The following is a 56,542-nucleotide window of genomic DNA, read 5'->3' on the forward strand; positions in this document are numbered from 1 at the left end:
GGCTCGGAGGGCGACGCGGACACCACCTACCGCCCCGAGGACCGGCGCAACTTCACCGAGCTGGTCAAGGAGTTCCGCACCCAGCTCGACGCCCACGCCAAGAGCGTGAAGAAGAAGTCGAAGTACGAGCTGACGGCCTTCGTGCCGACGGCCCCCGCCAAGATCGACGCGGGCTTCGACGTCCGCCGCATCATGCGCGACCTCGACTTCGTGAACCTCCAGGGCTACGACTTCCACGTCTCCGGCGAGAAGAAGACCGCCCAGCAGTCCGCGCTCCGCGCCCGCGACGACTTCAGCGTCGACGGCACGGTCGAGGCGTGGAAGCGCCGGGGCGCGCCCGCGCACAAGCTCGTGGTGGGCATGCCCTTCTACGGGCAGGGCTGGACGGGCGTCACCGGTGGCGGCGACGGGCTGGGGCAGCCGGCCGCGGGCCCGGCCCCTGCCACCTGGGCCGCGGGGTACGAGGACTACAAGGAGCTGAAGAAGCTCGCCGACTCGGGCACCTACCAGGTGCACCGCGACCGGCGCGGCGGTCACGCCTGGCTGTTCGACGGCACCACGCTCTGGACGTACGACGACCCCCAGGTGCTGCGCCAGAAGGGCGGCTACGTCCGTGACGAGGGGCTCGGCGGCGCCATGTTCTGGTCGCTGGACGGGGACACCGCCGACGGCGAGCTGCTCGGCGCCGTGGACCGCGGCCTGCGCGGCGGCCGCTGACCGGCCCACCGGCCCCCGGACCCGGGGGCCCTTGCAGACCGGCGCCGCCGGGCCGCGCAGACCGACCCGGCCCGGCGGCGCCCACCACGTGCGCCCCCGCCCGCCGGCCGACGGGCCCCGCGGCCCGTCGGCCGGCTACGCCGGGCCCGCCTCGCCGTGCGTCGTGCGGTGGGCGGCGGCCAGGGACGTCGTCGCGGTGAAGGCGGGGACGTGTCCGGTGCCGCCGCGGCCCGAGACCGAGAGGGAGGCGGCGGCCATGCCGTACGCCACCGCGTCCTCCAGGCGGTCGCCGAGGGCGAGGCGGGCCGTGGTGGTGCCCGTGAAGCAGTCCCCGGCGCCCGTCGCGTCGACGGGGGCCGGGTTGACCGGTACGGGCAGGTACCTGGTGCGGTCGCCGTCGTCCAGGAGCAGCCGGTCGGCGCCCGCGGTGACCGCCACCGTACGGGCGCCCAGCGCGCGGTAGCGGGTGGCGGCGGTGGGCGGGTCGGCGGTGTCGACCAGGGCGAGCGCGTCGGCGGGGCAGGAGGTCTTGAGCAGCCCGGTCAACGGGGCGATCCGGGCCAGGAGCTCCCTGGCCTCGGCCCGACTGGTCAGCCGGGAGCGGAAGTTGGGGTCGTAGGAGACGTGGCCGCCGGCCCCGTGCACGGTACGGGCGGCGGCCAGCACGGCGTCGCGGCTGCCGGGCGAGAGCGCACCGGTGATGCCGCTGGTGATGAGGGCCTTGGCGCCGGTCAGCAGGGACCGCCACGACTCGACGTGGGCGGGCGACAGGGTGGAGCCGGCGCTGTGGGTGCGCCAGTAGACGAACTCGCGGTCGCCCTCGGTGTCGGAGCCGAGCAGGTAGGCGCCGTTGGGGCGCGGGGAGCGGCGGACGTGGGTGACGTCGACGCCGAGTTCGGCGGCCCGGCGCAGCAGCGGGACGCTGAGTTCGTCCTCGCCGACGACGGCGAGCAGCGCGGTGCGGGCCCCGGCGGCGGCCGCGGCGGCGGCCGCGTTGAGGGCGTCGCCGGAGTAGGAGAGGCGGGCGCCGGTGCCGTCGGCGGCCGCGCGCAGGGTGGTGTCGGCGTGGACCTCGACGAGGACCTCGCCGAGCACGAGCACGTCGTACCGCGTCGGACCCGCCGCGCCCGCCGTCCCGTTCGCCGCCGGCACCGTCGCGCTTCCGTTCGCCGGCACCGTCGCCGTCCCGTTCGGCAGCGGCACCGGCTTCCGCACCGACATTCGCCCCGCTGCCGTCGCGTCCGTCACGGCCGCTTCCCCGGCGCCGCGTCCGGCCGGCCGGGAGCGGCCGCGGTCGCGGCCGCCGCGTCGCCCTCGCAGGCGGCGCAGCAGGGGCCGGCCAGTTCCGCGAAGACGGCGGCCAGTTCGCCGGGGTCGTCCGGCAGCCCGCTCCCGATGCCGACCGCGGCCGCCCCCGCGGCCAGCCACACCGGGACCTCGGCGGGGCGGATGCCGCCGGTCGGGACGATCAGGGCCTCGGGCAGGACCGCCTTGAGGGAGCGTATGAACTGCGGGCCGCCCACGTGGGCCGGGAAGACCTTGGCGGCGCCCGCGGACCGGGCGGCGGCGGCGACCTCACCAGGCGTGAACCCGCCCTCGATGAACACCGCCGAGCGCCGCTCCGCGACCTCGCGCACCTCGGGCGCCGGGTACGGCGAGACCAGGAAGGCCGCGCCCGCGGCCAGGGCGGTCTCGGCCTGTCGTGCGGTGGCGACGGTGCCGACCCCGACGACGGCGGACCGGCCCCGCGCGTCCGCGAGCGGGACGGTGCGGCGCACGGCTTCGGCCCAGCCGGGCGTCGTGGTCGTCAGCTCGACGGCCCGGCACCCCGCGGCGAGCAGGGCGGCGGCCCGGTGGACGGCCGCGTCGGCGTCGGGGCTGCGCAGTACCGGCAACAACCGCTGGGCGGTGATGACCGCGTACGGGTGGCAGGACAAGGGACCCTCCCGTTTGTTCCACGTAGTGGAACGGAGTATCGTGTACTGGAACCAGTTGGTCTAGACCCTACACAGGCCGGGAGTTCTCGTGTCAACGAACGACGCTTCGGGTGCCGCCCGCGGCGGCCGTACCTCCGCCGCCGGCTCGGCCCTGGAGAAGTCGCTGCGCATCCTGGAGGCGGTCGCGGCGCCCGGCGGGCCGCACCGGCTGGCGGAGCTGACGGCGGCGGCGGCCGTGCCCAAGTCCAGCACCTACCGCATCCTGGCCTCCCTCGTCGAGCAGGGGTTCGTACGCCAGGACGCGGAGAGCCGCTACGGGGCGGGCCCGCGGCTGCGGGGGCTCGCCGCGCAGGTCAGCGGCGGCGAGCCGGCCAGCATCGGCGGCATCCTCGACGAGCTCCAGCAGGCCACCGGCCAGACGGTCCACCTCGCCCTGCGCAGCGGGGAGACCATCACCTACATCCGGAAGCTGGAGAGCGACCAGCCCTTCCGCACGGCCTCCCGGGTGGGCATGCGGATGCCCCTGCACACGACCGCGATCGGCAAGAGCATCCTGGCCCACCTGCCCGACGAGGAGGTGCGCGCACTGGTCGCCGCCACCGGGCTCCCGGCGCGGACCCCGCGCACCCTGACCACGGGCCGGGCCCTGCGCGCCCAGTTGGCGCAGGTGCGCGCCCGCGGCTTCGCCGTGGACGACGAGGAGAACGAGCCGACGATCCGGTGCCTGGGTGCGGCGCTGCTGGACCCGGACGGCCGTCCGATCGGCGGGGTCAGCATCACCACCGTCACCTTCCTGGTGTCCCGCGAGGAGATCGAGGCGTACGCACCCGCCCTGCGCACGGCCACGGAGTCGCTGGCCCCGCTGCTGTGACGCCGGCCCGGACCCGGAGCACCGCCCACGCCACCCCCACGCCCGCGGCCAGCGCGCCCGCGGCCCCCAGCCGTCCGGCACCCCGACGCTGTGCGCGCCGGCCGTGTCGGTGATCCGTCCGGCGAGCCGGTCGTCGGTCGGCGAGGTCAGCAGGAAGCCGAGTCCCCTGCCGGCGAGCCCGATCACCACGCCGAGCCGCAGCGCCCAGGTCAGCGCCCGGTCCGCGAGGGGCCGGCGCCACAGGACGAGCGCCATGACCAGCGTGGCGAGCCAGAGCACGACCACGGTCGCCCCCATCACGCCGAACAGCGCCCCGTCCGGCGGGGTTTCGTGGTTGAAGTGGCTGCGCCTGCCCCGCACCGCCTGGCCCGTGATCACGGCCATCTCGGCCACGGCGCCGACGACCACCACGATGCCGGCCCACCAGCCGGTCCTGCGCCACCGTGTCGGCAGCGAGTACGTCCAGGCCAGGGTGAGCGCGTAGGCCGTGAAGGAGACCGAGAACTTGAACGGCTTGTGCCGGATCGGTGAGCCGCCGAGCACCCGGTCGTCCACGATCGGCCCCGCCACCGAGACCAGGGCCGGCACGCCCCTCAGCGCCGCGCATCCTCTTTGCGCGCGTAGGCGAGTTGAGTCGCACGACGGGCGTCCCGGTGCCCACGATCAAGTTCCACCTGCGCGAAGGACTGCTTCCCGCACGCGAGTCGACCAGCCCGAATCAGGCCCGCCACGGCGAACGACACGTCCGCGGGCGGCACTTGATCCGGGCGTTCGCCGCTGTCGGCGGACTCCCGCTCGCCGCCGTCGGCAAGGTGGTCGAAGCGGTGGAGGACCTCGACCGCCCGGTGCGCGAGCTGCTGGGCGCGGCCCCCCGGACCGTGGATCTCGTCCCGGCGGCCACGGTCGGTCCGCGGTCCGGCCCGGAGACGGCCGATCGGGCGGCGTCCGCCCCGGAAGCACCGGCACCGCAGGCGCCGGGATCCGTTCCGGGTGAGACTGCCCAGAGAAAATCCGACGAGAGTCCCGGATAAGTGTTATCGGGGCCGGTGTCGACGGTCTCCCAGGTATCGGGCATCATCGACCGCCGGTACGGACAGGGAACATCACATGAGTACTCAGCACACGGCAGCGCTGGTGGCAGCGGCCCGCGCGGGCGATCCCCGCGCGCAGGACGAGCTCGTCGGCACCCACCTGCCGCTCGTCTACAACATCGTCGGGCGGGCCCTGAACGGGTCCCACGACGTGGACGACGTGGTGCAGGACACGATGCTGCGGGCCCTGGACGGGCTGGGCGGCCTGCGCGCGGACGAGAGTTTCCGCTCCTGGCTGGTCGCGATAGCGATGAACCGCGTACGGGCGCACTGGCAGGCCCGGCGCGACGGCCTCGGCGAGAGCGGCCTGGAAGCGGCCGAGGACGTCGCCGACCCCGGCGCCGACTTCGTCGACCTGACCGTCGTACGGCTCAACCTGGCGGGACAGCGGCGCGAGACGGCCCGCGCCACCCGGTGGCTGGAGCCCGACGACCGGGCGCTGCTGTCGCTGTGGTGGCTGGAGTGCGCCGGGGAGCTGACCCGCGCCGAGGTGGCCGCGGCGCTGGAGCTGCCCGCGCAGCACACGGCCGTACGGGTGCAGCGGATGAAGGCGCAGCTGGAGGCGGCCCGGGTGGTGGAGCGGGCCCTGGAGGCCCAGCCGGCGTGCGGGGAGCTGCGGTCGGTGACGGCGGGGTGGGACGGCCGGCCCTCCGCCCTGTGGCGCAAGCGCATAGCCCGGCACGCCCGTGAGTGCGTACGGTGCTCCGGCCTGTGGGGCGGCCTGGTGCCGGCGGAGGGACTGCTGGCGGGTCTGGCCCTCGTGCCGGTCTCGGCGGCCCTGCTGGCAGGGGTGCGCGCGGCCGGGGCGGCCGGCTTCGACACCGCGGCCCGTGCCGTCGCCGCGGGTTCGGGAACGGACGGCGCGAATGCCGCCACCTGGATCTCGCCGGCCGTGTCCGGTCCCGGCCGGGCGGCCCGGCGCCGGGCGGGCGACCGGGGCGCCGCGGGCGAGGCGGGGCCGGCCTCGCGCGGGGCGCTGCGCAAGCGGCGCCGCAGCCGCCGGCGGGTGATCGGCGCGGCCGTGGTGGCCGCGTGCGTGGCCGGTGGCGGGCTGGCCTACCTCGGCAGCCTCCCCGGGTCCGGCGACGCGGAGGCGGGCGGGGCCACGCCCGCCGCCCCGCTGTCCGCGCTGTCGGCGACCGGACCCGCCGCGCCGCTCCCGTCGGGCTCGGCCTCGGCGTCCCCGTCGCCCTCGGCGTCCGCCTCGCCCTCCCCGTCGGCGTCGGCGTCCCCCTCCACCGCGCCGAGCCCGAGCGAGAGCCCGACCCCGGCCCGGACCCGCTCCGCCGCTCCGGCCCCGAAGCCCTCGGCGCCCGCTCCGGCTCCCGCGCCGCCCGGTGTGGCCGGGCAGGTCGTGGCCCTGGTGAACAAGGAGCGGGCCGCGGCCGGCTGCGGCCCGCTGAAGGAGGACGGCCAGCTCCGTGCGGCCGCCCAGGGGCACTCCGACGACATGGCGGCGCGGGACTTCTTCGCGCACACCACCCCGGACGGCAAGGACCCCGGCCAGCGGACCACCGCCGCCGGGTACCGCTGGTCGACGTACGGCGAGAACATCGCCAAGGGCCAGCAGACGGCCCAGTCCGTGATGGAGTCCTGGATGAACAGCCCGGGCCACCGCGCCAACATCCTCAACTGCTCGTTCAAGGACATCGGCGTCGGCGTCCACCAGGGTGCGGGCGGCCCCTGGTGGACGCAGAACTTCGGGGCCCGGTAGGCGGTCCGCCGCCGGCTCAGTGGTGGAAGCCCGACCTCGGCTCGGTGGCCGGGGCGGGCGGCGGCGAGGCCTTCAGGTGCTCGACGGACCGGCGCAGGTCGGCCACGAGCAGGGCGATCTGGTCGCGGGTCACTCCGTGGCGCACCAGGACCCGCTGGATGACCGTGTCCTGCCGGTCGGCGGGCAGCGGGTAGGAGGGCACCTGCCAGCCGCGCATCCGCAGCCGGTCGGAGAGGTCGTAGAGGCTGAACCCGGCCGCCTTCGGGTCGGTGAGCGTGTAGGAGACCGCGGGGAGGGCGCCCCGGCCGTCGTACAGCAGGGTGAACGGCCCCATGGCGGCCACCTCGCGGGCCAGGTACTGGGCGGTCTCCGCGCAGGCCTGCTGGACGCGCCGGTAGCCGGCCCGGCCGAGGCGCAGGAAGAGGTAGTACTGCGCGATGATCTCGCCGCCGGGCCGGGAGAAGTTGAGCGCGAAGGTCGGCATGTCGCCGCCCAGGTAGTCCACGTTGAAGACGAGGTCGGCCGGGAGGAGTTCCGCCGTGCGCCAGACGATCCAGCCGACGCCCAGCGGGGCGAGTCCGTACTTGTGGCCGGAGGTGTTGACGGAGGCGACGCGCGGCAGCCGGAAGTCCCACACCACGTCGGGGTGGAGGAAGGGGGCGACGAAGCCGCCGCTGGCGGCGTCGACGTGGATCGGCACGTCCCAGCCGTGTTCGGCCTGGATCCGGTCGAGGGCGGCGGCGAGCTCGGCGACGGGCTCGTAGTCGCAGGTGTAGGTGACGCCGAGGATGGCGACGACGCCGATGGTGTTCTCGTCGACGTGCATGGCGAGCTGGTGGGGCAGCAGGCCGGTGGCGCCCGGCTCCAGGGGGACCTGGCGCAGCTCGACGTCGAAGTAGCGGGCGAACTTCTCCCAGCAGATCTGGACCGGGCCGCAGACCAGGTTGGGCCGGTCGGTGGGCAGGCCCTGGGCGCGGCGGCGTTCGCGCCAGCGCCACTTGAGGGCGAGGCCGCCGAGCATGGCGGCCTCGCTGGAGCCGGTGGTCGAGCAGCCGGTGGCGCCGGCGCCCGGGGGTGCGTTCCACAGGTCGGCCAGCATGTGGACGCAGCGGGACTCGATCTCGGCGGTCTGCGGGTACTCGTCCTTGTCGATCATGTTCTTGTCGAGGCACTCGTTCATCAGGCGGTGCACGCCGTCGTCCGACCAGGTGGTGCAGAAGGTGGCCAGGTTCTGGGCGGCGTTGCCGTCGAGGAGCAGCTCGTTGTGCAGGAGTTCGTAGACGACCTCGGTGGACGAGTGGTCCTCGGGCATCCGGTACTTGGGGAGGACCTGGCCGCTGAGGGCGGACGCGAACACGTCCGAGTCGGCGTCGGGGCCACGTACGTCCTTCGTCTCATGGAGAGCCATATCCGGACTATAGGGGAATTACGCCCATATCACCCTGAACCCGACTTCAGGAACCTTCAGGGTGGGTTCAGCCGGGCCCCGGAGAGTGGAGCCGTCGCCGCGGGTGACGGAACCCGCGGCCCACCTCCTCGGGAGCACCCATGCACGCCGGCCGCACACCGACCACCGCCCGGCCTCGCCGGGCGCGGCCCCGGCGCCTCCTTCGCACCGACCTCCGGGCACCCCTCGGCGGCGCGCGACCTCAGCCTCGTGCTGCGCCCCGGCAGGGCCGCGCACCCCTTCCGGCTCGTCGCGGTCCAAGCCACCGGCATCGACGCCCGCGGGGTCACCGTGTACGCGGGCACCAGCCTGGAGACCGCCGAGCCCGGCCGTCACTGACGATGAACGCCACCCTGGACCGGCCGGAGGAGTCCGTGGACCGCCGGCGGCGGTTCGTGGCCGACGCCTCGCACGAGCTGCGCAACCCGATCGCCGCGCTGAGCGCCGGAGCGGGTCCGGGCGGACGGTTCACCCTGCGTCTTCCGGCCGACTCCGCGGTGTGACCCCTCTCATGAAAGCCCGCGTCGACCGGAGAACTTACTGTTCGATAGTGTCGGATACGCAGATCTTCCCGTCCGAGCCACTGGAGCCGGTACGGACGGGAAGATCATCCAACTTGTTCTACCGGCAACTTGTCCACTCATGTCCGGATAGCAGCCACCCCTGCGCGGCGCCCTGATACCTCTTCGGCCATGAACAAGATCACCCGCCGGCAGGCTCTGGGCACGACTGCCGGTGCACTCGCCGTCCTCGGCATCACCGCCGCCGCCACGGGCGCCGACGCCAGCGCCGCCCCTCCCGCGTCCACACCCCCCGACGCGGGCACCGTCGACGAGGTCTACCAGGGCCGCCGCATCCGGATAACCCCCGGCACGGGCGGGCACCACGGAGGCCACCACTCCCCCGGTCTGCCCACCGTCCTGATAGACGGCCGCGAACTGCACGTGATGCGGAACGCGGACGGCACCTGGATCAGCGTGGTCAACCACTACGAGACCTTCGCCGACCCGACCTCGCTGGCCCGCGCCGCCGTGCGCGAGCTCCAGGGCGCGGTCCTCGCGCCGTTCGCCCCGACGGGGGGCGCGGCATGACCGTGCGCAAGAACCAGGCCGCGCTCACCGCGGACGAGAAGCGGGCCTTCACCGCAGCCCTGCACGAGCTCAAGCGCACGGGCGGCTACGACCACTTCGTGACCACACACAACGGCTTCATCATGGCCGACACCGACTCGGGGGACCGGGTGGGCCACCGCTCCCCCTCCTTCCTGCCCTGGCACCGGCGCTTCCTGCTGGAGTTCGAGGCCGCCCTGCAGAAAGTGGACGCGAGCGTCGCGCTCCCGTACTGGGACTGGACCGCGGACCGCACCTCCCGCTCCTCCCTCTGGGCCGCCGACTTCCTCGGCGGCACCGGCCGGGCCCGTGACGGACAGGTCCTCGACGGACCGTTCGCGTACGCCGCGGGGAAGTGGGACGTGAACGTGCGCGTGGACGCGCGCCCCTACCTGCGCCGCGCCCTCGGCGAGGGCGTCGCCCAGCTGCCGACCAAGGCCGAGGTGGACGCCGTGCTCGCCATGCCGGTCTACGACACGGCCCCCTGGAACAGCTCCTCCGGCGGCTTCCGCAACAACCTGGAGGGCTGGCGCGGCGCCAACCTCCACAACCGGGTGCACGTGTGGGTGGGCGGCCAGATGGCCACCGGGGTCTCCCCCAACGACCCGGTGTTCTGGATGCACCACGCCTACGTGGACAAGCTGTGGGCCGACTGGCAGGCGCGCCACCCGCAGTCCGCCTACCTGCCCGCCGCGGGCACGCCGAACGTGGTGGACCTGCACGACACGATGCGGCCGTGGAACGACGTGACCCCGGCCGAGCTGCTGGACCACCGGACGTTCTACACGTTCGACACCGAACCCGCGGCGGCCAGCCAGCGGTAGTGCAGTTCGGGGCGGCCGACCTGGCCGTACCGGGGGCTGCGGTCCGCGCGGCCGGTGTCCACCAGGTGCTCCAGGTAGCGGCGGGCCGTGATCCGCGAGGTGCCCGCCGCTGCGGCCGCCCCCGCGGCGGTCAGCCCTTCGGGGGCCGCGCGCAGGAGTGCGGCGACCCGGTCCAGGGTCGGCGCGCTCAGCCCCTTGGGGAGCTCGGCCGGGCGCGGGGCACGCAGGGCGGCCATCGCGCGGTCCACGTCGTCCTGGCCGGCCGCCTCGCCCGCCGTCGCACGGAACTCCGCGTAGCGCAGCAGCCGTTCGCGCAGGGTGGGGAAGGCGAACGGCTTGAGCACGTACTGCACCACGCCCAGCGAGACGCTCTCGCGGACCACGGTCAGGTCGCGGGCGGAGGTCACCACGATCACGTCGACGGGGTGCCCGGCGGCGCGCAGGCCGCGCGCGAACCGCAGCCCGTGCCCGTCGGGCAGCGTCAGGTCGAGCAGGAGGAGGTCCACCCGGGTCCGCTCCAGGACCCGGGTGGCCTCGGCGAGCGAGTGCACGGCGGCGACCGCGGTGAAGCCGGGCACCCGGCCGACGTAGAGGGCGTGCGCGTCGGCGGCGACCGGGTCGTCCTCGATCACCAGCACCCGTACGGGCCCGCCGCCCGTGACGCCGCCCGTCGTGGCGCTCACGCCGGTCCGCCCGCGGTCCGGCCGGCCGCCGCACCCGGGGTCCGGGGCGCTCCGGCGTCCCGCCCCGCCCCAGGACCGGCGGCCCGGCGCTCCCCCGCCGGGTCGCCACCCGCCCCGGCCTCCGCCCCGGCCAGCGGGAGCCGGACGGTGAACTCGGCGCCGCCACCGGGGCCCGGTGCCGCGGTGACCGTGCCGCCGTAGCGGTGGGCCACCTGTCGCACCAGCGCGAGCCCGAGGCCGCGACCCTCCCCCTTGCCCGACCAGCCCCGACGGAAGACGTCCACCCCTTCCGGCAGCCCGGGGCCGTTGTCGGCGACGCGCAGCAGCAGTTCGCGGCCGGCCGGGCGCAGGGTCACCGCGATCCGCGCGGCGGGCACGGCGGTGAGGGCGTCGACGGCGTTGTCGATCAGGTTGCCGAGCACGGTGACCAGGTCGCGGGCCGGAGGCAGCCCGGCCCCGGCCGCGAGGCTGCGGCTGTCGGGGGTCACCACGAGCTCGACCCCGCGTTCGTGCGCCTGGGCGGCCTTGCCGAGCAGCAGGGCCACGAGCACCGGTTCGCCGACCGCCGTGATCACCTCGTCGGTGAGCGCCTGGGCCAGTTGCAGTTCGGCGGTGGCGAACTCCACCGCCTCGCGCTCGCGGCCGAGCTCGATGAGGGAGACCACGGTGTGCAGCCGGTTGGCCGCCTCGTGGGCCTGCGAGCGCAGCGCCTGGGTGAATCCGCGTTCGTGGTCCAACTCGCCGGTCAGCGACTGGAGTTCGGTGTGGTCGCGCAGGGTGACGACGGTACCGCGGCGGCCGCCGCCGGCGACCGGCGAGCTGTTGACGACGAGCACCCGGTCGACCGTCAGGTGCACCTCGTCCACCCGGGGGCGGTCGGCCAGCAGGGCGCCGGTGAGCGGCGCGGGCAGTCCGAGGTCGGCGACGGCGGTGCCCGTCATCTCTCCGCGCAGGGCGAGGAGTTCGCGTCCGGCGTCGTTGATGAGGGTGATCCTGCGTTGGCCGTCGAGCATGAGCAGCCCCTCGCGGACCCCGTGCAGGGCCGCCTGGTGGTAGTCGTACATCCGGCTCAGTTCGGCCGCGTTCATGCCGTGGGTGTGACGGCGCAGCCGGGCGTTGACCACGTACGTGCCGGCGCCGCCCAGGGCGAGCGCGGCGGCGGCGACCCAGGCGAGGGCGGAGAGCTGTGCGGCGAGCCGGTCGCTGATGGCGCGGACGGTGATGCCGGCGCTGACCATCCCGACGACCCGGCCGCCGTCGACGAGCGGGGTGACCACGCGGATGGAGGGCCCGAGGGTGCCGGTGTAGGTCTCGCTGAAGGTCTCGCCGCGCAGGGCGGGCCGCGTGGTGCCGAGGAAGCGCTCGCCGATCCGGCCCGGGTCGGGGTGGGTCCAGCGGCGCCCGGCCGGGTCCATGATCGTCACGAAGTCCACGCCGGAGTCGATCCGCACCTGCTCGGCGTAGGGCTGGAGCCGGAGCGAGGGATCGGAACCGCCCGCCGCCTCCCGTACGGCCTCGCGGACCGACGGGGAGTCGGCGACCGCGCGGGCGACGGCCCCGGCCTGGCGCCGGGCGGCATCCTCGGCCTGGCCGCGCGCGGTGGCGTGGGCGAAGACGGCGCAGCCGGCGACGACGACGGCGACCAGCAGCACCTGCATGGCGAAGAGCTGGCCGGCGAGGCTGCGCGGGCCGCGGGGCCGGAGCAATCGGAACATGGCGTTCAGTGTGCACCGGGCCGTGAACTCAATGAACGCAAGGGTGACCGGGGTCACAGGGTCGCGCGATGGTCCTCCCGGGACGTATTCACCACCAGGAGGCATCGTGGCCGCCAGGCGCGACAGAACGCACTATCTCTACATCGCGGTGATCGCCGCGGTGCTCCTCGGCATCGCCGTCGGCTTCGCCGCACCGGGGGTGGCCGTGGAGCTGAAGCCGCTGGGCACCGGCTTCGTCAACCTCATCAAGATGATGATCTCGCCCGTGATCTTCTGCACGATCGTGCTGGGCATCGGCTCGGTCCGCAAGGCCGCCAAGGTGGGGGCGGTGGGCGGGCTCGCCCTCGGCTACTTCATGGTGATGTCGACGGTGGCGCTGGCGATCGGGCTGCTCGTCGGCAACCTGCTGGAGCCGGGCAGCGGCCTGCACCTGACCGAGGCCGCGCGCAGTGCGGGCGAGGCACAGGCCGAGGCCGGCGGGGCCGAGAGCACCTCGGAGTTCCTGCTCGGGATCATCCCGACCACGCTGGTCTCCGCCTTCACCGGCGGCGAGGTGCTGCAGACGCTGCTGGTGGCGCTGCTCTGCGGGTTCGCGCTCCAGGCCATGGGGCCGGCGGGCGAACCGCTGCTGCGCGGGATCGGGCACGTGCAGAAGCTGGTGTTCCGGGTACTGGCGATGATCATGTGGGCGGCTCCGGTGGGCGCCTTCGGCGCCATCGCGGCGGTGGTCGGGGCCACCGGCATCGACGCGCTGAAGTCGCTGGCCGTCATCATGATCGGGTTCTACGCGACCTGCCTGCTCTTCGTGTTCGTCGTGCTGGGCACCCTGCTGCGCGTGTGCACCGGCGTCAGCGTCTTCGCCCTGCTGCGCTACCTCGGCCGGGAGTTCCTGCTGATCCTGTCCACCTCCTCCTCCGAATCCGCGCTGCCGCGGCTGATCGCGAAGATGGAGCACCTCGGGGTCTCGCGCCCGGTTACCGGGATCACGGTGCCGACCGGGTACTCGTTCAACCTGGACGGGACCGCGATCTACCTGACCATGTCCTCGCTGTTCATCGCGGAGGCGATGGGCAAGCCGCTCGCGATCGGCGAGCAGATCTCCCTGCTGCTGTTCATGATCATCGCCTCGAAGGGGGCCGCCGGGGTGACCGGCGCCGGCCTGGCCACCCTCGCCGGCGGCCTCCAGTCGCACCGGCCCGAGCTGGTGGACGGGGTCGGCCTGATCGTGGGCATCGACCGGTTCATGAGCGAGGCGCGCGCGCTGACGAACTTCGCGGGCAACGCCGTGGCGACGGTGCTCATCGGCACCTGGACCAAGGAGTTCGACCAGGCCCGGGCCACCGAAGTCCTCGCGGGTCGGCTGCCGTTCGACGAGACCTCGCTGCTCGACGACGGTCACGGGACGGCAGGCGACAAGCCTGGTTCCGGCCCTGCCACGACCCCCGTGCCGGTGCAGCCGGAGGGCGACAAGGGCGGGGTCACGGTCTGACGGGCCCGCCCCCCTTACGGTCCGACCGGGCCGGGCACGCCCCCACGGCGCCCGGCCCGGTCGGATCCGGGCCGTTTCCACAAGGTGTTTTTTCGGCCAGATCCAGGGCAACGGGCGTGCTGTAAAAGGTACTTCCATATCGGGGCACGCGTCTGACATCTTGCGTCCACCACTCGTTTCGTACGACCCGGCAGGCGCCATCAGGCGTCATCCACGCCCGCCGGGCCATCGGAGGACGCATTGATACCCCACATATCCAGCCGACCTCGACGCACCCTCGTGCTGGCCGCCGCCCTCGGCGCCGCGCTGGCCTTCGGGACCCCCGCCGCACTCGCCGGCACCGACCCGGTCGGCCCCACGGCGCCCGCCGCCCAGGCCGCCCCCCGCACGAGCACCGCCGCGACGCCCGCTTCCCAGAGTGCGACCTGGGTCGCCGGCACGCGCGCCTACCTCGTGATCACCGCCCCCGGTGACACCTCGGCGGTCCGCACCGCCGTCGCCACGAACGGCGGCACCGTCTTCCAGTACTACGACGCCATCGGCGTGATCGTCGCCCACTCCGCCTCCGGCGCCTTCGCCGCGACGATGCGCGGCGTCGCCGGTGTCCAGCAGGTCGGGGCCACCCGGACCTCGGACGTCCCGGCGGACGCCTACAACCCGGCGCTGCCCGCCAACCCGGCTCAGTCCTCCACCGGTGCGGGCGAGCCGGTCCGCGCCGACATGACCCAGATCAAGGCCGACCAGGCCTGGGCCGTCACCACCGGCTCGGCCAGCGTCAAGGTCGGCATCCTGGACACCGGTGTGGACGACCAGCACCAGGACCTGGCGCCCAACTTCAACGCCGCCGACTCCGCCTCCTGCGCCTACGGCAAGCCGGACACCCGCAGCGGCGCCTGGCGCGACGTCGGCAGCCACGGCACGCACGTGGCCGGCACGGTCGCGGCCGCCAAGAACGGCAAGGGCGTCATCGGCGTGGCCCCGGGCGTGAAGATCTCCTCGGTGCGCATCGCCGAGCCCGGCTCCTCGCTCTTCTTCGCCGAGAACACCGTCTGCGGCTTCATGTGGGCCGGCGACCACGGCTTCAAGGTCACCAACAACAGCTACTACACGGACCCGTGGCAGTTCAACTGCCCGGACAACGCCGACCAGGCCGCGATCATCGAGGGCGTCAGGCGCGCCCAGGAGTACGCGGAGGGCAAGGGCTCGCTCCAGGTCGCGGCCGCCGGCAACTCCAACCTCGACCTGGCCAACAAGACGACCGACACCGAGAGCCCGAACGACTCGACCCCGGTCACCCGCACCATCACCAACGCCTGCCTGGACATCCCGACCGAGCTCCCGGGCGTGGTCACGGTCTCGGCGATGGGCACCACCGCGAAGGCCTCGTACTCCAACTACGGCCTGAACGTCGTGGACGTCACGGCCCCCGGCGGCGACGCCACCGGCATCTACAGCACCCTGCCGGGCGGCAAGTACGGCACCATGAGCGGCACCTCGATGGCCTCGCCGCACGTCACGGGCGTGGCCGCGCTGCTCGCGAGCACCAATCCGGGCATCACCCCGGCGCAGCTCCGCGACAAGCTGGCCACCCAGGCCAATGACGTCGCCTGCCCGTCGGACACCCGGTGCAAGGGCACGACCGCCAAGAACGGCTTCTTCGGCGAAGGCCAGGTGGACGCCCTCAAGGCCGTCGGCGCGACCCCGCCCGCCGGCAAGTTCTTCGAGAACGGCGCGGACTACGCCATCGCCGACAACGCGACCGTGGAGAGCCCGATCACCGTCACCGGCGTCACCGGCAACGCCCCCGCCGCCCTCAAGGTCGGCGTGAGCATCGCCCACACCTACATCGGCGACCTCAAGGTCGACCTGGTCGCCCCCGACGGCACCCTCTACCCCCTCCACAACCGCACCGGCGGCGGCACCGACAACATCAACCAGACCTACACCGTCAACGCCTCCTCCGAGGCCGCCAACGGCACCTGGAAGCTCCGCGTCAACGACAACGCCGGCGGCGACACCGGCAGGATCGACACCTGGAACCTCACCTTCTGACGCATCGCCCCGAAGGGGCCGTCGGGACCCGGGCCACCCGGTCCCGACGGCCCCGTTCCGCGCGTGCGGCGGGGGCTCAGCGGGTCCGCAGGACGCAGTCGCCGCAGTACCCGCCCCCGGGGACCCGGTAGTAGAGGCAGCAGCTGCGGCGGACGAAGGCCACCCCGAGGCCCGGTTCGTGGACGAACGTGCCGGTACCGCCGAGCGCTCCGTCGTCGGCCAGCAGGGCGGTCGCCGCCCGGACGGCCGCGTCGCCCTCGACCCGGTCCGTCAGGACCCGCAGCGCCCCCACCAGCGCGGACGCGCTGTTGCCCCGCAGCACCTTCGGCGAGACCCCGAACCCGTCGCGCAGGCCCGCGTCGAGCACGGCGAGGTTGCCGAGGACACTCTCGCCCAGCGACCCGGCGGGCAGCGCACGCGGCTCGGGCAGCCACAGCTCCAGCGAGCCCCCGGCGGGCAGCCGCCACCCCACGCGTACGGGGTCCAGCTCCGGCGCCCGCCCGGCGAGCGCGACGCAGCCCAGACCGACCGACCAGAGCCGCGCGGCGATCCCGAACTGGGCGGTCGAGGCGGCCACCCGGTCCGGACCGGTGCCGATGCGCCGGCCGACCTCCGCGACCCACGGACCGAGCCCCTCCGCGTACAGCTCGGAGAGCGGCCGGAACCCGGGGCCGGGCGGCTCCTTCCCGTGGGGCACGGCGAAGAAGGGCCCCACCGCCGCCAGCCTGCCCAGTACCTCGTCCATCCCCGGATGATCTCAGCCGGCCCGGCCCGGGCCGCCCCGGGGTCCGGTGGCCCCGCGCAGGGACGCCTCAGCGGGGCCCTCGGGGCACGACTTCGGACACGGGTGGCGCAGTCCCCCCGCACCCGCTTCCGGCGCTCCCTCGGCCCCGCCGCCGACGGCCGCCCGCGCGTGGTCCGGGCGGCCGCCCGGTGCACCGGTCCCGTCCGCGGCGCCGCCGCCCGGCGCCGCCGCCCCGCACCTCGAAGCTTCCCCGCATCACCGCAGGTCAGAGCGGGTTGACCGGCGCGCCCGCAACTGTCTGCCGAGCGCACGTCAGACGCGGGGACGAGCCTGCGCGAAGCGTGCGGACGGGCCCTGCGGGGCGTGGACCGGGACCGCCGGAAAAGAGGCGCGCGCCATTGCCGAAGAGGGGGTTCTTCCGAGGTCTCCGAGGAGCTACATTGAGCCACTCGCGTTCACCTGACAGCCCGTTGCCTTTCACTCGTGTTTTGCACGGGGGGCGACGTCAGGGACGCAGACTGTGCAACCACCCCACCGCCCAGAAGGACCGAAGGCTCCGTGCCCGTACCCGTACTCCTCGCCGGCCGCACCGTGCGGCTCGAGCCCCTCGCCCCCCGCCACACCGAGGCCTTGGCCATGGCCGGGGCCGAGGATCGTACGACTTACGCCTTCACTCCCGTACCCCACGGTGTGCAGGCGTCCCACGAGTACATCGAACGTGCCCTTGCCGATCAGGCAGCAGGTCGTTCGGTACCATTCGCGGTGGTCAGAGCCACCGACGGACGGGTCGTCGGCTCGACCCGGTTCCTGGAACTCGACTACTGGCAGGGGCCCCTGGTGTGGCCCGCCGTGCCGGGCGTCCCGTTCGGCGATCCGGCGACGGCGATCCCCGACGCCGCCGAGATCGGCAATACCTGGCTGTCCCCGAGCGCCCAGGGCACCGGCATCAACACCGAGGCCAAGCTGCTCCTGCTCCGCCACGCCTTCGAGACCTGGGGGGTCCGGCGCATCTCACTGCGCGCGGACGCCCGCAACGGCCGCTCCCGGGCGGCCATGGAGCGTCTCGGCTTCACCTGCGAGGGCGTCCGCCGGGCGCACTCCCGGGGGCTCGACGGGGCCGTCCGCAGCACCGCCTTCTACTCGATCCTCGACGAGGAGTGGCCGGCCGTCCGCTCGGTCATCGAGCTGCGGATCTCGGGCGCCGCTCCGCGCAGACGGCGCCGCAAGACGCTGGTCCCCGCCTAGCGCGGCCCGCCCTCCCGCACACCCCGTTCCCCCGCTCGCCCCTGCCCCGGACGTGCGGGGGAACGGCGCGCGCGGCCCGGGCAACGTCCTTCTCTAGGCCACCCCAAGAGAAGGGAAAATGGGGAACCCTGTCATGCTTTGGCACATCCTTCGGGACGGAAGGACCGAACCGCAGACCGCCCGCCCCGCCCCCGGGGCACCACCAGCCGGAGAGCCACCGCACATGTCGTACGCACCCGACGGGCAGCAGTCCTCGCCCTACCGGCCGGACGGGCAGTACCCCCCGCAGCAGCCCTACGGCGACCAGTACGGCCGGCCGTACGAGCAGCAGCCCCACGAGCAGCAGCCGTACGGAGAGCAGCCCCACGGACAGCAGCACCCGTACGGGCAGCAGTACGGGCAGCAGCCCTACGGACAGCAGCATGCGCCCTACCCGCAGCAGCCCCCGTACGGCTCCGAGCCGACCGGGTACCCCGGGCAGCAGCCGGAGCCGGAGCCGCCGCGACGGGGGTCCCGGGTCCGGCGCCGGATCATCGCGGGGGTCGCCGTCCTGGCCCTCGCGGGCACGGCCGCGCTCGTGATGAACCACTTCGAGATACCCCCGTTCACCGACAAGGGCGCCGACGTCTCCTTCGGCGGGCCCCCGGCGGGCGGCGCGCAGCCCGGCGGCGAGGCGCCCGCGCAGCCCGCGAGCTCCAAGATGCTGATGCCGACCGGGCCGGCGGCGGAGTTCAAGAACACGATGACCCTGCCCGACGGGACGCACGTCGCGGTCACCACGCTGGACGGCAAGAAGTCCGGCTTCAAGGGCAAGGTGTGGGTCTGGGCGCCCAAGGAGTACAACGACCCGAAGTTCGCCAAGAGCGGCTTCCCCGTCATGATCGCCCTGCCGGGCGGCGCCGGTTACCCGAACAACTACTGGATGGGTACCGACCTCGGGCTGCAGAAGAGCATCGGCAAGTGGTACGCCGAGGGCAAGAGCAAACCGTTCATCCTGGCGATGCCGGTGCTCAACCCGGGCCCCGACGACAAGGGCGTCTACTGGGACGGCTCCGACATCCCCGGCCAGCCCAAGATGGGCACCTGGCTGACCGAGGACGTCCCGGACCTGATGAAGGCCAATTTCCGTACGGTCAAGTCGCGTGACGGCTGGGCCTTCATGGGTTCGTCGACCGGCGGGTTCGCGGGCCTCAAGGCCGTGCTCAAGCACCCGGACCAGTTCAAGGCCGTGATCGCCTCCGGCCCGGACATCGTCCCGGACTCCTCGCTGTGGAAGGGCCACGACAAGGAGAAGGCGGAGAACAACCCCGAGCTGCTGGCGAAGCAGCTCATCGACGCGAAGGGGCCGGACGTCTACCTGGCCTTCCAGGTCGGCGACAACGAGAACAACAAGAAGACCCTGCCCTCGGTGCAGAAGTTCATCGCGGACTACACCAAGGGCCCCGTGCACACCAGCATGCGGGTGATCCCGGGCGGCCAGCACAACGCGAAGACCTACGTCCCCAACATGGGCGAGGGGCCGATCCAGTACATCAGCAAGGTCATGGAAGGGCCGGTGGAGTAGCCACCCGCTCCGCCCCTTCCCGCGGCCGCTCGTCCGCGCGCTCCGGCCCGCCGAACACCTTCGGCGGGCCGTCGCCGTCCCAGGGCGCCCAGCCGGGATCGCCCGTGACGGCGAAGCGCACCCAGGCCCCGTGCATCGCGTCGGCCAGCTCCTGCGGGGCATCCGGCCCGGCCAGCCAGGAGGACTCGGGCACGGCCAGGGTGTCGAACACGAAGCCCAGCTCAAGGGCGTGGCAGGAGCCGAGCCCGGGGATGCCGGACGGCCAGCCGAACTCGTACAGGTGGCTCGGCGCGGTCCGGCGGGCCCCCGCGAGCCGGCGCAGCGGGTCGCGCAGCAGCCGGTCGGTGAGCAGCTGGCCCGCGAGCTCGGCGGGGCCGGCCCCGGGCAGGGCGGCCCGCAGCGCCCGTACGGCGGCGCGGTCCTTGCCGGAGCGCAGCCGGGCCGCGGTGACGGCGGCCGGGCCCAGCCGGTCGAGCAGCCGCAGTGCGCCGGTGGGGGCCAGCCAGAGCCGGTACTCCTCCCGGGTCCAGCCCACCAGCAGCGGCAGGTCGGCGCCGGCGCCGCCGGTGAGCGCGTCGAGGGGGTCTTCGGGGAGCGTGTCCGGGTCGGTGACCAGGCCGAAGGCGGGCCCGCCGAGCAGCGGGCCCGACCGGCGCAGCACGGCCCGCTGGGCGGCGAGCAGCGCGGGCAGGGAGACGGTGGTGAACGCGGCGGCGGTGGCCGGCGTCCGCAGCAGCGCGGCCATCCGCCGGACCATGGTGCGGACCCGTTCGCGGGGCAGGGCCTCGGGGGCGCCGCTCTGCAGGACGGCCCGGGCGAAGAGGCCCGCGGCGCGGGGGGCGGCGAGCAGGGCGCCGATGCTGATGGCGCCCGCGGACTCGCCGAAGACGGTGACGCGGGCGGGATCGCCGCCGAAGGCCGCGATGTTGTCCCGGACCCATTCCAGGGCGGCGATCTGGTCGAGGAGGCCGCGGTTGGCGGGGGCGTCGGGGAAGAGTCCGTATCCGAGGACGCCGAGGCGGTAGTTGAAGGAGACCAGGACGACTCCGTCGCGGGCGAAGGCCGAGCCGTCGTAGACGGGGACGGCCGAGGAGCCCCGGGTCAGGGCGCCGCCGTGGATCCACACCATGACGGGGAGCCGGGCGCCGGGCGCGGGGTCGGGGGTCCACACGTTCACGCCGAGGCAGTCCTCGCCGGGGATCTCCGGGTCGGGCAGCAGGGTGGCGAAGGGTGCGGGGTAGGGCACCTTGGGCGCGGTGGGGCCGTAGTGGCCGGCGTCGCGCACGCCGTCCCAGGGGGCCGGGGGCGCGGGCGCGGCGAAGCGGAGGGGGCCGACGGGCGGGGCGGCGTAGGGCACGCCTCGGAAGACGGCGGCGCCGCCGGGGCCGGTGCGGCCCTCCACCAGGCCGTGTGCGGTCCTGGCCCGGGGCCGGCGGTCGGGGCCGCCGGCGGCTCCCGTGTCTCCGGCACCGCCGCCGTGCACTGCGTCCATCTCTTCCTCCCGCACCCCGTCGGGCCGCACCGGTGTGGTGCGCGCCTGTTCCCACAGCGGTCCAACGGCTGACAGGGCGCGGCCGTGCCCGGGTGGCGCGCGGGTCACCCGGATGCCGGTCGGGGCGGCGGGGTGCGGGGCGCCGCTTCTCCACCGGGTGGCCGCGGGGACCGTGACCCCTTGGCCATCCCTGCGTTGTATGCCATGTCAAATGCCGCAGATTCTGTGGCGCCCGTAATTCCATGAGGAGATCTTGATGTCGCGTATCGCGAAGGCATTCGCCATCACCGCTGTCGCCGGTACGGCCGTGGCCGCCGGTGCGGGTCTGGCCGTCGCCGATGCCGGAGCGCAGGGTGCGGCCGTCGGCTCCCCCGGTGTCCTGTCGGGCAACCTGCTCCAGGTCCCGGTGCACGTTCCGGTCAACGTCTGCGGCAACACCGTCAACGTGATCGCCCTGCTGAACCCGGCGTTCGGCAACACCTGCGTCAACGCGTCGGGCGGCGCCGCCGAGCACCACACCGAGGGCTACGGCAACTGATCCAGGCTCCGCCTGGTCGACGTGCGACGGAAGGGCCCCCGCCGGTCGGCGGGGGCCCTTTCCCGTGTCCGCACCGGGCGCGGGCCTGTCACGCGTAGCGGTAGAGGCCCTGGTGGTTCAGCATCTCGCGCGGGGTGACGTTCCACGGGGGCATGGGCTGGTCGAGGGCGATGACCCGGCCGCGCTGGGGGTCGCCGAGCACGGGCGGGCTGGCGGGCTGGTACCCGGAGCCGGGGTGGCGCGCCTGCCAGCGGTCCCAGACCAGGTCGACGAAGGCGTGGTGCAGCCAGAACGCCGGGTCGTTGGGTGCGGTCCCGCCGGTCATGTGGCCGCCGACCCACTGGTGGACCTTGTTGTGGTTGCGCCAGCGCTCGGCCTTCGGGGCGGACCAGCCCTCCAGCTTGTTGCGGAAGCCGCCGGCGGTGGCGGTGGAGTCCCAGGGTGCGACGTCGTAGGCGGGATCGTCGACGGCCCATTGGAGTTCGGCCGCGGTGGGCAGGGCGATCGGGTTCTGCGGCCGGCCGAGGTTGCGGGTGAGGAAGGCCGCCTCGGTGAGGCCCACGGTGACGGTCCAGCCGCCCCGGTCGTAGGCGAACGGGCCGGTCATCACCCGGCGGTCGTCGGCGCGGCCGGTACCGCCGAGGAAGTCGTCGGCCCAGAGCGAGGAGACGGGACTGTTGTCGGTGGTCCAGTCCCAGTACGGGATGGAGACGCCGGGGTCGACGCTCTGGAGCTGCTTCTCGAACTCCAGCAGGTAGCGCCGGTGCCAGGGGAAGAACGACGGGGACATGTGGCCGACGCGCAGTTTGCGGTCGCGGTCGGGCACGAAGTACTTGTCGTGGGTGCGCACGAAGGAGTCGTAGACGCCGTTGCGCTTGAGCTCCAGCACCGCCGACGTGAACCGCTTCTTCTGGGCGCTGGTCAGGTCCTTCTGGTTCTGCCGGGTGTACAACGCGGGCTCCTCCCGTCAGCCGTGGTGCGGGGCGGAGGCCGACGCCAGCTGGACGGTGCCCAGTTCGTCGACGGCCGCGCGGGCCAGCTCCAGTGGTGTCCCGAAGGACTGGAAGTGGTTGACCCCGCTGAGGTAGCTGCCGTCGGCCCGGCGCATGACGTGCAGCGGGCGCCCGTCGATGCGGATGCCGGCCCGGTCGACGGCGATGTGCCGGCCCCGGTACGTCTCTTCGCTGAGCGGCGCCGGGGTGAGCGTCTGGCGCGGCCGGCGGGCGCGCAGTACGGGGGCCAGGGCCGCTGCGGTGCCCGCGAGCACGGCCGCGGTGAAGGCCGTGCGCAGGACCGCGCGGCGGGTCGGTGGTGCGGCGGGTACTGCGGACATGCGGTCTCCCTCGTTCGGTGGCCGGTGCAGGGTCTAACGCGGCGCGGCGGGCGAGGTCACCCGTCGGCGGGGCGGGAGGGGGTGGTGGTGGCCGTGGTGCGGGGAGTCGGGGGTTCAGCCGGGGGTGCGCCGCAGCCGCGGCAGGTGGAGGTCGCGGAAGACCGCGGTCAGCCGCAGGACGAAGACGAGGCCGGCGGACAGGCCGGTGTTCAGGCTGTCCGGCACGCCGGCCGCGTGCAGGCCGAGGTAGGCGGCGGCGCCGGCCAGCGCGGCGGTCGCGTACACCTCCTCGCGCAGCAGCAGCGGCGGGAACTCCCCGCAGAGCACGTCGCGTACGACCTCTCCGGTGACGCCGGTCAGGACGGCGAGGACGAGCACGGCGAGGGGCGTGACGTGGGCGTCGAGGGCGGCTCCGGCGCCGATGACGGTGACCACGGCGAGGCCGGCCGCGTCGACGACCACCAGGGTGCGCCGCGGGAGCTCCCGACGGCGCAGGTGGAGCATGGTGGCGACGGCGACGGTCGTGATGACCACGAGCAGCAGCGGGTCGCGGGTCCAGTAGAGCGGGTGCCGGTCGAGGACGAGGTCGCGCAGGGTTCCGCCGGACACGACGGCGGCGAAGGCGAGCACGAGCCCGCCGAAGGGGTCCATGCCGGCGCGGTGGGCGGCCAGTACGCCGGACGCGGCGAAGGCGGCGATGCCGAGGAGGTAGAGGGCGTGCAGCACGGCGCCTCCTTCACGGGGAGCGGGTGGACGTCCGGGCGGCCGCCGCGGTCCGCCCGCCGGGGCCGCCCGGAGGTACGGACCCGTCGAGGCTGCCGCACCGGCCGCCGGCGGCGCATCGGCCGTTCGGCCCCTTCCGGACCGGCCCGGTGGCGGCGCGGTCGCGGTGCGGGCGCGGGCTCACGGGGTGGGGCGGAGGGCGGCGAGTTGGGCGCGCGAGGTGACTCCGAGCTTGCGGTAGATCCGCGTCAGCATGGTCTCGACCGTCTTCGCGCTGACGTACAGGCGGGCGGCCGCCTCCCGGTTGGAGGTGCCCGCCGCGACCAGCGCGGCGAGCCGGCTCTCCGCCGCCGTGAGGGCCGCCTCCCCGGGCCGGGCGTCCAACCGGGCCAGCGCGTCGGCGACCAGGCCCTGCCAGGGCGCGGCCCGGCAGGCGGCGAACAGTCCGGCCGCCTCCGTCAGGGCCGCCCGCGCGCCCGCCCGGCGGCGCTGCCGGAGCCGGGCCCGGGCCAGCAGCCACAGGGTGCGGCCCTCCTCCAGCCGCAGACCCGCCCCGGCGAAGGCGGCGGCCGACGCCTCCAGCAGCGGTACGGCCCGCTCGCCCCCGAGGGCCACCGCCCGGGCCCGCTGGAGCGCGGCCCCGACCCCGCCCCGTCCGGGCGTACGCGCCGCCGGCTCGGTCGCGTCGAGGAGGGCCAGCGCCTCCCGGGGCCGTCCGGCCGCGGCCAGCGCCTCCGCCAGGTCGTCGTGCCAGCGCAGCACGGAGGGGTCGGCGACGCGCTGGTCCCGTTCCAGGTCCCGTACGCGGGTCAGCGCGTCCACCGCCTCACCTGCCCGGCCCGTCACCAGCAGCACGGTTCCGAGGGCGTGCAGCGACCGGGCCAGGAACACCACGTCGTGCTCCTCTTCGGAGGCGCGGGCTCCGCGCCGGGCGCAGGCCTCCGCGCGCGCGAAGGTGCCGCCCGCGGCCTCGGCGAGGGCCGCCGTGTACCAGGCGGGTCCGGGTGAGGCGTCCGCGGCGGCCGTGAGGGCGCGGGCGCGCTCGGCGTAGCGCAGGGCGGCGGGGCAGCGGCCGGCGCGGGCTTCCGTTTCGGCGAGGGAGCGCAGGATCTCCACCTGGTCCTCGGCGTCGCCGGAGCGTTCGGCCCGGGGCAGCAGGGCGAGCAGGCCGGACCGGGCCTCGTCCAGCTCGTCGTCGAAGAACTGGTGCCGGGTCCGCAGGAATTCCGGGGTGTTGCGCAGGCCGGCCACCGGTGCGGGGTGCCGGGCGAGCGCGCGGGCCAGGGTCGCGCCGGCGGCCGGATCGCCCAGCAGCCGCTCCAGTCGGGCGCGCATCGTCAGGGCCGCCGCCGCGTCGTCCTCGGCTCCGGCGCGTTCGGCGAGGGCCGCGGCGCGGGTGGCCGCGCCGAGGGCCCGTACCGGGTCCCCGTCGCACAGGTTCGCCTTCCAGGCGAGCCGCAGTTCGACGGCGGCGAGCAGGCGGGGGGCCGCGGCGGCCTCGGCGGCGGCCCGGGCGAAGACCTCGTCCATCTCGTCCAGGGCCTGGCCGCTGGCGTCGATGACGGCGAGCAGGGCGGGTACCCGTTCGCCCGGGTCGCCGCTGTGCTCCAGGACCTCGGCGGCGGCCCGCCGGGCGAGGTCGAGGCGGCCCGCGCGGCCGGCGTCGGCGGCGGCCGCGCCGAAGCGGCGCACGGCGTCGGCGGGCGCGGTGGGCGGGGTGCGTCGGGCGGCGAGCAGGGCGAGTTCGGCGGCCTTGCCGCGTTCGCCGCGGGCGCGGGCGGCCGCGGCGGCGGCCTCCAGCCCGGCTGCCAGGGCGGCGTCGATGTCGTCGCAGGCCAGCGCGCGGTGCCGGGCGGCTTCGACGGGGTCGGTGACGGTGCGGCCGAGCGCGCGGTGGGCGGCGCACCGGTCGGCCCAGGTGGAGTCGCGGACCAGGGCGGTGCGCAGGACGTCGGCGGTGAAGCGGAGCTCCTCGTCCACCCGTTCGGCGGAGTGGGTGATGCCCGCGAGGGCGGCGGCCGCGAGTTCTTCCTCGACGTCGCGGGCTGCGGCGCGGCGCAGCAGGGCGGGGGTGGGGCGGTCGGCGAGTGCGGCGGTCAGGAGGACGGCGGTGACCTGCGGCGGGAGCGGGGCGAGGCGGCGCAGGGCCATGGCGGCGACCGGTTCGGGCAGCGGGAGTTCGTCGAGCGGGTGCGGGGGCCGGGGCAGGGCGGCCACGGCGCGGCCGATCTCCAGGGTCATCCGGGGGTTCCCGCCGCCCGCGCGGTGGATGCGGGAGGGCAGTCCCTGGGCGGCGAGGAGTGCGGCCGTCTCCTCGGGGGCGGCCGGGCCGAGAGTGAGGACGGGGGCGCCGTCGAGGAACGCGGGGGTGTGGGCCCCGGCCGCGAGCAGCCGTGCTCCGGGGAGTGCGGTGAGGACGGCGGCGCTGGCGGGGTCGGTGTGCGGGGCGTCGTCGAGGACGAGCAGCGGCCGGGGGCCGGCGGCGCGCAGCAGGGCCGTGGTGCCGAGGCGTACGGCCAGCGGGTCGGGGCCCCCGGGCGGCGCCGCGATCCGGCGGGCCACGGCGTCGAGGGCGGCGCGCTGGGGGCCGGGGAGCAGGTGCCCCGCGGACGGGCCGGGGGCCGGGTGGGGATCGAGGAGCTGGAGCAGGTCCGCGAGGGCCGCGTACGGGACGTGCCGGTCGGCGGGGTGAGGGGCGAGCCGCAGTACGGTCGCGCCCGCGGCCGCGGCCCGGTGCGCGATCCGGTCCAGCAGGGCGGATTTGCCGATTCCGGCGGGGCCGGCTACCAGGAGGCTTCCGTGCAGGTCGAGTTGGAGCTCGGCCTGCGCGAGCGCCGCGGCCGTTCCGGAGTCAGCCGTCACGCGTCCTCCCCGCACGATGGGACTGGTGAGGCACAGTAGCGGCCGGAACCGGCCTCCGTCCGGGCAACGGCGCGACGGGCGGCGATCTCGACGGCGCCCTGCCGCCGCTCACCCGGGCCACCGGGCCACCGGGTCCTGCCGGGCCGCTACGGAGCCGGCAGTTCGGCGAAGTCGGCGACCAGGCCCCGGTGGTGTCCGGCCGTGCCGAGGGCGAGGGAGTCGGCCTTGGCGCGCTTGAGGTAGAGGTGCGCCGGGTGCTCCCAGGTCATGCCGGTGCCGCCGTGCAGCTGGACGCACTCCTCGGCGGCCCGGACGGCGACGCCCGAGCAGTAGGCCTGGGCGACGGCCACCGTCAGCGGGGCGTCGGGCGATCCGGTGGCCAGGGCGTCGGCCGCGGCCCGGGCGGCGGCGCGGGCGGAGGCCACGTCGAGCCAGAGCCGCGCGAGACGGTGCTTGAGGGCCTGGAAGGAGCCGACGGGCCGGTTGAACTGGTGGCGTTCGCGGACGTGCGCCACGGTCCGGGTCAGGCACCACTCCGCGATGCCGAGCTGTTCGGAGGCGAGCAGGCCCGCTCCCGAGAGCAGGGCTCCGGCCACGGCCGCGCGGGCGGTGGCCGGGTCAGCGAGCCGGGTTCCGGCGGCCGCGTCGAGGGTGATCCGGGCGAGCGGGCGGGTCAGGTCGAGCGGTACCAGCGGGGTCGGTGCGGCGGAGGCCGCCGGGACGGCGTACAGCCCGGTGTCGGCGAGGACGAGCAGGACGTCGGCGGCGGCCGCGTCCGCGACGGAGGTCACGGTGCCGGTCAGCACGCCGCCGCCGGCGTCCTTCACCGGGGCCGGCAGGGGGGCGCCGGGGGCCAGGGTCAGCGGGACGGCGGGGACGCACACCCGGCGGCCGGCGGCCAGCTCGCGGAGCAGGGGTGCGACGTCCGGCGTGTCGCAGCCGAGCAGGATCTCCGTCGCGAGGACCGAGCTGGTCAGGTACGGCAGGGGCGCGACGGCCCGGCCCAGTTCCTCCAGGACGACGGCGGCCTCCCGGTGGCTCGCGCCCTGCCCGCCGAGCTTCTCGGGGACCAGCAGGCCGGCGGCGCCGATGTCGGCGGCGAGGGTGTGCCACAGGGCCGGGTCGTGGGGGGTGCCGCTCTCGGCGCGGGCGAGGACGGCCGCCGCGTCGCAGCGGTCGGCGAGCAGGGACCGTACGGCCGCGCGCAGCCCCTCCTCCGTCTCGGAGTAGAGCAGGTCGAGCGGGGCGGCGGGGCCGGGCGGTGCGGTGACGGGGAGCGAGGCGGGTGAGGCGGGTGAGGCGGTCATCGGGCGAGGTCCTTCCAGGCCAGGTCCTTGTCGTCGCGCGGTTCGGGGGGCAGTCCCAGCACGCGTTCGGCGACGATGTTGAGGAGGATTTCGCTGGTGCCGCCCTCGATGCTGTTGCCCTTGGCGCGCAGGTAGCGGTAGCCGGCGTCGCGGCCGGTGAAGTCGACCAGTTCGGGCCGGCGCATGGTCCAGTCCTCGTACAGCAGGCCCTCTTCGCCGAGGAGTTCCACCTCCAGGCCGCTGATCTCCTGGTTGAGCCGGGCGAAGGTGAGCTTCATGCCCGACCCCTCGGGGCCGGGCTGGCCGGCGACGAGCTGCTGGCGCAGACGTTCGCCGGTGAGCCGGGCCACCTCGGCCTCGACCCACAGCTCCAGCAGGCGCTGGTGGAGGGCGTGCGTGCGCAGCTCGGGGCGCCCGCGCCAGGCGGCGGCCACGGGGGCGATCATGCCGCCCTCGCGGGGAATGCGCATGCCGCCGATGGAGACGCGCTCGTTCATCAGGGTGGTGCGGGCGACGGCCCAGCCGTCGCCGACGGGGCCGAGGCGGTGGGCGTCGGGGATGCGGACGCCGGTGAGGAACACCTCGTTGAACTCGGCCTCCCCGGTGATCTGGCGCAGCGGCCGGACCTCGACCCCGGGGTCGTGCATGTCGCAGAGGAAGTAGGTGATGCCCCGGTGCTTGGGCAGCGTCGGGTCGGTGCGGGCGATGAGGATGGCCCAGCGGGCGGTGTGGGCGCTGGAGGTCCACACCTTCTGGCCGTCGACCACCCACTCGCCGGCCTGCTCGTCGAGGACGGCGCGGGTGCCCAGGGCGGCCAGGTCGGAGCCGGCGCCCGGTTCGCTGAAGAGCTGGCACCAGACCTCCTCGCCCACCCACAGGGGGCGCAGGAAGCGGCGCTTCTGCTCGTCGGTGCCGTACGCGAGGATCGTGGGCGCGGCCATGCCGAGGCCGATCCCGATCCGGCGCGGGTCGTTGTCGGGGGCGCCGGCGGCGGCGAGTTCGGCGTCGACGGCGGCCTGGAGGGAGCGGGGGGCGCCGAGGCCGCCGAGCCCTTCGGGGTAGTGCACCCAGGCGAGGCCGGCGTCGAAGCGGGCGCGCAGGAAGTCGGCGCTCGCGGTGCGGTCGACGGGGTGCGCCGCGAGCAGGTCCCGTACGCGGGTGCGCAGTTCCTCGGCGGTGACGGTCATCGGGCTCCCCCGTCCAGGGCCGGTACGACGACCAGGCGGCCGGTGGTGGCGCCGTCGGCGACGCGTTGCACGGCGTCAGCCGCGCCGGCGAGCGGGACCCGTTCACTGACGAGGGGCTTGATGGAGCCCTCGGCGGCGAGGCGGGTGAGTTCGGCGTGGCAGGCCGCGACGGAGGCGGGCTCCTTGGCGGCGTAGAGCCCCCAGTGGAGGCCGAGCACGGAGTAGTTCTTCACCAGCGCGTGGTTGAGGGCGGGGGCGGGGACGGTGCCGCTGGCGAAGCCGACGACGACGATCCGGCCCTCGAAGGCGACGCACTTGGCGGAGGCGGTGTACGCGTCCCCGCCGACCGGGTCGTAGACCACGTCGGCGCCGCGGCCGCCGGTGAACTCCTTGACGCGGGCCACGAGGTCCTCGGCCGTACGGTCGATCACCAGGTCGCAGCCGAGCTCCTCGGCGGTGCGCGCCTTGGCCTTGCCGCCGACGACACCGATGACCGCGGCTCCCGCGGCCCTGCCGAGCTGGACGGCGGCGCTGCCGACCCCGCCGGCCGCGGCGTGGACCAGCAGGGTCTCACCGCGCCGGAGCCGGGCCCGGCGGTGCAGGCCGAACCAGCCTGTCTGGTAGCCGATGTGCAGGGCGGCCGCCTCGGCGTCGTCGAGGGAGTCCGGAGCGGGGAGCAGGGCGGCCGCGGGGGCGGTGACGTACTCGGCGAAGCCGCCGTGGGGCAGGGCGGGGTTGGCGATGACGCGGCGGCCGTCCGCGGTCTCGCCGCAGATCTCCACGCCGGGGGTGAAGGGCAGCGGGGGGCGGATCTGGTACCGCCCGCGGCAGAGCAGCGCGTCGGGGAAGTTGACGTTGGCCGCGAGCACCCGCAGCCGCACCTCGCCCTCGCCGGGCACCGGTTCGGGAACCTCTTCGAGGCGCATGGCCTCACGCGGCTCACCGGGGGTATGTACGCGCCATGCCTGCATCCGGGGCCTCCAGCCGCCGTCGAGGAACCATGCTCCGCGGGCATACTAAGCGGTCGCTTGACGTCCTGGGAACAGTCGGCCGGAAGAAGACGGAACGCCCCCGCGCACCGGCCGTGCCGGTCTCGGCCTCGGCGCGCCACGGGCCCGATCGTCACCGCGGCCGCGCGAGCGACCGGCTCACCGGCTACCGCCGCCCGACGCACCTCCCCCGCCCCGCCCGGCGACCGGAGGACGGTCCGGTCCGGCCACCGGCGTGGCCGACCGCACCCTGTCCGCGGACGGACGCACCGTCACCCGCCGCGTACCCCCGATCGACGACGAAGGCGAGTCGAGCACCTTCACCGTCAGCTACCTGACGCACGCACCGCACAGAGGTGCTCGAAATCCGAGGGCACGGCCCGTCAGCGGCGCCTCTTGAAGTAGCCCCCTTGATGCAGCTTGTAGAGGATCCATGGAGCGAGTGCGACCCACACCGCCAGGAAGGCCCACTTGAACCACGGAGGCCCATCCGGTCTTCTGTCCTGGGCCAACCCCGAGGCCAACACGACAAGTGAGTTCATGCCCCACGCTTGCCCCGCCCACGGAGACACACACGTGGTATCTCGGCATCATTCGGTGCCTGCAGAACACACGAAAGGTGATCAGAGGTAGGGGCATCCGGTTCGGTGCGATGCACCTCCTGAGGAACCGGTGCCGGCACGTACGCTGCGATCATGGATGACCCCGTGCTCACCGCCCGCGAACTGGTGCGGGACCGATATCCCAACGCTCGGGCGGCCTTCCTCGCCGGCAGCGTGCTGACCGACCACCGGACGCCCACGTCTGATCTGGACATCGTGGTTCTCCTGGACGGGCCGCCCGCCCCCAGCCGGGAGAACCTGGTGTATCAGGGCTGGCCGGTGGAGCTGTTCGTCCAGACGGAGGCTGTCTGGCACGGCTTCGCCGACCGGGAGACCGCGCAGCGGAGTTCGCCGCTCCTCGCCATGTGTGCTCACGGCATGCTCCTCGTGGACACGGACGGGCTGGGTGCCTCGCTCCAGGACGAGGCGCGACAGCGTTGGGCCGCGGGCCCTCCACCGCTCTCGGACCGTGAGCGCGACCACCAGCGGTACGTCCTGACCGACCTGCTCGACGACCTGCGCGGCTGCGCGGACCCCGCAGAGCGGGTCTACCTGGTCGCGCACATGCTGCAGCGTGCCTCGGAGTCGGCCCTTCTGGCCGGTGGGCACTGGCTCGGCGGAGGCAAGTGGTTGTCGCGGCGGCTGGCCGCGGCCGACCCCGGGATGCACCGCGCGTTGTCCGAAGCTGCCCCGCAGGCGATCGCCGGGGATGCGACGCTCTTCGTCGCGGTCGTGGCCGAGGTGCTGGAACTGGCCGGCGGTCCGCTGTGGGACGGACATGCCGTCCGATGAATCGGCGTGTCGCCGGCACACCACCACCGGTCCGAGCAGGGCGGGGTGGACGGGGTGGAGGCGTCGGACACGGCCACATCGGCCGTGCAGGTGGGTTTCGGTTCTGGCACGACTTCTGTGACGTTGTGGGCCGTCTCGGGCCGTCTGCACCAGATCTCGAACTTGTTGGCGATAGACATCCCGCATCTGGCAGGGTGGCCGCATGGACTGCATTTTCTGCGGGCTCCTCCGTGAAGGCACCGCGAGCTGGGTGGCTCGTGGTCCGGTGGCCTGTGCCTTCACTCCGTTGAACCCGCTGGCACCGGGGCACACTCTGGTGGTTCCCACGCTCCATTACGCGGATGTCTTTGAGACCCCGCCCGACGTCCTCGCCGCGGTGACGGCATTGGTCCAGCGTGTTGCGGAGGCGGCGCGGACCGCCTTGAAGGCCTCGGGCGTGAACATCCTCAGCGCCAGCGGCCCGGGATCGGAGCAGTCAGTGCCCCACCTGCACGTCCACGTCGTTCCGAGGTGGGTGGACGACGGAATCTCGACCTGGCCGACCGGACGCTCCGCACATCACGTCACGGGCGATCCGGTGGCACGGCTCGCCGACGCTCTTGCTTCGGGCCGGCGCCACACGAGTTGAGCCGGAGCCGCTTCCGACCTGTGCAGCCACCACGCCGGACGCCTTCAGCAGCATCGGCCTCCCCGCCATGCACTCCCCCGCCCAGGCCGGCCCGTCCGTACGCGGTCCGGTGCGGCCCCGTCTCGCGCTCCGGACGCCGGGTGCACGGGCCTTGTCGAAGTCCGTCGGCCGCGTACTGATCCACGCGTGTGCCGCGGCCCATCCGGAAGGCGTCGGGCACCACGGGCCCTGGAGCACGGACGCCGATCGGACGCGCGGCCCGCGCGTGACCGGCGAACTCACCCGTTGCGGGGCAGTAGGGGTACGGAGCGGTGGGACCTTCGGGTTCAGGCGTTCGCCTGGCGAGGGGCGAGCGGTCGTCGGGGCGCGGCGTGGTGTGTGGGAGGCGTGGTGGGCGGCAGACGGCGAAGCTGGTGGGCGGCTGTGGCCAACAGGACGGTGAACAGGGCGAGCAGGAGGGTGCAGACCCACATCTGGCGACCTCCCGGATTCAGCCACCCCGTCCAGGCCGCAGCGGTTGCCCACAGCAGGGCTCCGGCCGTGTAGTGGGTGCGGACGCGGCGCAGCTGGCGTGCGGTCCGCAAGGAGGTGAGGAGTTCGCGCTTGGCTGTCATGCCCGCCCGCATACCCCGAAGTTGCGAAGATCCACGGGGCAAACGGGCTGCGGGGGCCGTCTAGGGGCGCCGCCGGAATTACGGGACGCCACCGTCGGCGGCCCTGGCCCTGGCACTGGCCCTGGCACTGGCCCCAAAAGAGGGCGCATATCGGTCCGGGAGGCGGGCATGTGCACGCTACCCAGTCGTGTGGTCGTGAAGACGAGGAGTGTCCGTGGTGCCCTTCAACGTGACCGAGAGCGGTGTGCTGGTCATCCCGCTGCGCTCCGATCTGGACATCGACGGCCGGGCCGCGGCCGCTTGGGCGATCGACGGGTACCTCGCCGCCCACCGGTCCGCACCGGTCGTGCTGGAACTCTCGGACGCGCCGCTGAGTACCGCGGCGGTGAGCACGGTCGTACGAACCCACCGCATGTGCCGTTCCACAGGCGCGCAGCTGGCCGTCGTGGCGGCGGCCGCGGAGGCACGCCGGGCTCTGGAGGTGCAGGCGGTGGCCGACGGGCTGATCGTCCGGCCCACCCGCGCCATGGCCGACGCCGCGCTCTCGGCGACTTCTGAGCTGTTCGCCGCGGCAGCGTAGAGCCGGCCACACCCCTGCCCCGATGCCGCCCGGCAGGGCGCGCGCCCCGCGCTCCTGGCCGGTGCGGCCCGCTGCCGGTGCGCGGGAGCGGTGGTGACAGGGGGAAACGGCTTCGCCCAGGCGAGCCTGCGGGCGGAGCGGGTCGTGCGCGTCGAAGCAGAGCGCGTGCGGGTCAGAAGTCATCCGCAGCTCTCCCGGTGGGGGCAGGTGGGGCGTGCTGGAGCCTGCCCAGCGAGTGCCACCCGGTCGACTGAGCAACCACCCCGTGCTCGGCTCCTTCGCGCACGACCGAAGCGGCAGCCCGTCCACGACCCGGCAGTCCCGCGAGGAGGCAGTGGGCGGGGGTCGCGTCCGGTCCGGTGCCGGGGCCTCGGCGAGGAGACGGCCGCAGCGGGTCTTGGGGCCTTCTGCGTGCCGAGGAAGCGTGGCACCCGCTGTCGGCGGGGCCGTCCGGACCCGCCGACGGATTCACTTCCCGGGTCCGCTACGACGCGCGGCCGTCAGGGCCGAGGGTGCTTGAGGGGGAAGCCGGGCAGCGCGTAGGGGCCGGCCTGGGGTACCGCCAGGTCTACCGGCGGTTCCGTCCGTGGACGACTCGGGCATCGTCGCCGTGAGCCCCTGTCGAGCCGCGGGCGCGGGCGGTCAGGGGGTGTCGCCGCGCCAGCGGAACGGCCCGCGGACATGTGTGTCGTCCGGGGCGTAGTAGGCGCGGCCGCCGACGCCGTAGAGGCCGCGGTCGGTGACCAGGAGGGAGCCCTCGGCCCGGTCCTCGTCCCGCCAGTCCGTGACGTCGAGGAGCCGGCCGTCGAGCGGGCCGTCCACCAGGTCCACGTACGCGTGTCCCGGTACCTGCTCGTCCAGCACGTCGTCCCGACCGCCGTACACCCGCCACCGTGCGTCCATGCCGTTCACCCCACCAGCCTTCCCCCCGTACCGACCCCGCCCACCCGGCAAACGGGTGGCAACCCGCGGGCCCGGAGGTTGTGGCGACCCGTAGGTACTGCCCGCAGGGCGCGCCGGGCACCGGGCCTCACCCGCGCACCCCGTACCGGCACGGGCTGCCCCGACCCTAACCCCGGCGGACACCGCGCGAACCCGAAGCGGGAAAGTCCGCGGCCCGACCCCCGGCGCCGGTCCGCCGCGGGCGGCCCGGACCGGATCGCGTTGCGGGACTGGTCATCTCGGCGTGCGCGCGCTATCGATGGCCCATGACGGACAACGCTCCGCGCGGGCTGCCCGCGCCACCGCCGCTCGGCGCCGCCGCCCTGCCCGCCGGTACGTACGCGGGCCGGGTGGTGCTCGTGACCGGCGGCGGCTCCGGGTTGGGCAAGGCCATCGCGGCGGAGTTCGCGCGGCTCGGCGCCGACCTGGTGATCGCCGGCCGGCGGCCGCAGCGGCTGAAGGCGGCCCGCGAGGAGCTGGCGGCCGTCCCCGGCGCGGGCCGGGTGACGGCCGCGGTCTGCGACATCCGGGACCCCGAGCGGGTCGCGGAGGTCTTCGACGCGGCGCGGGCCGCGCACGGCCTGCCGGACGTCCTGGTGAACAACGCGGCGGCCAACTTCCCCTCCCCCGCCGAGGACCTGTCGCCGAACGCCTGGCGGGCGGTGGTCGACATCACCCTGACCGGCACCTGGTTCATGACGCGGGAGTTCGCCCGGCGCCATCTGGCCGAGGGCACCCCGGGGTCGATCGTGAACATCGGCGCCTCGTACGCCTGGACGGGCGGGCCGGGCTTCGCCCACAGCGCCGCCGCCAAGGCCGGGGTGAAGAACCTGGTGGAGACGCTGGCCGTCGAGTGGGGGCCGTACGGGATCCAGGTGAACGGCCTGGTGCCGGGCCTGTTCCCGCACGCCGACATGACCGAGGACGTGCGGGACGGCCTGGAGCGGGCCGCGCCCGACGCCAGGGACGCGCGGCAGCCCGCGCTGCGCGTGGGCGTCCCGCGCGAGCTGGGCTGGGCCGCCACCTTCCTGGCGTCGCCCTACGCCCGGTTCGTCACCGGCCACACCCTGGTGGTCGACGGGGCGAACTGGCAGCGCCGGGCTCTGGTCAACCCCGAGGTCGTCCCGGTGCGCGAGCAGTTGGGGCGCGGCGCGTTCGACGGCTGAGCGGGTGCGGCGCGCCACCGGTGAGACGGTGCCGGTGGCAGTGCCGGTGTCGGCGCCGGTGCCATCACCGGTGTCGGTCAGCCTCCGGTGAAGTGGGGTGGACGGCGGGCGGCCTTCGCGCCGTATCCCTCGCGGCAGTCCTCCGAGGTGAGGGTGAGGGCCGCGGTCATCGCGACGCGGTCCAGGGCCGCGGGGAGGGCCGCGTCGGCGTAGGCGTCGACCGCGCGCTTGATGCCCTGGACGGCGAGCGGTGCGTTGGCCGCGATCTCCGCGGCCAGGGCGCGCGCGGTCGCGTCCAACTCGGCTTCCGGCACGACCAGTTGCAGCAGGTTCAGGCGCAGCGCCGTCGCGGCGTCGATGCGGCGGCCGGTCAGGGCCAGGTACTTGGCCCATCCCGCGCCGGCCTCGCGGGCGATGCGGAGGTCGCCGCCCGCGTCCACGGCGACGCCCAGTCGCGCTTCGGGCAGGGCGAACACGGCGCCTTCGGCGGCGATCCGCACGTCGGCCATCAGGGCCAGTTCGAAGCCGAAGCCGAGGCAGTAGCCCTGGACGGCCGCCACGACCGGCTGCGGGAGTCGGGCGAGGACGGCGAAGCGCTCGTGCACCCAGCGGATGCCCTCGTAGTAGTTGCGGGTCCGCTCGGCGGGCGTGGCGCCGGTGATGGCGCCGCCGGGGGCGGTGACGTCGATGCCCGCGCAGAACGCCCGGCCCTCGGCCCGCAGCAGGACCGCGCGCACCGCGGGGTCGAAGCGGATGCGGTCCGCGAGGAGGCCGAGCTGCCGGGTGGACTCCCAGCTCCAGCCGTTGAGCCGGTCCGGCCGGCAGAGGGTGACGACGGCGAGCCCGTCGTCCGCCACCTCCAGCCGGAGCCGCTCCTCGCCCTCGTCGATCCGCGTGCTGGTGGTGTCGATCACGTGGTCCGGACCCCCGTTGCAATCTGACGAATCGTCAGTTTAGGGGGACCGGGTCAGCGGGGGAAGACCTCGAACAGCACCGCCGGACGGCCGCCGAAGCGGGCCGCCGCCTGCTGCGCGTATCCGGTGAGGAAGCCGCGTACGTACTCCTCGGGGTCCTGGTCCGTCAGCGCGGCGAGGTACGCCTTGTGCTCCATGAGGGACCGTACGGCGCGTTCCATGCCCGGGTCGGCGTCGGCCGCGTGCGTCGGGGTGGTGGTGCCCGTCACCGCGACCCAGCGCACCCCGTTCCACGGCTCCAGGCCCTGCTCGGCGAGGAGTTCGGGAAAGATCCACCGGTTGCCGGCGTCCGCGGCCGCGTCCAGCACGGCCCGGCCGACGGCCTGGTGGTCGGGGCTGTTCCAGGCACCGCCGCCGCCCTCGCCGCCCCAGGTGTCGCGGTGGTTCAACGTGACGACCAGCTCGGGGCGGTGCCGGCGGATGGCCGCGGCGATGTCGCGGCGCAGGTCCGGACCGTACTCGACGACGCCGTCGCGGTGGTCCAGGAACTCCACCCGGGACACCCCGACGGCGGCGGCGCCGGCCCGCTGCTCGGCCTCGCGCACCGGGGCGCACTCGGCGGGGGCGAGGGTGTCGATGCCCGCCTCGCCGCGGGTGGCGAGGACGTAGACGACCTCGCGGCCGCCGTCCGTCCAGTCCGCGACGGCGGCCGCCCCGCCGTACTCCAGGTCGTCGGGGTGGGCGACGACGGCCAGGGCGCGCCGCCAGTCGGTCGGCATGGGCGGCAGGGGCTCCTGCTGATCACGTGATCCGGGCATACCGGGCATACCGGGCATACCGGGCACCTTAGGGGATGTCCGGGCCGGGGCGCCCGCAGCCGCGGCGGCCCGGAGCGGGGCTCACCGGGCCGGGCCGGAGCGCGTCTCACGGGCCCTGCCCGCGCGGGCCGCCGTCCGCGTGCGCCCCGCCCCCCGGGCCGCGGGCCCGGGCGGGCTTCGTCCCCGTTCAGGCCCGGTCGCGCACCAGGGCCAGCAGGCGGTCCAGGACGCGGGGTCCGCCCGCTCGGACGCCGTCGTGCTCGAACTCGTCGGTCACCCAGGTCCGCAGGCCCCGGATCGCGCGGGCCGTCTCCAGGGAGTGCGCGGTGTCGACGTAGAGGTCGTCGTGGTAGACGGCGGCGGCCACCGGCACCTCGTTGGCGGCGAGCCGGGCGGGGTCGTACAGCGGCTCCCAGCCGGTGCGCGCGGCCAGCAGCCCGGCGGCCTCGCGCAGCGGTGCGAGGGCCGGGTCGGTGGTGAAGTGCCAGGGGTGGATGCTCTCCGCGGTGAAGAGGAGGGGCTCCTCGCCCGCGAGGGTCCCGGCGGCATCGAAGCGCGGGTGTCGGGCGCGCACCCGGTCGGCCGCCCAACCGGTGGGGGCGACCGGGTCCTGCGCGTAGATGGCCTCGTGCAGGAGGGCGTACAGCGGGTGTCCGGCGAAGGAGAGGAGGGAGCGGACCTCCTCCAGGAAGCCGTCGGAGAGGGCCGGGCCCGCGGGGGTGGGGACGAAGGCGTCCTCCAGCAGGTAGTGCAGCTGGTGGCTGCCGTCACCCGAGCCGAGGAGGATGCCGAGGGACTGGAAGCCCTCGACGGTCAGCCGGTGGCCGCCGGGGAGTTCGGCCGGGCGCTCGGCGAGGTGGGCGGCGATCCGGCGGGCGCGTTCGACGTCCATCGGGTAGCGGGCGTAGTGGGCGAGGGTCTTGCGCTCCATGCGCGGGTACGCGGCCGCGTACACCTCCTCGGCGGTGGCGGTGAGCGAGGGCAGGCCGCCGGTGACGAGCGCGGCGGTGAGCCCCTCGGGTGCGGCGCCCAGGTAGCGGGTGGTGCAGAAGCCGCCGAAGCTCTGGCCGAGCACGGTCCAGGGCGCGCCGCCGGTCAGCGCGGGGCGGATGGCCTCGGCGTCGCGGACGATCGAGTCGGCCCGGAAGTGGGCCAGGTAGGCCGCCTGTTCGGCCGGGCCGCCGCGCAGCGGCAGGGTCTGCCGGTCGGCGGGGGTGGAGCGGCCGGTCCCGCGCTGGTCGAGGAGCAGGACGCGGTATTCGGTCAGGGCCCGCTCCAGCCAGGCCTGCCGGCCGATGAACCGGCGGGCGCCGAAGCCGGGTCCGCCTTCGAGGTACAGCAGCCAGGGCAGGCCGTCGGGGTCCTGCCCGGCGCCGACGACCTCGCGGGCGTAGAGCTCGATCTGCTCGCCGTCCGGGCGGGCGTGGTCGAGCGGGACGGTGAACCGGTGGTCGGTGAGGACCGTTCCGGGCTGGCGGTAGCGGTGCTCGATGGTCACGGACGGCCCCTGGGGTGCGCGGTGCGGAGCCCGTCCGACGGCCGGATCGCGGCCGTCGGACGGGTGGCGTTCCGCCGGATTCTAGTACGGGACACCGGTGGCGGTACGGGGCCCCGTCGCCGTTCGGGCCTTACGTGCGGGAGGAGCGGCGGCGGGGTGTCCGGCGGCGGGGCCGACCTGTGGTCCCGGGCACATCCGGGCGCCGGAAAGGGTCACCTATGGGTGATTCGCCAGCAAAGCCCAGGTCGCCCGAATGAGACCCGTGGAGCGGCGACTTGCCCGAATTGAGATCACGGCATTCAAACCGTGATGTGAGTCACGCGAACGCACTCAACATCATGTCCCGCCCGACCGCCGATTCCCTTTCCCCGGAAAGGGAATCGACAATGCCGCACAGAGGCTTCCATGGTCATTTCCCGGGCGGAATCCGGGAAGTCGATCTCCCCGCGGAATTCGCGTCTTGTTCCCGCCGGGCGCCCTCGCCTACGGTCACCTGCATCCCGGCGGCCGACTGCCGAATCCGGCCGCCGCCGGGGCTCTCCCGTCCCCCCACGTGAGGAATTCCGCCATGCCCGCACAGGGTAAGCACCGCCGCCCGAAGCACCGCTCGCTCACCCGCAGACTGGCCCTGCTCGGCACCGGCGGCGCGGCCCTCGCGCTGCCCCTGGTCGGCGCCACCAGCGCCGGAGCCGCCGAGCAGACCACCGCTCCGGCCACCTATTCCGTCGTCGCGGGCGACACCCTCTCCACGATCGCCGCGGCCCATTCCCTCACCGGCGGCTGGCAGCAGCTGTACGCCGCGAACCGGACCGCGGTCGGCGACAACCCGGAGTCCATCCGACCCGGTCTGAAGCTGACGCTCGGCACGGCCCCGGCCTCGCAGACGGCCGTCAAGGCCACGACCGCCGCCTATGCCGACAACCTGGACGGCTGGATTCGCGAGTCGCTGGCCGTCATGGCCCAGCACGGAATTCCCGGCTCCTACAACGGAATTCTGCGCAACGTGATGCGGGAATCCTCGGGCAATCCGCTGGCGATCAACAACTGGGACTCCAACGCCGCGGCCGGAACCCCCTCCAAGGGGCTGCTCCAGGTGATCGACCCGACCTTCAAGGCCTACCACGTACCGGGCACCTCGCTGGACTCCTACGACCCGGTCGCCAACATCACCGCCGCGAGCAACTACGCGGCCGCCCGCTACGGCTCGATCGACAACGTCAACGGGCCCTACTAGCGGGCGCGTGGGCGGACGGCCCCCGGCCCGTCGCTGGCCCTTCGCCGGCCCGGCCCCGCAACCGGTCAGGAATGGAGAAGCCTCCGCCCCTCCGCGCTCCGTAGCGTGAAGCACATGGACATCAACCTCTCGCAGTGCTTCATCGCCGTCGACGACCACGACAAGGCGCTCGCCTTCTACCGCGACGCCCTCGGCCTGGAGGTGCGCAACGACGTCGGCCACCAGGCCATGCGCTGGGTGACCCTCGGATCGCCCGCGCAGCCCGGGGTGAGCATCGTCCTCGAACCGCCGCTCGCCCACCCCGATGCCTCGGCCGCCGACCAGGAGGCCGTGGCGGAGCTCCTGGCCAAGGGCATGCTGCGCGGCGTGGTCTTCTCCACCGACGACTGCGACGCCGCCTTCGAGCGCGTCCGCGCCGCCGGGGGCGACGTGCTCCAGGAACCGATCGACCAGCACTACGGCGTCCGCGACTGCGCCTTCCGCGACCCGGCCGGCAACATGATCCGCTTCAGCCAGCCGCGCGCCCTCTGAGCCCGGCTCCGCCGGCCCGGGCCCCTGCGCCCCGGCCGGCGGAGCCCGAAGGCGCCCTCCGGAGCGGGGCGGCGCGGATACGGTGGTCGCCGCTCCCGAGCCGGGCAGCGGAATCGGACGTACCGCTCGAAGCTGGTCAGATCGAGCCCGACAGAGGGAGACACGATGAGCAGGGCCACGAGGACGGACACGCAGTCGCCCGGGCCCCGGGACCCGGCGGACGGGCCCGGCGCCGAGGAGGCCGACGGCCACGACCTGATCCGGGTGCACGGCGCGCGCGTGAACAATCTCAAGGACGTCAGCGTCGAGATCCCCAAGCGTCGGCTGACGGTGTTCACGGGCGTGTCCGGCTCGGGCAAGAGCTCGCTGGTGTTCGGCACGGTCGCGGCGGAGTCGCAGCGGCTGATCAACGAGACGTACAGCGCGTTCGTACAGGGCTTCATGCCGACACTGGCCCGGCCCGAGGTCGACGTGCTGGAAGGGCTGACGACCGCGATCATCGTCGACCAGCAGCGGATGGGCTCCGACCCGCGCTCGACGGTCGGCACCGCCACCGACGTCCACGCGATGCTGCGCATCCTCTTCAGCCGGCTCGGCACGCCGCACATCGGGTCACCGGGCGCGTTCGCCTTCAACGTCCCCTCGGTCCGGGCGAGCGGCGCGATCACGGTCGAGCGCGGCGCCAGCAGGACCGTGAAGGCGACGTTCAACCGCATCGGCGGCATGTGTCCGCGCTGCGAGGGCCGGGGCAGCATCTCGGACATCGACCTGACCCAGCTCTACGACGACTCCAAGTCGATCGCCGAGGGCGCCTTCACCATCCCCGGCTGGAAGTCGGACAGCTGGTGGACCACGCGGCTCTACGCGGAGTCGGGCTTCCTCGACCCCGACAAGCCGATCCGCCGGTTCACGAAGAAGGAGATGCAGGACTTCCTCTACCGCGAGCCGACCAAGGTGAAGGTGGAGGGGGTGAACCTCACCTACGAGGGCCTCATCCCCAAGATCCAGAAGTCGTTCCTGTCCAAGGACAGGGAGTCGATGCAGCCGCACATCCGGGCGTTCGTGGACCGGGCGGTCACCTTCACCACCTGCCCCGAGTGCGCGGGCACCCGGCTGAGCGAGGCGGCCCGCTCCTCACGGATCGAGAAGATCAACATCGCCGACGCGTGCGCGATGCAGATCAGCGATCTCGCCGCGTGGATCCGCGGCATCGACGAGCCGTCGGCGGCGCCGCTCCTCGCGATGCTGCGCCAGACCCTCGACTCGTTCGTGGAGATCGGCCTGGGCTACCTCTCCCTCGACCGCGCGTCGGGGACGCTGTCGGGGGGCGAGGCGCAGCGCGTCAAGATGATCCGGCACCTCGGCTCCTCGCTCACCGACGTCACCTACGTCTTCGACGAGCCGACCACGGGCCTGCACCCGCACGACGTCCAGCGGATGAACCAGCTGCTGCTGCGGCTGCGCGGCAAGGGCAACACGGTGCTCGTCGTGGAGCACAAGCCGGAGACGATCGCGATCGCCGACCACGTCGTCGACCTCGGCCCCGGAGCCGGGTCGGCGGGCGGCACCGTCTGTTTCGAGGGCACCGTCGAGGGGCTGCGGTCGAGCGGCACCGTCACGGGCCGCCACTTCGACGACCGGGCCGCCCTCAAGGACGCGGTGCGCGAGCCGACCGGCACGCTGGAGATCCGCGGCGCCTCCACGCACAACCTGCGCGACGTCGACGTGGACGTGCCGCTCGGCGTGCTGGTCGTCGTCACCGGGGTCGCCGGCTCCGGCAAGAGCTCGCTGGTGCACGGATCGCTCCCGGCCGGCGCCGACGTGGTCTCGGTCGACCAGAGCCCGATCCGCGGCTCGCGCCGCAGCAACCCGGCCACGTACACCGGCCTGCTCGACCCGATCCGCAAGGCCTTCGCCAAGGCCAACGGGGTCAAGCCCGCACTGTTCAGCGCCAACTCCGAGGGCGCCTGTCCGCTGTGCAACGGCGCGGGCGTCGTCTACACCGACCTGGCGATGATGGCCGGGGTCGCCACCCCGTGCGAGGAGTGCGAGGGGAAGCGGTTCCAGGCGGCGGTGCTGGAGTACCGCTTCGGCGGGCGCGACATCAGCGAGGTGCTCGCGATGTCGGTGTCCGAGGCTGCGGAGTTCTTCGGCTCCGGCGAGGCGCACACCCCGGCCGCGCACCGCGTCCTCGTCCGGCTGGCCGACGTCGGGCTGGGCTACCTGAGCCTCGGGCAGCCGCTGACGACGCTGTCCGGCGGTGAGCGGCAGCGGCTCAAGCTGGCCACGCACATGGCGGAGAAGGGCGGGACCTACGTCCTCGACGAGCCGACGGCGGGCCTGCACCTCGCGGACGTGGAGCAGTTGCTCGGCCTGCTCGACCGGCTCGTGGACTCGGGCAAGTCGGTGATCGTGGTCGAGCACCACCAGGCGGTCATGGCGCACGCCGACTGGATCATCGACCTGGGCCCGGGCGCCGGCCACGACGGCGGCCGGATCGTCTTCGAGGGGACGCCCGCCCGACTGGTCGCGGACGGTTCCACCCTCACCGGCGAGCACCTGGCCCGGTACATCGGCGGCTGACCCGGCCCGGGCCGGACCGGCGGCGGGGACGCGGCCGACGGGGCCTCAGCCGTCCCCGCCGCTCCCCGCGCCGAGGGGCCAGGCCTGGATGTCGCGGTAGTGGATCGGTCCCGGCCCGCGGCCGATGTTGCTGCCGACCAGGTGCAGGCGCTCGGCGGACCACCGGCGGCCGGTGAACCCGGCGAGCCCGGCGGCGGCGTCCACGGCGGAGGCGGCGTCGTTGCGGCGGGCCCGGGCCAGCGTCAGGTGGGGGCGCAGCGGCCGGTCCTCGAAGGGGATCCCGCACTCCTTGACCACCGCGCGCACCTCGGAGGCGAGCAGGTGCAGCCCTTCGAGGTCGCCGCCGATCCCGCTCCACAGCACCCGCTCGCCGAAGTGCCCGCCGCCGCGCAGGTCCAGGCGTACGGGCCGGCCCGACGCCGCGAGGGCGGCCAGCGGGGGCCGCAGGAGGGGCACGGTGGCGACCGGGACCTCGCCGAGGAAGGCCAGGGTGACGTGCCAGTCCTCGATGCGGTTCCACCGCATGAGCGGGTACGCCGCGTAGGCGGGGCGCAGCGCCGCGGCGAGCTCCTCCTTCGCGTCGTCGGGCGGGGCCAGGGCGATGAACACGCGTACGGTCGCGGTCGGGATCTGTTCGTTCACCGGCCCTTCGTACCCTGTCCCGGGCCGTGCGGTCACCTCGCGGTGCGGCGGCGGCCGTCCGGCCGGCGCCGCACCGCGCGTCGCGGCCTCAGGAGACCGTGACGAACTCGCCCCTGCTCGGCACCCCTTGGGCGTCGAGGGCGAAGAGCAGGTAGGTGCCGGGCAGGACCACACCGGGGTCGGCGGGGACGGACACCGCGTACGTTCCGGTTCCGGTGGCCGTGGAGGCGAGCGGGACGCGGCGCTGGTCGTTGTCGGTGGAGTGGGTCGCGGCCGCGGCCCGCATGAGGACGAAGGACGCCACCGGCTTGTCGGTGCTCACCGCGAGCGTGGTGCCCGGTGCGGTCCTGGGGGGCACGCCCGCGGTGATGGCGGGTCGCGGTTTCGGCGATCCGTCCGCGTCGAGGAGGTACGGCGGGGTGAAGACGGCCCCGTCGGGGTGGTTGGTCGCGCAGTCGCCGCACAGGCCGCCGCCGCCGGAGAAGACCCGTCCGTCGGGGAGCAGGTTGGCCACGCTGTGGTAGTTGCGCGGTACGGCCATGGTGGCGAGCGGGCTGAAGGTCCCGGTGGCGGGGTCCCAGAGCTCGGGGGTCAGGACCGAGGTCGCGTCGCTGAACGGCACCGGGTTGGCCTGTCCGCCGAAGACGGCCACCTTGCCGTCGGGCAGGACGACGCTGTTGCCGAAGCCGCGGGCGTGCTCCATGTCGCCGGTGCGGGCGGCCCGGACCTGGTCGCCCGACACGGTCACGGTGTAGGCGCGGCCGGTGGCCGGGGTCTTCTCGTAGGCGGGCGAACCGCCCAGGGTGAGGAGCTTGCCGATGTCGTAGGCGACCGCGTTGCCGGTCATCGCGTCCGGGCTGTCGGCGCGTGGGCCGGCCGGGGTGATGCTGCCGCCGCCGCTGGTCGTGATCCAGTTCATCTGCCTGCTCGGGCCCAGTTGCAGCACCCTGCCGCCCGAGGTGGCGTGCAGCCACATGTGGTTGTCGGCGCGGTAGGGGCCGGCCGGGTCGGCCGTCTGGGCCGGCGCCGCGGGGACGCCCGGGAGCCTGCGCCAGGTCCGGGTGTCCGGTGACCAGACCTCGCCCGCCTTGTCGCCGGCCGCCCCGCTCCAGGAGCCGCCGAGGACGAAGGCCTCGCCGGTGGAGAGCAGGGTCATGGCCTGGTAGCCGCGGGCGGTGTTCATGCTCGTGGTCGCGGACCAGGTGTCGGTGGCCGGGTCGTAGATGCTGGCCTTCTCCGCGTTGCTGCCCCCGGTGACCAGGACGCGGCCGTCGGCGAGCATCGCGATGCCGGGGCAGAACATGTCGTGGCCGGTGTTGTCGATGCGGCGCTGGGTGACCTTGCCCGTCTTCAGGTCCAGGATCGCGGTCTGGGTGTAGCCGTTGCTGCCGCCGAAGCGGTCGACCGCGTAGGCGGACCAGGCCAGCAGTTTGTCACCGGGCAGGACGGCGGTGGCCACGGGCACCAGCGGGAAGCCGGTGATCCGGTCCCAGGCGCCGTGGACGGCCGGGCCGGCCGGTCCGCTCAGGCGTATCTCGCCGGCCGAGGTCCACGGGCCGCGGCCGCCGGCCTCGGAGGTGACGGTCAGCCGTACGAAGCGGGCGTTCTCGGTGCGGGTGAAGGTGGCGGTCTTGACGGTGTCGTCGTCGCGCCAGGTGCCCGTCGCGACCGGCGCCCCGAAGGTCGCGCCGTCGGCGCTGGTGGTGACGGTGTAGGCGCCGGCCCGGCCGTTCGCCCCGTCGGGCCGGGGGTGGTAGACGAGCGCGGAGACGGCGGTCGTGCGGTGCGTGTCGATGGTGATGCTGTGCGGGAACGGGGCCGCGGGAGCGCTCCATCTGCTGTGCCAGAGGGTGGTGGCGTTGCCGTCGAGGACGTTGGCGGCGCGGCCGTTCTCCCCGGCCGTCTCCTCGTCGCTCGCGGTGGCCGTCCAGCCGGCGCGGGACAGGTCGACGGTGGCGGCCGGGGTGCCGGGGTCGCCCAGCAGGTTGATCTCGGCGGCGGACGTCCAGGGCCCGCGGTTGCCGGCCTCGGTGAGGGCGGTCAGCCGGACGAAGCGGGCGCCCTGGGGGGCGAAGCCGAGGGTCTTGGCGCTGCCGTCGTCGGCGAGGGTGCCGGTGGCCACCGGGTCGCCCCAGCTCCGGCCGTCTGTGCTGAGGCTCACGGCGTACTCGCCGACGCGTCCGTTGGCGACGCCGGACCGGGGCAGGTAGACGAGCGCGGAGACCACCGCGGTGCGGTGCGTGTCGATGGTGATGCTGTGCGGGAACGGGGCCGCGGGAGCGCTCCATCTGCTGTGCCAGAGGGTGGTGGCGTTGCCGTCGAGGACGTTGGCGGCGCGGCCGTTCTCCCCGGCCGTCTCCTCGTCGCTCGCGGTGGCCGTCCAGCCGGCGCGGTCGAGGACCGGGGCCGCCGGTTCCATCGCGTTCGCCGGGGCCACGCCGTGGTGCGGCGACGTGGTGGCCGGCCGCTGCTCGAAGGGTTCGGGCACGGGCCGGGGCTCGGGCGCCCGGCCGGCCGCCGCCGAGGTGGCGGCGCCGAGCAGCGGGGTCAGGCCGATCAGCAGCGAACCGAGGGCGAAGGCGATGAGCAGGTGGGACCGGCGTAACGCACGGGTGAGGGCGAGGAAGCGCCTGTGCTGCAATCTGACCTCCTGGGGCGATCGGACGGGCCCCGTAGAATTTAGGTCAGATGCCGCACAACCCTCCGGCGACCGCGGAGAGTTGGCGTGAAATGGCAGGACGCAACGGCGCCCCCCGCCGCCCCCGGCCCCGCACCGCCGGGACGCGGCCGGGTTCAGACCGTGCGCACCACGCTCGACTTGAGCCGCATCGCGCCGCAGGCCACAGGCCGCACACCGGCCGGTCCGGTGCGCGGCCCGTTCATGCCTCTTCGCGGCACGTTCATACCTCTGGGTGAGCCGGTGGCACTTCCCGGGCCCGCCCGCACGCCGCTCCCTAACGTGGGGCCGGGGGCTGCGGGCAGCCGTCCCCCGTCCCCACCGGCGCGTCGTCTCAGGCTCGGGAGCTAGCGTGGCGCAGCAGCACACGACGTCCTTCCGGCTGCGGCTCAGGTACAGGTTCGACAACGTGGTGGCGGGCGGCACCGCAGCGCTCGTCGGCTGGCTCTCGCTGGCCTGCCTGATCGTGGTGATCCCGGCGAGCGCGGTGCTCGTGTGGGCCGACCGCACCGCGCCGACCAGCCTCTCCGGCCGTCTCACCGCGGTGTGGGTGAGCGTCGGGCAGACGTTGAAGATCGGGGGCGCGGTCGGGTCGCCGGTGTACGTGGTGGCGTCGGTCGCGCTCGCGCTGGTGGCCCTGCTGTTCGTGTCGACGCTGGTCAGCCTGATCACCACCGGGATCAACGGGCGCATCATGTCGCTGCGCCTGGGCCACTCGACGGTGATGGAGTCCCGGCACACCGTGGTCCTGGGGTGGTCCGACCAGATCTTTCCCGTGGTCGGGGAGCTGGTGGCGGCCAACGCCAACCAGCGGCGGGCGACCGTCGCCGTGCTCGCGCCCAAGGACAAGGTGGAGATGGAGGACGAGATCGCCACCCGCATGCACGACACCCGCACCACGCGGATCATCTGCCGCAACGGCCACACGACCGACCCGATGGTGCTCGCCCGGGTGAGCCCGCAGACCGCGAAGGCCGTGTTCGTCCTGCCCCCGGACGGGGACGCCGGCGACGCCCTCGTGGTGAAGACGCTGCTCGCCCTGAACGCCGCGGTCCCCGAGATCGGCGGCACGGCGGTGGTCGTGGCGGCCGTGCGCGACACCCGCAACCACGTCACCGCGCGGCTCGCCGCCGGACCGGGCGCGCACGTGCTGTGCGTGGACGACATCGTCGCCCGGCTGCTGGTGCAGACGGCCCGGCAGCCCGGGCTCTCGCTCGTGTACCAGGAGCTGCTGGACTTCGACGGCGACGAGTTCTACACGACCGACGCGGGCCCGCTCGCGGGCCGCACCTTCGGCGAGAGCCTGCTGTCGTTCACCACGTCCTCGGTGGTGGGGCTGCTGCATGCGGACGGCGGGGTGTCGCTCAATCCCGATCCGGCCACGCCCATCGACGGGTGCGACCGGATCGTCGTCATCGCCGGGGACGACGACGCGGTCGTCGTCGCCGACGCCGCCTCCTGTGTGGAAGAGGACGCCGTCGTCACGGCCGGGCCGGCGCCCGCGGTCGCCGAGCGGCTGCTCCTGCTGGGCTGGAACCGGCGCGCTCCGCTCGTCGTGGAGCAGCTCGACGGGTACGTGCCCCCCGGGACCACCCTGGACGTCGTAGCCCTCGACGACGACGGCGCGGCCCGCGGCGTCCCCGAGGTCGCGGCAGACCTCCAGCGGCTCGAAGTGGCCTTCCACAGCGGGGACATCACCGATCCGCAGGTGCTGGACAAGCTGGACGTGCCGTCGTACGACGGCGTGATCGTCGTCGGCGAGACGGGCCGCGGTCCCACGGCCGCGCCGGCCCTGGGGCCCGGCCCGTCGGCCGCGACCGGCTCGGAGTCCGAGACCGACGACCGGACGCTGGTCACGCTGCTGCACCTGCGGGCCATCGGGGAGGCCGCGCACCGGGAGCTCGCACTGACCACCGAGATGTCCGACGACGGCAACCGGCTGCTGGCGCCCGCCCGGGACGGCGCCGATTTCATCGTGAGCGGCCAGCTGATCAGCCTGCTGATGACCCAGATATCGGAGAGCGGCTATCTGGCCGACGTGTTCGAGGAGCTGTTCCGGGCGGACGGCAGCGAGCTCTACCTTAAGCCGGTCGCGGACTACGTCCGGGTGGACCGGCAGGTCTCCTTCGCCACGGTCGTCGAGTCGGCCCGGCGCCGCGGCGAGTGCGCGGTCGGGTACCGGGTGCGCGCTGCGGCGGGCACCGGACCCGATCACGGCGTGTGGCTCAACCCGGACAAGCGGCGGCGGATCCGCTTCACCGCGCAGGACGCGCTGATCGTGCTGGCGGAGAGCTGAGGGGCGCTGCCGCGTCCGTACGGGACCGGGGCGCCCGTACGGACGCGGGCCGGGGCGCCGCGCCGCTCCGGGCCGCCGGATGGCCTCCCGCGGGATGCGCGGCGCCGGGACACGTCGCAGCATGGCGGTGAGCTCCCGCCGGTCCGCCGCGTCACACGGCGCGGGAGCCGGCCGGAGCCGCCGTTGCGGGCGGGAGCCCGGGCGGACCGCTGGGTCGTGTGGATGCGTGTGGCTGCGTGTGGACGTGCCCGTAGCGCCGAGGACGGATGGGGCGAGATGCCGACCAACAGGTACGAGCTGGTCTTTCAGGACGGTCCCGAGGAGGGGCAGGACACGGTGGAGGTGTCCGACACCGGGCAGAAGGGTCCGGGCGGCCACCCGGTCTACGCCGACGAGACCGGGATCGTCCGGGCGGAGATCAGCGATCAGGGCGAGGTGCGCATGCTGGCGAGCGGCGGCGGGCAGGAGCCGGCGCACCGGGTCGAGGCCCGGCCGCTCCCGTCCTGACCGCGCGCCCGGCTCCCGCCCCGCGCGCCGCCCCGCGTCACCTCGCCGCCCGTCCCGGGGCCGGTTCAGGCCGGCGGGAGGCCGAAGGGCATGCCGGAGCCGTAGTGCGTACCGACCTGCTCGCGGTAGCCCCCGTCCCCCAGGTGCCGGTCGCGGTGGAATTCCGGGGCCGCCTTGACCTGGTCCTTCGTCCGGTCCACGTAGACCTTCTCGGCCTCGTGGTCGATGCGGGTCACCACACCGGCCGGGAGCAGGACCTCCTTGCCGAGGATCCACACGCCGGTGTCGACGACCAGGTACGCGTCGGTGACCTCGTCCGAGTGCTTGTCGATCTTGCCGATGGCGCCGTCGAGGGCCTCGACCTTGTACCCGGTCAGTTCGGCCGCCAGGTAGTCCACGCCGGCGCGGTAGGACCACACGTTCTCGGTCATGCGGAACAACTCCCTCGTTCGGGTTCTCCGGTGCCGCCCCCGCCACGGGGCCGGGGCCGGTGGCACCGCGGTCGACGGCGCGCCTGCCCCGCGCCCGGCGACTCAACCCGGCGGATTCCGCATGGCCGGGGGCCGGGCGGGCAGGCGGCAGGGGATCAGACCGGTGAGTGATGGGCGGCGGCATGCGAAGCGTAGGCGTGGAAGAGGAACTGCTGCTGGTGGACGCCCGCAGCGGTGAGCCGTTGGCCCTGTCGGATGCGGTGCTGGCGGCCGCGGACCGGTCCGCCGGTCGGCACCCCGCGAGCGGGGAGCAGCAGGAGCACGCGTTCGAGGAGGAGCTGCAGCAGGAGCAGGTGGAGTTCGCGACCAAGCCGGTGACGGAGATGGGCGAACTGCTGGAGGAGGTCACCCGGTGCCGTGCCGAGGCCGCCCGGCACGCGGCGTCCGCGGGCGCACGGGTGGCGGCGCTCGCCACCTCGCCGGTGGCCGTCCAGCCGTCGATCAACGCCGGCAAGCGCTACGAGTGGGTCGCCGAGCAGTTCGGCATGACGGCGCAGGAGCAGCTGACGTGCGGCTGCCACGTCCACGTGTCGGTCGAGTCGGACGAGGAGGGCGTCGCCGTGCTGGACCGGATCCGGCCGTGGCTGCCCGTCCTGACCGCGATGAGCGCGAACTCGCCGTTCTGGCAGGGCGAGGACAGCGGGTACGGCAGCTACCGCAGCCGGGTGTGGAACCGGCTGCCCTCGGCCGGCCCGGTCGACGTCTTCGGCTCCCCCGACCGCTACCACGAGCAGGTCGCCGCCATGATCGACACCGGCGTGCTGCGCGACAACGGGATGATCTACTTCGACGCCCGGCTGTCCGCCGCGTACCCCACGGTCGAGGTCAGGGTCGCGGACGTGTGCCTGGACGCTTCGACGCCGGTCCTGCTGGCCGCGCTGGTCCGCGGCCTGGCCGAGACCGCGTCCCGGGCCTGGCGGGACGGGGAGCCGCCCGCCCGGATCGGCACCAGCCTACTGCGGCTCGCGTCCTGGCGGGCCGGCCGCTCGGGGCTGGACGGCCCGCTCGTCCACCCGGCCACCATGCGCGAGACCTCCCCCGCCGACGCGGTCGGGGCGCTGTACGAGCACGTGCGCGAAGCCCTGGTGGACCACGGCGACGACGAGCGCGTCCGGGAGGGCATCGCCCTGCTGCTGGAGCGGGGCAACGGGGCGCGCGTCCAGCGCGAGCTGCTGCGTACGGAGGGCAGCCTGGCCGCGGTGGTCGCCCGGTGCGCCGACGTCACCACGGGCGGCTGACACGGCCGAACCGGGGGCCGGGCGGGCCCGGGGGCCGGAGCGGTGGCTCCGGCCCCCGGGCCCGCGGTGTCAGCCGTTCGGGACCGTGTCCTGGAAGGCGGTGCCCGCGGTGCGGTAGGCGGCCACCTTGGCGGCCACCTGGGCGGGGGTCAGCACCTGGTCCTTGACGTGCAGGACGTAGTCCACCTTCTGGTCGTAGGCGCGGGCGGTGGAGCCGGGCTGCCCGTCGAGGTCGATCAGCCACTGGTTGAAGTTGATGGACATGGGGCGCTCGGGGAGGTAGCGGGCGTCGTGGGTGCCGAACGGCCGGCCGTCGACGTAGTAGGTGATGGCGTTGCCGTCGATGGTCAGGACCAGATCGTGCCAGCCCGCGTAGCTGGTACGGACCTCGGAGTGCGCGTTGACGGCCTCCCACGGGTCGGGGCGGTAGGTCTCCCAGGAGGTGGTGTAGAGGATGTTGGCGGGCTCGCCCCAGCCGCCGTTGGGCAGGTACTCGAAGTCGTACTCGGCGTAGTCGTCGGCCATCGGGGCCTTGAGGTCGTTGATGGTGAAGAAGGTCTGCACGAGGCGGTCGCCGTCCGGGCCGTACTTCGGGGCGTCGGCGAACTTCACCCGGGCGGCGTAGGTGCCGTTCTTGAACTTCGTCGCCCGGGTGAGGACCTCCGTGTGCTTCGTGCTCGCACCGGAGCCGGCGGTGGACGTCTCCAGGTTCATGACGGAGTTGCCGGCCTCCGTCCCGAAGGTGACGTTCTCCGGCGCCCAGGTCGCGCCCGGGACCCCGGGCCCGCCCGCGTCGGAGCGCACGCTCCAGCCGTGCGCGGCGAGGGCCGGGTCGGTGTGGGAGGCGTAGGAGAAGTCGTCGAAGAGGGTGGCCCCGGACGGGCCGGGGCCGGGGCCGGTCGGGGTCGGGGTCGGGGTGGGGTCCGGGGTGTTGCCCCCGGGCGCGGTGCCCCAGACCGTGGCGCCGCCGAGCTTCGCCGTGACCTTGGCGAAGTCGCCGTAGGCGGTGCGCGAGGCGTCGAAGGAGTAGTCGTCGGCCTGGTTCAGGGTCTGCCAGTCCGTGCGGTGGAACCGCAGCTGCATGTCCCCGGTGTCGGCGCCGGGCGCGAGGGATCCCGCGCCGCCCCCGAAGGAGATCTCCAGGAAGCGGTCGGCGGTGGCCGTGGGGGTGGCCAGGGTTCCGAAGGTGCCGGTGATGTTGGCGCAGCCCTTGACCGCCCAGGAGCAGGCGAAGCGGTACTGGGCGGTCGCGGTGTCGGCCTTGAAGTAGTAGCGCAGCCTGACCTGGCTCAACGGGACGGTGGCGGCGCCGTTGTTGACCACCTTCAGCCACGGCTCGACCTGGTCGGTGGTGGCCCCGGCGGCACTGGTCCGGTACAGCACCTTGACCGAGTCGGCGGCCGCGCTGGCCGGCAGTGCGGTCAGGGCGGCCGCGCCGAGGCCGACGGCGAGGGCGAGGGCCAGGGCGGCGGTCCGGCGGTTCGGTGTACGGGCTCCGGTGCCGGTTCGGGTTCGGCTTCGCATGGGGCGTTCCTCTCGGGGTGGGGGGATCACGGGACGGGAACGGTGTGCGGGGTGGGGCCGGTGGGGTACGGGGTGGGGCCGGTGGGGTGCGGGGTGCGGCCGCGTACCCCGAGGGCGGCGAGCCGGGTCCGGTGGTGGCCGAGCCGGTGCAGGAAGCCGGGCCAGTCGCGGTGCGCCGACCAGGCGGTCTCGGCGAGGGCGCAGAGCCGGGGGAAGGCCAGGTAGTCGAGCTGCTCGGGCGTGCGCGCGTACTCGGTCCACAGCTGGGCCTGCGTGCCCAGGACGCGCCGGGCCGCCTCGGGCTCCCAGTGCGCGGGGGCGGGATCGTTGTCGTAGACCCCGCGCAGGTCGAGCACGCCGCCGTCCTGGCCGCGGGGCTCACCGGGGTCGGCGGACTGCGGGTAGTCCAGGTAGGTCGAGCGGAACGGCGCCATGACCACGTCGTGGCCGCGCAGCGCGGCGCGGCGGCCGTGCTCGGCGTCGCGCCAGGTCAGGATCGTGAAGTCGGAGGGCAGTTCGGTGCCGGTCTCGGTCCAGCCGAGCGGGCGGCGGCCGAGCGAGGTGAGGTGGGCGGCGACGGTCCGCATGAACCAGCCGTGCAGCTCGCCCGGACCGGCCAGCCCCTCGGCGGCGGCCCGGGCGCGCGCCGCCCCGGAGGCCTCCCACTCGGTGCGGGGGCATTCGTCGCCGCCGATGTGCACGTACGGAGAGGGGAAGACCTCGCTCACCTCGTCCAGCACGGTGCGGCAGAAGTCGAACACCTCGTCGTGGACGCCGAGGATGTTCTCGCAGACGCCCCAGCGCGTCCAGGTCTCCAGCCGGGTGCCGGGGCGGTTGCCGAGGTGCGGGTAGGCGGCGAGGGCGGCCCGGGTGTGCCCGGGCATCTCGATCTCGGGGACGACGGAGACGCCCCGGCGCGCGGCGTACGCGACCAGGTCGACGAGTTCGGCCCTGCTGTACGCGCCCTCGTGCGGGATGCCGTCCCCGTCGCTCTCGCGGCGCCGGCCGCCGGTCTCGGTGAGCCGGGGGTAGGCGGCGACGGGCATCCGCCAGCCCTGGTCGTCGGTGAGGTGGAGGTGCAGCACGTTCAGCTTGTGCAGGGCCAGCAGGTCCACGAAGCGGCGTAGGTACGAGACGGGCTGGAAGTGGCGCGCGACGTCGAGCAGGGCTCCGCGCCACACGAACCGCGGCCGGTCGGTGATCCGCAGGCAGGGCAGGGTCCACCCGGTGCGCCGTTGCGGGGCGTCGGCGAGGGTCTCGGGGGGCAGCAGCTGGCGCAGGGTCTGCACGCCGAGCAGCAGGCCTGCGGGGCGCGCGGCGCGCAGGACGACGGCCTCCGGGGAGATGCCGAGGCCGTAGCCCTCCGCACCGAGGCCGCCGAGGGCCGGGTCGAGGAGGAGGACGATCCGGCCGTCGGACCGCGGCGGCAGCGGCAGTGCGGTGGCGGGGGCCAGGACCTCGCGGAGCAGGGCGGCGGCGTCCTCGGTGCCCGGACCGGCGCGCAGGGCGGTGTGGGCGTCGAGGGTGAAGTGACCGGGGTGGAGGGTGAGGGAGTCGGGGCGGGGGACGAGCGAGATGTCGGGGCGGGGGAACATGCGCGGTGGGTTCCTCACCTGGTCGGGATTGCTGGGGAGCGGCGGGGCGCGGGTGGGCGGTGGTGGCGGGGCTCGGTTGGCCGACGGGCTGCCGACGGCCCGCTCACGGCCTGCCGTCGGCTGAGGCGCCGCCCGCGACCACCGCCCGGACCTGACCAATTGGCAAGGTGGCCAACCGGGTGGCTAGAAGGTGGCATGACCCGGTCACCGCGTCAACCCTCCCCGCACCAAGGATCATTGAACCGGCCCTCGCGAGACCAACACCCCAAATGGTTAGATGCACATGACCAGTTGGACAGCTGACCAGAGGTGAGGGAGGCGAGCCGTGGCACACGACTCCTCGGAAGCGGCTCCGTCGGCGCATCCCGGACCGCCACCGGGGACAGCCCCCGGATCGGTCCTCAAGCGGGAGCGCGTCCGCGAGCACCTGCTGGGCCTGATCGACGTCCGCCGTCCCGGGGACGCGATCCCCTCCGAGCGCACCCTGTGCGCCGCCCTGGAGGTCTCCCGGCCCACGCTGCGCGCCGCCGTGGACGAGCTGGTCGCCACCGGGGTCCTGGTGCGCGAGCACGGCCGCGGCATGTTCGTGGCACCGGCCAAGATCACCCAGGAACTCTCGGCCGACGAGGCGCCGTTCGCCGTCCGGCAGGCCTCGGGCCACTGGTCCAGCAGGGTCCTGGAGCACTCCACCGCCCCGGCGGGCGCCCGCATCGGCCGCCGCCTGCGGATCTCCCCGGGGGCACGGCTGCTCTACATCGCCCGGCTCCGGCTGGTGGACGGGGCGCCGATGGCCATCGAGCACCTGCACATCCCGGCGGACCTGATACCGGCGCTCACCCCGGCCGAGCTGGAGGCGGGCGACCTCTACGAGCACCTGCGCGACCACCACGGCGTCCACGTCCACGAGGCGCAGCAGTCGATCGAACCGACCGTGGTCAACGAGGCCGAGGCCGACCTGCTGGACGTGCCGCTGCTCTCCCCCGCCCTCCTCATCGAGCGGCTCACGACGGATTCGACGGGCCGTCCGGTGGAGTACGTGCACTCGGTGTACCGGGGCGACCGCTACCGCATCGTCTCCCGCCTCGCCCTCGGAGCCACCCCGGGCACCGGCCGCCCCGGCCACCACCCCGGCATCCCGCCGGGCGACCTGGGCCGGCGCGGCATCATCACGTCGACCACCCGGGGCGACATCCACACGCGCACCTGACGCGTCCGCGGGAGCGGCGCAGAGAACTGGACGAGGAACGCCGCGGCGGCGACCGCCCACCAATCCCACGTGAATCCGGGTCGAAGGTGCCGCAGGATCGTCGCCATGCCGCCACCGTATCCGGACCGGCACCGGCACGATGTGTCGGCGATCCTCGGCGAACGGCGTGGATGGGCGGGGCCGTCCGGGCCGACGCGAGCGGGGCGTGCCGGGGACGGGCCCGGGCGTACCCGACGGCTTCGGGGCGGTCCCCGGCTCCGAGCGGGTGACGGGGCGTGGAATGCGCGGCCCGGGAACCGCACCGTGGGGCCGTCCGGGGGCCACACTGCCCGGGTCCGCCACCGCCCCGCATCCCGGAGCCACCATGACCCAGTCCCCCGCCTGTCCGACCGGATCCGACGCCTTCCTGGCCGTCTGCGGTCATACCCACCTGTTCCCGGGTGCTCGCTGCCGCCTCCGGGGTCTGCCCGATCCCCACGCCTTCGCACGGGCCCCTCGCCCGGTCGAGCTGGAGCTGCGGTTCTCGGACGACGTGGTTGCCGAGGCGCGGTTGCGCACCGAGGACCGGACCGGGGCCGTCCTCGCCGTCCCCGCCTACACCACCGGCGCCGGGACCTCGATCGGCTCCCGCACCTGGCTGGTGCGGGAGTTCGCCCGGACGGGAGACGAGGTCGAGCTGACGATCGGCGGCCACGCCGGGGGCGGGTCGGCACCGTAGCGCGGGTCCCCGGCGGTGGCGGGGCGGCCGTTGCCCCCGGCGGGCCGCGGTCGCGCTACGGCGCGATCGGCAGGCTGCGCTTGTGGTCCGTCAGGCGGTAGCGGCGGACGATCGTCTCGAAGGCGCGCTCGTCCACCGGCTTGCCCTCCAGGAAGTCGTCGATGTCGTCGTACGTGACGCCCAGGGCGTCCTCGTCGGCCTTGCCCGGGGCCAGGGTCTCCAGGTCCGCCGTCGGCGTCTTCCAGACCAGCTCCGCGGGGGCGCCCAGGGCGTCGGCGACCGCGCGGACCCGGCGCTTGGTCAGACCGGTCAGGGGGACGAGGTCGGCCGCGCCGTCGCCGAACTTCGTGAAGAAGCCCGAGACCGCCTCCGCCGCGTGGTCGGTGCCGACGACGAGGCCGTCGTGGGCGCCGGCCACCGCGTACTGGGCGATCATCCGCTGCCGGGCCTTGATGTTGCCGTGGACGAAGTCCTGGTGGCCGGCGTCCCGGAAGGCGGTGCCGCCCGCGAGGGAGGCGTCCAGCGCGGCGTCGCTCGCGGGCTTGACGTCCACCGTCAGCACCCGGTCCGCGTCGATGAAGCCGAGCGCGAGCTGGGCGTCGTGCTCGTCGGCCTGGACGCCGTACGGCAGCCGCATCGCGTAGAACGTCGCCTCGTGGCCGGCCGCCCGGACCCGCTCCACGGCGAGCTGGCAGAGCCGCCCGGCCGTGGTGGAGTCCACCCCGCCGCTGATGCCGAGCACCAGGGAGCGCAGCCCGGTGGAGGTGAGGCGCTCGGCCAGGAAGGCCACCCGGCGCTCGATCTCCCGGTGCGCGTCGAAGGTCTCCGCCACCTGGAGTTCCCGGGCGATCTCCTGCTGCAGAACGGTGGACGCCGGCCGGCTCACGGCTGCTCCTCGTGGTCGATGGTGGTTCGTCGTGCGGGGTGCGCCGTACGGCGCCGCGCTGCCGACCCTAACCGACGCCGCCCGTGCGCCGGCCTCCCCGGTGACCGCGGCCCCGGCCTGGGCCCGTACCCGAGCCCAGGCCCACCCCCACCAGCAGGGCCGCCGCGATCACCACGGCCGCGTCGATCGCCAGGACCGTCCGCACGCCCTCGAAGAGCGGGACCC

Annotated in this window: 52 protein-coding genes (2 of these 52 only partly in view); 26 read left to right on the top strand and 26 right to left on the bottom strand. The window is 74.5% G+C overall.

Annotated elements, in window-relative coordinates; genetic code table 11:
• Positions 1 to 717, top strand: partial view of a glycoside hydrolase family 18 protein gene (locus CP968_RS03700; RefSeq protein WP_150516617.1) — the 3' portion only. It extends 627 nt beyond the left edge of the window; the window shows 717 of its 1,344 coding nt (coding positions 628-1,344); its start codon lies beyond the left edge, outside the window; the stop codon is at positions 715 to 717.
• Between the two features lie 135 nt (positions 718 to 852).
• On the opposite strand, the gene CP968_RS03705 is transcribed toward CP968_RS03700, so the two are convergent.
• Positions 853 to 1,869 carry a sugar kinase gene (locus tag CP968_RS03705; RefSeq protein WP_208835974.1) on the bottom strand — a complete coding sequence of 339 codons (1,017 nt, stop codon included), beginning with the start codon at positions 1,867 to 1,869 and terminating at the stop codon, positions 853 to 855.
• A 92-nt stretch (positions 1,870 to 1,961) separates the two neighbouring features.
• Entirely contained in the window at positions 1,962 to 2,654 is a 693-nt protein-coding gene (locus CP968_RS03710) for a bifunctional 4-hydroxy-2-oxoglutarate aldolase/2-dehydro-3-deoxy-phosphogluconate aldolase (RefSeq protein WP_229885848.1), read from the bottom strand.
• 88 nt (positions 2,655 to 2,742) lie between these two features.
• Between CP968_RS03710 and CP968_RS03715 the strand changes: the two genes are divergently transcribed.
• From CP968_RS03715 to CP968_RS03730, 4 genes are all read left to right on the top strand, one after another.
• Positions 2,743 to 3,525, top strand: a complete 783-nt coding sequence (locus tag CP968_RS03715; RefSeq protein WP_150516618.1) for an IclR family transcriptional regulator — start codon at positions 2,743 to 2,745, stop codon at positions 3,523 to 3,525.
• Between the two features lie 253 nt (positions 3,526 to 3,778).
• Positions 3,779 to 4,009 (top strand): hypothetical protein, encoded by a 231-nt coding sequence (locus CP968_RS03720; protein WP_150516619.1) that lies wholly within the window; start codon positions 3,779 to 3,781, stop codon positions 4,007 to 4,009.
• 43 nt (positions 4,010 to 4,052) lie between these two features.
• A complete protein-coding gene (locus CP968_RS03725; protein ID WP_268253228.1) occupies positions 4,053 to 4,556 on the top strand; it encodes a MerR family transcriptional regulator in 504 nt (167 codons plus the stop codon).
• 76 nt (positions 4,557 to 4,632) lie between these two features.
• On the top strand, positions 4,633 to 6,330 hold the full coding sequence (locus CP968_RS03730; protein ID WP_150516620.1) for a sigma-70 family RNA polymerase sigma factor: 1,698 nt from the start codon (positions 4,633 to 4,635) through the stop codon (positions 6,328 to 6,330).
• A gap of 16 nt (positions 6,331 to 6,346) precedes the next feature.
• Here CP968_RS03730 and gad read toward each other — a convergent pair whose 3' ends face one another.
• Positions 6,347 to 7,738, bottom strand: a complete 1,392-nt coding sequence (gene gad, locus CP968_RS03735) for a glutamate decarboxylase (protein WP_150516621.1) — start codon at positions 7,736 to 7,738, stop codon at positions 6,347 to 6,349.
• Between the two features lie 249 nt (positions 7,739 to 7,987).
• On the opposite strand from gad, the gene CP968_RS35275 reads away from it, so the two are divergent.
• The 4 genes from CP968_RS35275 to melC2 all read left to right on the top strand — a co-directional run bounded on the left by CP968_RS35275 (position 7,988) and on the right by melC2 (position 9,710).
• On the top strand, positions 7,988 to 8,116 hold the full coding sequence (locus CP968_RS35275) for a hypothetical protein (RefSeq protein WP_268253231.1): 129 nt from the start codon (positions 7,988 to 7,990) through the stop codon (positions 8,114 to 8,116).
• Positions 8,117 to 8,118: 2 nt separating this feature from the next.
• Positions 8,119 to 8,280 (top strand): histidine kinase dimerization/phospho-acceptor domain-containing protein, encoded by a 162-nt coding sequence (locus tag CP968_RS35665; protein WP_167536753.1) that lies wholly within the window; start codon positions 8,119 to 8,121, stop codon positions 8,278 to 8,280.
• A gap of 189 nt (positions 8,281 to 8,469) precedes the next feature.
• Entirely contained in the window at positions 8,470 to 8,868 is a 399-nt protein-coding gene (gene melC1, locus CP968_RS03745) for an apotyrosinase chaperone MelC1 (RefSeq protein WP_150516623.1), read from the top strand.
• Complete coding sequence (gene melC2, locus CP968_RS03750) at positions 8,865 to 9,710, top strand: tyrosinase MelC2 (protein WP_150516624.1); 846 nt, start codon at positions 8,865 to 8,867, stop codon at positions 9,708 to 9,710. The genes melC1 and melC2 overlap by 4 nt, the downstream gene beginning before the upstream one ends.
• Here melC2 and CP968_RS03755 read toward each other — a convergent pair.
• Together CP968_RS03755 and CP968_RS03760 are read right to left on the bottom strand one after the other, a co-directional pair.
• Positions 9,668 to 10,393, bottom strand: a complete 726-nt coding sequence (locus tag CP968_RS03755) for a response regulator (RefSeq protein ID WP_150516625.1) — start codon at positions 10,391 to 10,393, stop codon at positions 9,668 to 9,670. The genes melC2 and CP968_RS03755 overlap by 43 nt on opposite strands.
• On the bottom strand, positions 10,390 to 12,108 hold the full coding sequence (locus tag CP968_RS03760) for a sensor histidine kinase (protein ID WP_229885852.1): 1,719 nt from the start codon (positions 12,106 to 12,108) through the stop codon (positions 10,390 to 10,392). Before CP968_RS03760 ends, CP968_RS03755 begins: the two co-directional genes overlap by 4 nt.
• A gap of 106 nt (positions 12,109 to 12,214) precedes the next feature.
• On the opposite strand from CP968_RS03760, the gene CP968_RS03765 reads away from it, so the two are divergent.
• Both CP968_RS03765 and CP968_RS03770 read left to right on the top strand, forming a co-directional pair.
• Positions 12,215 to 13,597, top strand: a complete 1,383-nt coding sequence (locus CP968_RS03765) for a cation:dicarboxylate symporter family transporter (RefSeq protein WP_189828805.1) — start codon at positions 12,215 to 12,217, stop codon at positions 13,595 to 13,597.
• Positions 13,598 to 13,876: 279 nt separating this feature from the next.
• Positions 13,877 to 15,649, top strand: coding sequence for a S8 family peptidase (locus CP968_RS03770; RefSeq protein ID WP_150521696.1), 1,773 nt, complete (start codon positions 13,877 to 13,879; stop codon positions 15,647 to 15,649).
• Between the two features lie 76 nt (positions 15,650 to 15,725).
• Here the strand turns inward: CP968_RS03770 and CP968_RS03775 are convergent, their stop codons facing one another.
• Entirely contained in the window at positions 15,726 to 16,394 is a 669-nt protein-coding gene (locus tag CP968_RS03775; protein ID WP_150516626.1) for a (2Fe-2S)-binding protein, read from the bottom strand.
• Positions 16,395 to 16,985: 591 nt separating this feature from the next.
• Here CP968_RS03775 and CP968_RS03780 point away from each other — a divergent pair.
• Positions 16,986 to 17,639, top strand: a complete 654-nt coding sequence (locus CP968_RS03780) for a GNAT family N-acetyltransferase (RefSeq protein WP_425282247.1) — start codon at positions 16,986 to 16,988, stop codon at positions 17,637 to 17,639.
• A gap of 223 nt (positions 17,640 to 17,862) precedes the next feature.
• Positions 17,863 to 19,203, top strand: a complete 1,341-nt coding sequence (locus CP968_RS03785) for an alpha/beta hydrolase (protein WP_150516628.1) — start codon at positions 17,863 to 17,865, stop codon at positions 19,201 to 19,203.
• On the opposite strand, the gene CP968_RS03790 is transcribed toward CP968_RS03785, so the two are convergent.
• Positions 19,181 to 20,695: a carboxylesterase/lipase family protein gene (locus CP968_RS03790; protein ID WP_150516629.1), complete on the bottom strand. Its 1,515-nt coding sequence runs from the start codon at positions 20,693 to 20,695 to the stop codon at positions 19,181 to 19,183. The genes CP968_RS03785 and CP968_RS03790 overlap by 23 nt on opposite strands.
• 256 nt (positions 20,696 to 20,951) lie before the next feature.
• On the opposite strand from CP968_RS03790, the gene CP968_RS03795 reads away from it, so the two are divergent.
• Positions 20,952 to 21,233 (top strand): chaplin, encoded by a 282-nt coding sequence (locus CP968_RS03795; RefSeq protein ID WP_150516630.1) that lies wholly within the window; start codon positions 20,952 to 20,954, stop codon positions 21,231 to 21,233.
• A gap of 88 nt (positions 21,234 to 21,321) precedes the next feature.
• On the opposite strand, the gene CP968_RS03800 is transcribed toward CP968_RS03795, so the two are convergent.
• The 7 genes from CP968_RS03800 to CP968_RS03830 all read right to left on the bottom strand — a co-directional run bounded on the left by CP968_RS03800 (position 21,322) and on the right by CP968_RS03830 (position 29,616).
• Positions 21,322 to 22,185 (bottom strand): tyrosinase family protein, encoded by an 864-nt coding sequence (locus CP968_RS03800; RefSeq protein ID WP_150516631.1) that lies wholly within the window; start codon positions 22,183 to 22,185, stop codon positions 21,322 to 21,324.
• A gap of 15 nt (positions 22,186 to 22,200) precedes the next feature.
• Positions 22,201 to 22,566: a tyrosinase family oxidase copper chaperone gene (locus tag CP968_RS03805; protein WP_150516632.1), complete on the bottom strand. Its 366-nt coding sequence runs from the start codon at positions 22,564 to 22,566 to the stop codon at positions 22,201 to 22,203.
• A 114-nt stretch (positions 22,567 to 22,680) separates the two neighbouring features.
• On the bottom strand, positions 22,681 to 23,292 hold the full coding sequence (locus CP968_RS03810) for a trimeric intracellular cation channel family protein (RefSeq protein WP_150516633.1): 612 nt from the start codon (positions 23,290 to 23,292) through the stop codon (positions 22,681 to 22,683).
• A gap of 177 nt (positions 23,293 to 23,469) precedes the next feature.
• Entirely contained in the window at positions 23,470 to 26,151 is a 2,682-nt protein-coding gene (locus CP968_RS35285) for a helix-turn-helix transcriptional regulator (protein ID WP_150516634.1), read from the bottom strand.
• A 146-nt stretch (positions 26,152 to 26,297) separates the two neighbouring features.
• Positions 26,298 to 27,458, bottom strand: coding sequence for an acyl-CoA dehydrogenase family protein (locus CP968_RS03820; protein ID WP_150516635.1), 1,161 nt, complete (start codon positions 27,456 to 27,458; stop codon positions 26,298 to 26,300).
• Positions 27,455 to 28,645: an acyl-CoA dehydrogenase family protein gene (locus CP968_RS03825; RefSeq protein ID WP_150516636.1), complete on the bottom strand. Its 1,191-nt coding sequence runs from the start codon at positions 28,643 to 28,645 to the stop codon at positions 27,455 to 27,457. Before CP968_RS03825 ends, CP968_RS03820 begins: the two co-directional genes overlap by 4 nt.
• Positions 28,642 to 29,616, bottom strand: coding sequence for an NADPH:quinone oxidoreductase family protein (locus CP968_RS03830; protein WP_150516637.1), 975 nt, complete (start codon positions 29,614 to 29,616; stop codon positions 28,642 to 28,644). The genes CP968_RS03825 and CP968_RS03830 overlap by 4 nt, the downstream gene beginning before the upstream one ends.
• Positions 29,617 to 30,329: 713 nt before the next feature.
• On the opposite strand from CP968_RS03830, the gene CP968_RS03835 reads away from it, so the two are divergent.
• Together CP968_RS03835 and CP968_RS03840 are read left to right on the top strand one after the other, a co-directional pair.
• Positions 30,330 to 31,028 (top strand): nucleotidyltransferase domain-containing protein, encoded by a 699-nt coding sequence (locus CP968_RS03835; protein WP_150516638.1) that lies wholly within the window; start codon positions 30,330 to 30,332, stop codon positions 31,026 to 31,028.
• A 202-nt stretch (positions 31,029 to 31,230) separates the two neighbouring features.
• A complete protein-coding gene (locus CP968_RS03840) occupies positions 31,231 to 31,656 on the top strand; it encodes an HIT family protein (RefSeq protein WP_150516639.1) in 426 nt (141 codons plus the stop codon).
• 326 nt (positions 31,657 to 31,982) lie between these two features.
• Here CP968_RS03840 and CP968_RS03845 read toward each other — a convergent pair whose 3' ends face one another.
• On the bottom strand, positions 31,983 to 32,270 hold the full coding sequence (locus CP968_RS03845) for a hypothetical protein (protein WP_150516640.1): 288 nt from the start codon (positions 32,268 to 32,270) through the stop codon (positions 31,983 to 31,985).
• Positions 32,271 to 32,487: 217 nt separating this feature from the next.
• On the opposite strand from CP968_RS03845, the gene CP968_RS03850 reads away from it, so the two are divergent.
• On the top strand, positions 32,488 to 32,850 hold the full coding sequence (locus CP968_RS03850) for an STAS domain-containing protein (protein WP_150516641.1): 363 nt from the start codon (positions 32,488 to 32,490) through the stop codon (positions 32,848 to 32,850).
• Between the two features lie 642 nt (positions 32,851 to 33,492).
• On the opposite strand, the gene CP968_RS03855 is transcribed toward CP968_RS03850, so the two are convergent.
• Positions 33,493 to 33,753, bottom strand: a complete 261-nt coding sequence (locus tag CP968_RS03855) for a hypothetical protein (protein WP_150516642.1) — start codon at positions 33,751 to 33,753, stop codon at positions 33,493 to 33,495.
• Between the two features lie 305 nt (positions 33,754 to 34,058).
• Between CP968_RS03855 and CP968_RS03860 the strand changes: the two genes are divergently transcribed.
• Positions 34,059 to 34,958: an SDR family oxidoreductase gene (locus tag CP968_RS03860; RefSeq protein WP_150516643.1), complete on the top strand. Its 900-nt coding sequence runs from the start codon at positions 34,059 to 34,061 to the stop codon at positions 34,956 to 34,958.
• Positions 34,959 to 35,035: 77 nt separating this feature from the next.
• On the opposite strand, the gene CP968_RS03865 is transcribed toward CP968_RS03860, so the two are convergent.
• The 3 genes from CP968_RS03865 to CP968_RS03875 form a co-directional block, all read right to left on the bottom strand.
• Entirely contained in the window at positions 35,036 to 35,872 is an 837-nt protein-coding gene (locus CP968_RS03865; RefSeq protein WP_150516644.1) for an enoyl-CoA hydratase/isomerase family protein, read from the bottom strand.
• Between the two features lie 53 nt (positions 35,873 to 35,925).
• Entirely contained in the window at positions 35,926 to 36,690 is a 765-nt protein-coding gene (locus CP968_RS03870; RefSeq protein WP_150521697.1) for a PIG-L deacetylase family protein, read from the bottom strand.
• Between the two features lie 187 nt (positions 36,691 to 36,877).
• The gene (locus CP968_RS03875; protein WP_150521698.1) at positions 36,878 to 38,182 is read right to left on the bottom strand and encodes an alpha/beta fold hydrolase; all 1,305 of its coding nucleotides are present in this window, start codon (positions 38,180 to 38,182) and stop codon (positions 36,878 to 36,880) included.
• Positions 38,183 to 38,756: 574 nt separating this feature from the next.
• Between CP968_RS03875 and CP968_RS03880 the strand changes: the two genes are divergently transcribed.
• The 3 genes from CP968_RS03880 to CP968_RS03890 all read left to right on the top strand — a co-directional run bounded on the left by CP968_RS03880 (position 38,757) and on the right by CP968_RS03890 (position 42,536).
• Positions 38,757 to 39,422, top strand: a complete 666-nt coding sequence (locus tag CP968_RS03880) for a LysM peptidoglycan-binding domain-containing protein (RefSeq protein WP_150516645.1) — start codon at positions 38,757 to 38,759, stop codon at positions 39,420 to 39,422.
• Between the two features lie 114 nt (positions 39,423 to 39,536).
• Positions 39,537 to 39,953, top strand: a complete 417-nt coding sequence (locus CP968_RS03885) for a VOC family protein (RefSeq protein WP_150516646.1) — start codon at positions 39,537 to 39,539, stop codon at positions 39,951 to 39,953.
• A gap of 165 nt (positions 39,954 to 40,118) precedes the next feature.
• A complete protein-coding gene (locus CP968_RS03890) occupies positions 40,119 to 42,536 on the top strand; it encodes an ATP-binding cassette domain-containing protein (RefSeq protein WP_150516647.1) in 2,418 nt (805 codons plus the stop codon).
• Positions 42,537 to 42,581: 45 nt separating this feature from the next.
• Here CP968_RS03890 and thpR read toward each other — a convergent pair whose 3' ends face one another.
• Complete coding sequence (gene thpR / locus CP968_RS03895) at positions 42,582 to 43,178, bottom strand: RNA 2',3'-cyclic phosphodiesterase (RefSeq protein WP_150516648.1); 597 nt, start codon at positions 43,176 to 43,178, stop codon at positions 42,582 to 42,584.
• 88 nt (positions 43,179 to 43,266) lie between these two features.
• The gene (locus CP968_RS03900) at positions 43,267 to 45,819 is read right to left on the bottom strand and encodes a galactose oxidase family protein (RefSeq protein WP_229886279.1); all 2,553 of its coding nucleotides are present in this window, start codon (positions 45,817 to 45,819) and stop codon (positions 43,267 to 43,269) included.
• A 388-nt stretch (positions 45,820 to 46,207) separates the two neighbouring features.
• On the opposite strand from CP968_RS03900, the gene CP968_RS03905 reads away from it, so the two are divergent.
• Together CP968_RS03905 and CP968_RS03910 are read left to right on the top strand one after the other, a co-directional pair.
• The gene (locus CP968_RS03905; protein WP_150516649.1) at positions 46,208 to 48,151 is read left to right on the top strand and encodes a CASTOR/POLLUX-related putative ion channel; all 1,944 of its coding nucleotides are present in this window, start codon (positions 46,208 to 46,210) and stop codon (positions 48,149 to 48,151) included.
• Between the two features lie 276 nt (positions 48,152 to 48,427).
• Entirely contained in the window at positions 48,428 to 48,658 is a 231-nt protein-coding gene (locus CP968_RS03910) for a DUF6296 family protein (protein ID WP_150516650.1), read from the top strand.
• Between the two features lie 65 nt (positions 48,659 to 48,723).
• Here CP968_RS03910 and CP968_RS03915 read toward each other — a convergent pair whose 3' ends face one another.
• Positions 48,724 to 49,089, bottom strand: coding sequence for a PRC-barrel domain containing protein (locus CP968_RS03915; protein WP_150516651.1), 366 nt, complete (start codon positions 49,087 to 49,089; stop codon positions 48,724 to 48,726).
• A 182-nt stretch (positions 49,090 to 49,271) separates the two neighbouring features.
• On the opposite strand from CP968_RS03915, the gene CP968_RS03920 reads away from it, so the two are divergent.
• Positions 49,272 to 50,387: a glutamate--cysteine ligase gene (locus tag CP968_RS03920; RefSeq protein ID WP_150516652.1), complete on the top strand. Its 1,116-nt coding sequence runs from the start codon at positions 49,272 to 49,274 to the stop codon at positions 50,385 to 50,387.
• A gap of 69 nt (positions 50,388 to 50,456) precedes the next feature.
• On the opposite strand, the gene CP968_RS03925 is transcribed toward CP968_RS03920, so the two are convergent.
• Both CP968_RS03925 and CP968_RS03930 read right to left on the bottom strand, forming a co-directional pair.
• Positions 50,457 to 51,911, bottom strand: a complete 1,455-nt coding sequence (locus CP968_RS03925; protein ID WP_150516653.1) for a cellulose binding domain-containing protein — start codon at positions 51,909 to 51,911, stop codon at positions 50,457 to 50,459.
• A 26-nt stretch (positions 51,912 to 51,937) separates the two neighbouring features.
• On the bottom strand, positions 51,938 to 53,506 hold the full coding sequence (locus CP968_RS03930; RefSeq protein ID WP_150516654.1) for a beta-N-acetylhexosaminidase: 1,569 nt from the start codon (positions 53,504 to 53,506) through the stop codon (positions 51,938 to 51,940).
• Between the two features lie 427 nt (positions 53,507 to 53,933).
• On the opposite strand from CP968_RS03930, the gene CP968_RS03935 reads away from it, so the two are divergent.
• Both CP968_RS03935 and CP968_RS03940 read left to right on the top strand, forming a co-directional pair.
• Complete coding sequence (locus CP968_RS03935; RefSeq protein WP_229886329.1) at positions 53,934 to 54,713, top strand: GntR family transcriptional regulator; 780 nt, start codon at positions 53,934 to 53,936, stop codon at positions 54,711 to 54,713.
• A gap of 364 nt (positions 54,714 to 55,077) precedes the next feature.
• Positions 55,078 to 55,431 (top strand): hypothetical protein, encoded by a 354-nt coding sequence (locus CP968_RS03940; RefSeq protein ID WP_150516656.1) that lies wholly within the window; start codon positions 55,078 to 55,080, stop codon positions 55,429 to 55,431.
• Between the two features lie 55 nt (positions 55,432 to 55,486).
• On the opposite strand, the gene nadE is transcribed toward CP968_RS03940, so the two are convergent.
• Entirely contained in the window at positions 55,487 to 56,317 is an 831-nt protein-coding gene (nadE, locus tag CP968_RS03945) for an ammonia-dependent NAD(+) synthetase (RefSeq protein WP_150516657.1), read from the bottom strand.
• 67 nt (positions 56,318 to 56,384) lie between these two features.
• Positions 56,385 to 56,542, bottom strand: partial view of an MFS transporter gene (locus tag CP968_RS03950; protein WP_150516658.1) — the final stretch only. 1,306 nt of this gene lie beyond the right edge of the window; only the last 158 of its 1,464 coding nucleotides appear in the window; its start codon lies off the right edge, out of view; the stop codon is at positions 56,385 to 56,387.

Origin of the sequence: Streptomyces subrutilus, from assembly GCF_008704535.1 — a bacterium.
GTDB classification, from domain to species: domain Bacteria; phylum Actinomycetota; class Actinomycetes; order Streptomycetales; family Streptomycetaceae; genus Streptomyces; species Streptomyces subrutilus.

Coding starts and splice junctions, on each gene's coding strand:
- CP968_RS03720 (WP_150516619.1), top strand. CDS start 3,779: ATGACCAGCGTGGCGAGCCAGAGCACGACCACGGTCGCCCCCATCACG.
- CP968_RS03730 (WP_150516620.1), top strand. CDS start 4,633: ATGAGTACTCAGCACACGGCAGCGCTGGTGGCAGCGGCCCGCGCGGGC.
- gad (WP_150516621.1), bottom strand. CDS start 7,738: ATGGCTCTCCATGAGACGAAGGACGTACGTGGCCCCGACGCCGACTCG.
- CP968_RS35665 (WP_167536753.1), top strand. CDS start 8,119: ATGAACGCCACCCTGGACCGGCCGGAGGAGTCCGTGGACCGCCGGCGG.
- melC1 (WP_150516623.1), top strand. CDS start 8,470: ATGAACAAGATCACCCGCCGGCAGGCTCTGGGCACGACTGCCGGTGCA.
- melC2 (WP_150516624.1), top strand. CDS start 8,865: ATGACCGTGCGCAAGAACCAGGCCGCGCTCACCGCGGACGAGAAGCGG.
- CP968_RS03760 (WP_229885852.1), bottom strand. CDS start 12,108: ATGTTCCGATTGCTCCGGCCCCGCGGCCCGCGCAGCCTCGCCGGCCAG.
- CP968_RS03775 (WP_150516626.1), bottom strand. CDS start 16,394: ATGGACGAGGTACTGGGCAGGCTGGCGGCGGTGGGGCCCTTCTTCGCC.
- CP968_RS03785 (WP_150516628.1), top strand. CDS start 17,863: ATGTCGTACGCACCCGACGGGCAGCAGTCCTCGCCCTACCGGCCGGAC.
- CP968_RS03790 (WP_150516629.1), bottom strand. CDS start 20,695: ATGGACGCAGTGCACGGCGGCGGTGCCGGAGACACGGGAGCCGCCGGC.
- CP968_RS03795 (WP_150516630.1), top strand. CDS start 20,952: ATGTCGCGTATCGCGAAGGCATTCGCCATCACCGCTGTCGCCGGTACG.
- CP968_RS03805 (WP_150516632.1), bottom strand. CDS start 22,566: ATGTCCGCAGTACCCGCCGCACCACCGACCCGCCGCGCGGTCCTGCGC.
- CP968_RS03820 (WP_150516635.1), bottom strand. CDS start 27,458: ATGACCGCCTCACCCGCCTCACCCGCCTCGCTCCCCGTCACCGCACCG.
- CP968_RS03825 (WP_150516636.1), bottom strand. CDS start 28,645: ATGACCGTCACCGCCGAGGAACTGCGCACCCGCGTACGGGACCTGCTC.
- CP968_RS03830 (WP_150516637.1), bottom strand. CDS start 29,616: ATGCAGGCATGGCGCGTACATACCCCCGGTGAGCCGCGTGAGGCCATG.
- CP968_RS03835 (WP_150516638.1), top strand. CDS start 30,330: ATGGATGACCCCGTGCTCACCGCCCGCGAACTGGTGCGGGACCGATAT.
- CP968_RS03840 (WP_150516639.1), top strand. CDS start 31,231: ATGGACTGCATTTTCTGCGGGCTCCTCCGTGAAGGCACCGCGAGCTGG.
- CP968_RS03845 (WP_150516640.1), bottom strand. CDS start 32,270: ATGACAGCCAAGCGCGAACTCCTCACCTCCTTGCGGACCGCACGCCAG.
- CP968_RS03855 (WP_150516642.1), bottom strand. CDS start 33,753: ATGGACGCACGGTGGCGGGTGTACGGCGGTCGGGACGACGTGCTGGAC.
- CP968_RS03860 (WP_150516643.1), top strand. CDS start 34,059: ATGACGGACAACGCTCCGCGCGGGCTGCCCGCGCCACCGCCGCTCGGC.
- CP968_RS03870 (WP_150521697.1), bottom strand. CDS start 36,690: ATGCCCGGATCACGTGATCAGCAGGAGCCCCTGCCGCCCATGCCGACC.
- CP968_RS03880 (WP_150516645.1), top strand. CDS start 38,757: ATGCCCGCACAGGGTAAGCACCGCCGCCCGAAGCACCGCTCGCTCACC.
- CP968_RS03885 (WP_150516646.1), top strand. CDS start 39,537: ATGGACATCAACCTCTCGCAGTGCTTCATCGCCGTCGACGACCACGAC.
- CP968_RS03890 (WP_150516647.1), top strand. CDS start 40,119: ATGAGCAGGGCCACGAGGACGGACACGCAGTCGCCCGGGCCCCGGGAC.
- CP968_RS03910 (WP_150516650.1), top strand. CDS start 48,428: ATGCCGACCAACAGGTACGAGCTGGTCTTTCAGGACGGTCCCGAGGAG.
- CP968_RS03915 (WP_150516651.1), bottom strand. CDS start 49,089: ATGACCGAGAACGTGTGGTCCTACCGCGCCGGCGTGGACTACCTGGCG.
- CP968_RS03920 (WP_150516652.1), top strand. CDS start 49,272: ATGCGAAGCGTAGGCGTGGAAGAGGAACTGCTGCTGGTGGACGCCCGC.
- CP968_RS03925 (WP_150516653.1), bottom strand. CDS start 51,911: ATGCGAAGCCGAACCCGAACCGGCACCGGAGCCCGTACACCGAACCGC.
- CP968_RS03930 (WP_150516654.1), bottom strand. CDS start 53,506: ATGTTCCCCCGCCCCGACATCTCGCTCGTCCCCCGCCCCGACTCCCTC.
- CP968_RS03940 (WP_150516656.1), top strand. CDS start 55,078: ATGACCCAGTCCCCCGCCTGTCCGACCGGATCCGACGCCTTCCTGGCC.